Below are 55639 nucleotides of genomic sequence, written 5' to 3'. Positions count from 1 at the left end.
CATGGAGGATCTCCGCACCCGCCTCGCCCGCACGCTCCGCCGCGAGCGCGAGGCCGCGAGCCTGTCCGTCTCGGAGCTCGCCCGCCGCGCCGGCGTCTCCAAGGCGACCGTCTCACAGCTCGAGAGCGGCGCGGGCAACCCCAGCGTCGAGACGCTGTGGGCCCTGGGCGTCGCCCTCGGGGTGCCCTTCGCGGTGCTGGTCGACCAGCAGGCCAACGCGCCCACGCTCATCCGCGCCGACGAGCTCGCGGGCGTGCCCTCGTCCGCCGCCGCCTACAGCGCGACCCTCCTCTCGGCCAGCCCGCCCGGCGCCCGGCGCGACGTGTACCTGATCCAGGCCGAGCCCGGAGACCCCCGCCGTTCCGACCCGCACCACCCGGGCACGATCGAGCACGTGATCCTGATCGCGGGCCAGGCCCGCATCGGCCCGCCCGACGAGCCCGTCGTGCTCGACCCCGGCGACTACCTCACGTACGCCGGAGACGTGTCGCACATCTTCGAGGCCACCAAGCCCGGGACGAGCGCGGTCCTCATCTCCGAGCTGCGCTGAGCGCCGCCTCAGTCCGAGCCGCTCGACGGCGACGGATCGGGGATCTCGTGCGGCCGGTACTGCGGCAGCCGCGACGCCGGAAGGATCGCCAGGGCGCTCACCGCCGCCAGCAGCAGCAGTCCGAGCTTGAGCGTGCTCAGACGCGCCTGCTCGTTCACGGCGACCGCAGCATCCACCTGCTCCTCCGTGGCGTCCGTCGACTCCAGCACCACGCGCAGGTCGTCGTTGCTGATGAAGTTCACGTCATCCATCGGCACCTGCGCCACCAGCGACGGCGGCAGCTCCGGATGCTCGACCACCGCGCGACCGACGTTCAGGGCGAGCAGCGACACCAGCAGCGCGCCGGCGAGAGCCGTCCCCACCGCCGATGCGAGGTTCTGCGTCGTGCCGCGCAGGGAGCCCACGTCGCCCGCCAGCTCCGCGGGGGCCGCCGTGACCAGCACGTTGAACACCAGCGTGACCAGGGCGCCCTGTCCGATACCGAACACGATCAGCCCCGCGATCGTCGGCACGGTCTCCCAGTTGTTCGTCACGACGACCGAGAGCCACACGAGCGCGGCGGTGGTGAGGATGAAGCCGAACACCCCGATGGTGCGCGGGGGGTAGCGCTTGTAGAAGCGCACGACCAGAGTCGCGGTCAGGAAGACCGTGAGGTTGAACGGCATCATCGCCAGCGACGTGTCGAACGGGGTCCTCCCCTGCACGATCTGGATGTACAGCGGGATCGTGAAGTTCACGCACGCCTCGAGCCCCACGACGATGAACATGGCGTAGACGGCGGCACGCTCGCGCGACGACCCCAGCACACTGAGGTCGATGAGCGGTACCTTGCCCTCCGCCATGCGCCGCCGCGTCCACAGGAAGAACGCCTGCCCCAGCACGAGGCCGAGCACGATGAACAGCGGTGCCGGCGACAGCCCCAGCACGCTGAACGGGGCGGCCGGCGATGCGGCCAGCGCACCCCAGCTGTTGAGGTTGTTGAACCCGAGCGTCAGCAGCACGATCGCGCCGCCGATCAGGAGCGACGCCACGAGGTCGATGCGGATGGAGGCGTCGCCGCGGTCGCCGCGCAGCGTGAAGCTCAGGGCGAAGACGGCGACCGCGACGGCCAGCACGATGAAGAACAGCGGGCGCCAGCCGACGAGCGTGCCCAGCGTGCCGCCGATGAGGAAGGCGCTCACACCCGAGATGGCGCGGGCGGAGCCGATGGCCCCGATCGCGGTGGCCTGCTGGGATCCGCGGTAGTTCTCGGCGATCAGCGCCACGATGGACGGCACGATGATGGCCGCGGCCGCCCCGGCCACCGCCTGACCGGCGATCGCCCACCAGATGCCGGGGGCGGTGAGCATCATGATCGCGGAGCCGGCGAACAGGGCGACCACCACCCGGAAGATCAGCACCCAGCCGACGCGCTGCCCGAGCTTCGCGCCCGTCATCACGAGCGCCGCGACCGCCAGGCCGTACATCACGATGGTGGTGCTGGCGAGTGTCGGCGGCACGCCGAACTCACCGACCATGCCGCCCAGGGAGATGGGCAGCGCCGCCACATTGAACGACATCAGCACCTGCGCGAGGAACAGACTCACCATCGGCAGCCACGAGGTCTTCGCTGGCGCCTGCACCGTCTCCGTCATGATCGCTCCTTCTCCGCCGGTCGGGGACCGCTCCCCGAGTCGTCCGCCTGCGCGGGTGCGGAGGCGAACAGATTGAGCCCGAGCGAGCGCGACAGATGGCCGATCGCCATCTGCGACCGCACGGAGTTGCCCGCGTCGTCCAGCCGCGGCGAGAACCCGGCGGCCGCCCCTTTGCCCGGCGAGACCGCGACGATCCCTCCCGCGACACCGGACTTCGCCGGGAGACCGATCTCGAACAACCAGTCGCCGGAGTTCTCGTAGAGTCCGCTCGCTGCGACGACCGCGAGCGTGTCGCGGCACACGTCCGCCGTCACCACGCGCTCCCCCGTGATCGGGTTCACGCCGCCGTCGGCGAGCGTCGCCCCCATGACGGCCAGGTCGTGCGCCGTCACGCTCAGCGCGCACTGCCGCGTGTACACATCGACGATCTCGTCCGGGTCGCCCGCCAGGCGTCCGTAGCTCTTGAGCAGCCAGCCGAGGGCGCGGTTGCGGTCGTTCGACGCCGCCTCCGACGCGTACACCTCGCCGTCGAGGCTCAGCGGCCGTCCGGCGAACGCCGACAGCCCCTCCCGCACCCGTTCCCACTGTTCGACCGCGGTCGCGCCCGGCATCAGCGCCGTGGTCGCGATCGCGCCGGCGTTGACCATCGGGTTGCGCGGATGGCCCTCGTTCAGCTCCAGCGCGACGACCGAGTTGAACGCGAGCCCGGTGTTGTTGACGCCGACGATGTCGCGGACGCGCTCGTGCCCGTGCTCCTGGATCGCCAGGGCGTACACGAACATCTTCGAGATCGACTGGATCGAGAACGGGTGCAGCGCGTCTCCGGCGTCGTGCACCCCGCCGCCGACCTCGATGACGGCGAGACCGAACAGCTCGGGGTCCACCTCGGCCAGCACCGGGATGTAGTCGGCCACGCGCCCTCCGCGCTCACCGGCATAGCGGGCGTGGGCCTCCCGGACGATCTCGTCCACGCGCTCCCAGCCGGGCAGCGTGCCGGTCGAGACCTCCTGCGGGACATCGAGCCAGGCGACGGGATCGAGCACCACTCCTCCTCGGATTCGCGACGCTCCCCAGCCGTCACAGTCACCGTAGCGCTCGACCGCCTCTCAGGATAGGCCCGTCACGGTGCGTGACCTCCGGCCCGCTCGGGCTCAGTACCAGTTCATCGCCTGCGAGTGGCCCCAGGCGCTGCACGGCGTGCCGTAGGCGTCGGCGATGTACTTCAGGCCCCACGCGATCTGAGTGGCCGCGTTGGTCTGCCAGTCGGCGCCGGCCGAGGCCATCTTGCTGCCGGGAAGCGCCTGCGGGATCCCGGTGGCACCGCCATCGGCGTTGTACGCCCGGTAGTTCCAGCCCGACTCCTTGTTCCACAGCGAGTTCAGGCAGGAGAACTGATCGCCGCCCCAGCCGTAGCGGTCGGCCATCATCTGCTGCGCGGTCGCCTTCGCGCCGTCCACCGTGTTGGCCGCGGCGAGCGCGGCGGCGGCCGCAGCGGCCTGCTCGGCGGCGACGCGCGCCGCCTCCTCCGCGGCCTTCTGCTCCTGCGCCGCCGTGTACGCCTGCTGCAGCGCCGCGGTCTCCGCGACGACCTTCTCGGTCTCGGCGGCGGCCTGCTCGGTCGCGACCGTCACGAGGAGCAAGGGCAGGGTCGCACGGTCGTCGAGGGTCTCCAGGTCATCCTCGAGCGGCGTCGTGTCCACCGGGGCCGCAGCGCTCACGTCGAGGCCGGACGCGGAGACCTCGGCGGTCAGGGCGTCCGCCGCCGCGACCGCATCCTTCCCCTTCGACACCGTCATCACGGCCTCGTCGGCGATGCGGGTGAGCGGTTCCGCGCCGAAGGCCTGGCTCGTGATCGCGGCCGACGCGGCCGGCTGCGCGGTGCCGGTGGCGGGGGCGGCCGTCACCCCGACCGTGAGGGTGATCCCCACGAGGGCGGCGGCCGCGGTGCCCAGGACGAGCAGCGGGGTACGGGTGACGGCGGCGCGCGCGGCAGCCACCTCGGAGGCGCGCCGAAGCGCACGGGTCTTCTGAAGCATTGGGTTCGACTTTCGGGTCGTCGTGCGCCCGATGCGGGACACTCATCGGGAGATTGCCCCGGACGCAAGTGAACGAGTCTGCGTCATCGACCTAGCCCCCACCTGGCATTTTCATGAGAAGAGGGCCCCACGCCGGAGCGTGGGGCCCTCTCGGAAGGGTGCGGGGATGCCTCAGGCGTTCGCGTCCTGACGCTTCAGGCGCGAGGCCTCGCGACCGCGGACGGTCTGGTCCAGGATCACCTTGCGGATGCGCACCTTCTCGGGCGTCACCTCGACGCATTCGTCGTCACGCGCGAACTCCAGGCTCTCCTCGAGCGTGAGCAGCCGCGGCGGCGTCATCGACTCGAAGTTGTCGGCCGTGGAGGAGCGCATGTTGGTGAGCTTCTTCTCCTTGGTGATGTTCACGTCCATGTCGTCGGCGCGCGAGTTCTCGCCGATGACCATGCCCTCGTAGACCTCTTCGGTCGGCTGCACGAAGAACGACATGCGCTCCTGCAGGGCGATCATCGCGAAGGGGGTCACCACGCCGGAGCGGTCGGCCACGATCGAGCCGTTCTGGCGCGTCGTGATCTGACCGGCCCACGGCTCGTACCCGTGCGAGATCGCGTTCGCGATGCCGGTGCCGCGGGTGGTCGTGAGGAACTCGCTGCGGAAGCCGATGAGACCGCGCGAGGGCACGACGAACTCCATGCGCACCCAGCCGGTGCCGTGGTTGGTCATGTTCTCCATGCGGCCCTTGCGGTTCGCGAGGAGCTGCGTGATCGCGCCGAGGTGCTCCTCCGGCGTGTCGATGGTCAGGTGCTCGAACGGCTCGTAGACCTTGCCGTCGATCTTCTTGGTGACCACCTGCGGCTTGCCGACCGTGAGCTCGAAGCCCTCGCGACGCATGTTCTCGACGAGGATGGCGAGCGCCAGCTCACCGCGGCCCTGCACCTCCCAGGCGTCGGGACGGCCGATGTCGACGACCTTGAGCGAGACGTTGCCGATGAGCTCGCGGTCCAGACGATCCTTCACCATGCGGGCGGTGAGCTTGTGCCCCTTGACCTTGCCCATGAGCGGCGACGTGTTCGTGCCGATCGTCATGGAGATCGCGGGGTCGTCGACCGTGATGGCCGGCAGCGGACGGATGTCCTCGGGGTCGGCGATGGTCTCGCCGATCGTGATGTCCTCGAAGCCGGCGATCGCGACGATGTCGCCGGGGCCCGCGGAATCGGCCGGGTAGCGCTCCAGGGCGCGGGTCTTCAGCAGCTCGGTGATCCGGGCGTTGCTGGTCGTGCCGTCGGAGCGGACCCAGGCGACCGTCTGGCCCTTCTTGAGCGTGCCGTTGAACACGCGCAGCAGGGCGAGTCGGCCGAGGAACGGGCTGGAGTCGAGGTTCGTGACCCAGGCCTGCAGCGGTGCCTCGTCGTCATAGGACGGCGCGGGCACGTGCTCGAGGATCGCCTCGAACAGCGGCTCCAGGTCGTCGTTGTCGGGCAGCGACCCGTCGGCGGGACGGTTCTGCGAGGCGGCGCCGGCACGGCCGGAGGCGTACACGACCGGAACGTCGAGCAGCGCGTCGACATCGAGGTCGGGCACGTCGTCGACCAGGTCGGACGCGAGACCCAGCAGCAGGTCGTGCGCCTCCTCCTCGACCTCGGCGATGCGGGCGTCGGGGCGGTCGGTCTTGTTGACCAGCAGGATCACAGGCAGCTTGGCCTCGAGGGCCTTGCGCAGCACGAAGCGGGTCTGCGGCAGCGGGCCCTCGCTCGCGTCGACGAGCAGCACGACACCGTCGACCATGGACAGGCCGCGCTCGACCTCGCCGCCGAAGTCGGCGTGGCCGGGCGTGTCGATCACGTTGATCGTGATCTCCTTGCCGTCGGCGTGCTTGCCCTTGTAGGTGATCGCCGTGTTCTTGGCGAGGATCGTGATGCCCTTCTCGCGCTCGAGGTCGTTCGAGTCCATCGCCCGCTCCTCGACGTGCGAGTGTTCGCCGAAGGAGCCCGTCTGGCGGAGCATCGCGTCGACGAGCGTGGTCTTGCCGTGGTCGACGTGGGCGACGATTGCGACGTTGCGGAGGTCAGAGCGGAGGGCGTGCGCCATACAAGGGTCCTCAAAGAGTGTGGGGTTGCGCCGGGAAGCCGACGTTCCAGGATAACGTACGCGCCGGATCGGATCTCCGAGGCACGTCGTAGCATCGACTCCGTGACCCCTGCTCCCCCGATGTCCTCGCGCCGCGAGGGCCGTGCGCGCCTGTGGTGGGAGATCGCGATCGTGCTGGCCCTGGGGCTCGGGCAGTCGGCGGTCTACGCGATCGTGCAGCTGGCCTACCGCCTGACCGACGACGTGCCCCTGGCCGACCAGACCGCGACGCTCAACCCGTCCCGCAGCGACCGCGAGGTGTTCGACCTCGTCTATCAGCTGCTCTCAATAGGCTTCTCGCTCGTGCCCGTGGTGCTGGTGTGCTTCCTGCTGTGGCAGCGCCGACGACCGCACCTCGGGCGGCTCGGGCTCGACGGCACCCGCATCGGCGTCGACGTGGCCCGCGGCGTGCTGCTCGTGGTAGCGATCGGCGTGCCGGGCCTCGCGCTCTACCTCGGCGGCCGGGCGGCCGGCCTGTTCGTGGCCGTGAACCCCGCGGGACTCGACGCCCACTGGTGGACCGTGCCGATCCTGCTGCTCGCGGCGGCCCGCGCCTCCCTGCAGGAGGAGTTCGTGGTGCTCGGCTACCTCTTCGCGCGGCTGCGGCAGCTCGGCTGGTCGCCGTGGACGATCATCGTCGCCACCTCCGTGCTCCGCGCGACCTACCACCTGTACCAGGGGCCGGGGGCGTTCGTCGGCAACCTCGCGATGGGGCTGCTGTTCGGGTGGCTGTACCAGCGGACGGGACGACTGCTGCCGTTCCTGGTGGCGCACTTCCTCATCGACGCGACCGTGTTCGTCGGCTACCCATGGGCGGCCGCCACCTGGCCCGAGCTGTTCGGGCTGCCCGGGTGAGCCCGGTGCGCCGGGTGCTCAGCCGAGGTTGACCACGACGAGCGCGGCGGCGGCCCACAGCACGATCACCGCGAGCGCGATCAGCGCGGGGCCGTCCCACGTGCGACGGATGGGCGCGTCGGCAGCCGCCGCCTCCGACCAGCGGTCGCGGATGTCGGTGAGGGCCCGCAACCCGGAGGGCACCCGCGGCTCCGCGTCCTCGTCACGACGCTGACGGGGCGGGCGGGCGCGGGCCGGGCCACCCCAGGAGGTGAGCGTGTGGCCGTCGTCGAGCGCGAACTCGAGCTGCCAGCGCAGGTCGATGTCGCGCACGTGCCCCCAGCCGAAGCTCGTCCGGCGCAGGAGGTTCTGCACGGTCGCCCCGTGCGCGTCCACCCGCACGTGCGACACGAAGCTGATCTCGTACACGATCCACAGGGCGAGGAGCATCCACGGAGCGATCAGCAGCGCCTGCACGATGCTGCCGTTGACGACCGTGTCCCCCAGCAGGAACAGCACCAGCAGCACGCTGAGCACGAGGATGACGGTGCCCGAGGACGCACGGTAGGTCCGTGCGTCCTCGGGCTGTGCCGGCGATGCCACGCTCAGTGGCCGCCGAGAGGGATCGACGCACCCGGGATCGCCTGCAGCAGGCGCTCCGTGTACTCCTCCTGCGGATTCGCGAAGATCTCGTCGACCGTGCCCTGCTCCACCACGCGGCCCTTCTCCATCACACACACCAGGTCGCTGGAGACCCGCACGACCGCGAGGTCGTGGGTGATGAACAGGTACGTCAGGTCGAGCTCGGACTGCAGGTCGGCGAGCAGCTTCAGGATCTGGTCCTGCACCAGCACGTCGAGCGCCGACACCGCCTCGTCGAGCACGATGATATCGGGCTTGAGCGCGAGCGCACGGGCGATCGCCACGCGCTGCCGCTGACCGCCCGACAGCTCGTTCGGGTATCGCGTGGCCAGGGACTGGGGCAGGGCGACCTGCTCCAGCAGCTCCTCCACGCGCGCCCGCTGCGAGGCGCGGTCGCCGACGCCGTGGATCTGCAGCGGCTCGGCGATCGTGTTGCCGATGTTGCGCAGCGGGTCGAGCGAGCCGTACGGGTCCTGGAACACCGGCTGCATCCGGCGACGGAGCCCGAACGCCTGCGCGTTCGAGAGCCCCGACACGTCCTGACCGTCGATCTCGATCGTGCCGGCGGTCGGATCCTCGAGCTTGAGCACCATCTTCGCGACCGTGGACTTGCCCGATCCGGACTCCCCGACCAGTGCGAGCGTCTTGCCGCGCGGGATCTCGAACGACACGTCGTCCACCGCCCGGAAGGCCTCGCTGCGGAAGTTGCCCTGGCGGATCTTGTAGTCCTTCGTCAGACCGGCCACCCGGACGGTCGGCGGGATGTCCGCGAGGTCCTCGAGCGTCTCGATCCCCCGATCCTCCACGACCGCCTGGATGCGCTGCGACGCCACACTGGGCGCCGCGGCCACCAGCCGCTTGGTGTACGGGTGCTGCGGGTTCTCCAGGATCTGACGGCTCGGCCCCGCCTCGACGATGTTGCCGCCGTTCATCACGATGATCTTCTCCGCGCGCTCGGCCGCGAGACCGAGGTCGTGCGTGATCAGGAGCACCGAGGTGCCCTTGTCCCGCGTGAGGGAGGCCATGTGATCGAGGATGACCCGCTGCACCGTCACGTCGAGGGCCGAGGTCGGCTCGTCGGCGATCAGGAGCTTCGGGTCGGCCGCGAGACCGATGCCGATCAGCGCGCGCTGGCGCATCCCGCCGGAGAACTGGTGCGGATACTGGTGCAGCCGTCGCTCGGCATCGGCCAGACCCGCCTGCTGCAGCACCTCGATCGTGCGTGCCTTGACAGCGGCACGCCCCTGGGCGATGCCGTTGGCGCGCACGGCCTCCTTGACCTGGAAGCCGATGCTCCACACCGGGTTGAGGCTCGACATGGGGTCCTGCGGCACGAAGCCGATGTCGCGACCGCGCACCGCCTCGATGTCGCGTCGGCTCAGGCCCGTGAGCGGACGGCCCTCGAGCGTGATCGATCCTCCGGTGACCTTTCCGGTCCCCGGCAGCAGGTCGACGATGGCCGTGGCCGTGGTGGACTTGCCCGAGCCGGACTCCCCCACGATCGCGACGGTCTCGCCGGGGAACACGTCGAACGTGACACCGTGCAGGACCTCGCGCATCCCCTCCTGCGAACGGAACGCGACCTTGAGGTCGCGGACACTCAGCAGCGGGATCTGGGCGGCGTTGTGGTCGCTCATCGGCGGGCCCTCGCCTTCGGGTCGAGGGCGTCTCGGATGAGCTCGCCGAGGCCGACGAACGCGAGCACCGCGAGGGTGAGCGCGATCGATGGATAGATGAGCGACATCGGGGCGATGCGCAGAGCCGCCTGTGCCTGGCTGATGTCGTTACCCCACGACACCACCGTGCCGCCGAGTCCGACACCGAGGAACGACAGGGTTGCCTCCGCCACGATCGCCGCGGCGAGTCCCAGGGTCGACACGACCAGCAGCGGCGCGATGCCGTTGGGGATCACGTGGGTCAGCAGCGTCTTGAACCGGGACTGGCCCAGCGAGCGCGACGCCATGACGAAGTCCGCCTGCCGCACCCGGAGGATCTCAGCGCGCACGACGCGTGCCGTGGACGCCCAGGAGAAGCCACCGATCGCGAGCGCGAGCGTCCACACCGAGCGATAGTCCGAGAGCACCGTCATCACGACCAGGGCGGCCAGGATGTACGGGATCGCGAAGAAGATGTCGCCGATGCGGGACAGCAGCGCGTCGATCCAGCCGCCGTAGAAACCGGCCAGCGCACCCATGATGAGGCCGAGCACCGCGGAGATCACGGTGGCGATGAGACCGACCGACAGCGACGTCTGGGCGCCCCAGACGACGCGGGCGTAGATGTCGCAGCCCTGGAAGTTGAACCCGAGCGGGTGGCCGGGCGTCGGGCCCTCGTTGCTGTTCATCAGGTCGCACACGCGCGGGTTGACCTGCGTGAACAGGGTCGGCCAGAACGACATGACGATGAACAGCGCGGCGAGCAGCACCGAGAACCAGAACATCGGGCGACGGCGCAGGTCGCGCCACGCGTCGCGCCACAGGTTGCTGGGCTTCTCGGCGACGCGCACCGCATCGATGGCGATCGACTCGGTCTCGACCGGGGCGACGTAGTGCTTCTGCGTGGTGGGGTCAGACATAGCGGATCCTCGGGTCGAGCAGACCGTAGAGCAGGTCGATGACAAGGTTCACCAGCACGTACAGGATCACGAACACCGTGACGAAGGAGACCACGGTGGGCCCCTCACCGCGGATCGCCGCCTGGTAGAGCGTGTTGCCGACACCGGGGATGTTGAAGATCCCCTCGGTCACGGTCGCGCCCACGAGGAGCACGCCGAAGTTCGTGGCGGAGTTGGTGATGACCGGGAGCAGGGAGTTGCGCAGCACGTGCACCGGGATCACGCGCGTGCGCGAGAGTCCCTTGCTGTACGCCGTGCGCACCCAGTCCTGGTTGAGGGTGTCGATCACCGAGCTGCGCATCAGGCGCATGCTGACGGCGAAGAGGCTGAACCCGAGCACGAGGGCGGGGAGCCAGAGGCCACCCCAGTCGTTGTCGGAGCCGACGGTCGGGCTGAACCAGCCCCACTGGATCGCCAGGAAGTACTGGGCCAGGAAGCACAGCACGAAGATCGGGATCGCCAGGGCGACGAGCGCGACCAGCAGGGCGGTCGTGTCGAACAGCTTGCCCTTGCGCAGCGCCGAGATCGTGCCGATCGTGATCGCGAGCGTGAACTCGATCCCGATCGCCATGACGGCGAGCCGGCCGGTGACCGGAAGCGTGTCGACGAGCACCGCGGAGACCGGGCGACCGGAGAAGGTCGTGCCGAGGTCACCCTGGAAGACACCGGTGATGTAGTACCAGTACTGGACCAGGAACGGCTCGTTGAGGTGGTACTCCTCGCGCAGGGCGTTGACGAGAGCCTCATTGGGCGTGCGATCGCCGAACAGAGCCAGGATCGGGTCGCCCGGCATGGCGAACACGAGGAAGTAGATGAGCAGGGTGGCCCCGAAGAACACGGGGATCACCTGGAGAAGACGTCTGATGATATAGCTGGGCATCCGCAGTCCCTTTCGGGAGGGCGCGAACAGACCGAACGGGAGCACCCGACGAGGCGGTGACGGAAACCGTCACCGCCTCGCGGGTGCGAGCTCCGTCAGGCCTATTCGGCAGCCTTCGTGATCTCGTAGTACAGCGGGACCGAGTTCCAGCCGAACGTGACGTTGTCGACCGTGTCGGCGTAACCACCGGTCACGTTGGAGTACCACAGCGGGATCGCGGGGAGATCGTTGAACAGGATCTCCTGCGCCTTGGTGAACTCCTCGACCTGGGCCGCGGTGTCGGTGTTGCTGATGCCCTCGGCGATCAGCGCGTCGAACTCGGGGTTCGAGTAGTCACCGTCGTTGGAGCCGGCGTTGGTCGCGTAGAGCGGGCCGAGGAAGTTGTACAGACCGGGGTAGTCGGCCTGCCAACCCGAACGGGCAGCGGTCTTGATGCTGTTGTTGTTGATCTCCTCGCGGATGACCGAGAAGGTCGGGTACGGGTCGCCCGATGCCTCGATGCCCAGCGTGTTGGAGATCGCGTTGGTCACGGCGTCGACCCACTCCTGGTGGCCACCGTCGGTGTTGTAGGCGATCTTGAACTCGCCCTCCCACGGGGAGATGGCGTCGGCCTCGGCCCACAGCTCCTTGGCCTTCTCGGGGTCGTACTTGAGGACCTCGTTGCCCTTGATCGAGTCGGACCAGCCGTCGATGACCGGCGACGTGAAGTCGGAGGCCGTGGTGCGGGTGCCGAAGAAGATCTTGTCGGTGATCTGGTCGCGGTCGAACGCCATCGAGATGGCCTGACGACGGAGGATGCCCTCTTCGCCGGAGAAGTGCGGCAGGAACTGACCGATCGTGAACGACTGGAAGACGGCCGACGGCTGGTTCACCGCGCGGTCGCCCAGGTCGTCCTGGAAGGTCGGCAGCGACACGGACGGGATGACGTCGATGACGTCGACCTTGTTGCCCTGCAGGTCGGCGTAGGCCGCGTCCTGCGTCGCGTAGAAGATGATCGACAGGCCGCCGTTCTTGGCCTTGCGACCGCCGTCGTAGTCGTCGTTGCGGACCAGGTCGATCTGCACGTCGTGCTGCCAGGCGCCCTCACCGTCGAGCTTGTACGGGCCGTTGCCGATCGGGTTCTCGCCGAACGCGTCGATGTCCTCGAACGCGACGTCGGGCAGCGGGTAGTAGGCCGAGTAGCCGAGGCGCAGCGCGAAATCGGCGGCCGGCTTGTTCAGCGTGATCGTGAACGTGTAGTCGTCGACCTGCTGGAGACCGGACATGTCGCCCTGAGCGCCGTACACGTCGGGGGTGTTCTGGAAGCCCTCGATGTCTTCGAAGAAGTAGCTCGAGAGGTGGGCGTTCTCCGCCTGTGCGCCGTAGTTCCACGCCTTGATGAAGTTGTCGGCGGTGACCTCTTCGCCGTTGGAGAAGGTCTGACCCTCCTTCAGCTTCACGGTGAGGTGCTGCGGGTCCTCGGTGGTGATCTCCTCGGCCATGTCGTTGACCGGCTTGCCCTCGGCGTCGTAGTAGACGAGCCCGGCGAAGATCTCGTCGAGGATCTTGCCGCCACCGACCTCGTTCGTGTTGGTCGGGATCAGCGGGTTCTCCGGCTCCGAGCCGTTCGTCGTGATGATGGCATCCGGGTCGGCCTTGGCCCCACCGTTGCCGCCGTCACCGGTGTTGCCGGATCCGCCCGCGCAGCCCGCGAGCGCCAGAGCGCCACCCGCGAACAGCGCGACGCCCGCCAGGGCGATCTTGTTGCGCTTCACTTTGTGTCCTCCTGTGGACGTGGGAATTCTGCGTGCGCATCGTCGAGCACGCAGGGATACCTGAGCGTAACCCGCGAGTCCGCCCGCCGACGCACTCGGCTAACGAACTGTTACTGAGTGGTGACCAATCGTCACTCGCGCGAAACATGGGGAGACGAGGACGGCGCCGCGCCACCCGGAGGTGACCGCGACGCCGTCCGCGGATCAGCAGGGACTCACGCGAACGCCTCCACCGGCGGGCACGCGCACACCAGGTTGCGGTCGCCGTACGCCTGGTCGATCCGGCGCACCGGCGGCCAGTACTTGGCGGCCACGAGCGAGCGCACCGGGTAGGCCGCCTCCTCGCGCGTGTAGGCGTGCCCCCACTCCCCCGCGATGAGCGACACCGCGGTGTGCGGTGCGTGCACGAGCGGGTTGTCGTCGGCCGGCCAGCGTCCGGCGGCCACCGCGTCGGCCTCGGCCTTGATCATGATCATGGCCTCGATGAACCGCTCGATCTCGTCGAGGTCCTCCGACTCGGTCGGCTCCACCATCAGGGTGCCGGCGACCGGGAACGACATCGTCGGCGCGTGGAACCCGTAGTCGATGAGGCGCTTGGCGACGTCGTCGACCGTGATGCCCGTGGCCTCCTTGAGCGGACGCAGGTCGAGGATGCACTCGTGCGCGACCCGGCCGTTCTCGCCCGTGTAGAGCACGGGGAAGTGCGAGCCGAGCCGCTCCGCGATGTAGTTCGCCGAGAGCACGGCCGCTGCGGTCGCCCGGCGCAGCCCGTCGGCTCCCATCATGCGCACGTAGGCCCAGGAGATCGGCAGGATGCCCGCGGAACCGTAGGGGGCCGCCGAGATGACCGCACCGTCGAACGTGTAGCCGCCGAAATGCTCGGCGCGCTGTGCCAGCGGGTGCGAGGGCAGGTACGGGGCCAGGTGCGCCTTCGCCGCGACCGGGCCGATGCCGGGGCCACCCCCGCCGTGCGGGATCGCGAACGTCTTGTGCAGGTTGAGGTGCGAGACGTCGCCGCCCAGGTCACCGAAGCGCGCGTAGCCGAGCAGCGCGTTGAGGTTCGCGCCGTCGACGTACACCTGACCGCCGGCCTCGTGCACCGCCGTCGTGATCTCGACCACCTGCTCCTCGTACACCCCGTGCGTCGAGGGGTACGTGATCATCAGCGCAGCGAGCTCATCGGCGTGCTGCGCGATCTTGGCGCGGAGGTCGTCGAGGTCGACGTTGCCGAGCGCATCGCTGGCCACGACCACGACCTTCATGCCCGCCAGTACGGCAGACGCAGCGTTCGTGCCGTGCGCCGACGACGGGATGAGGCACACCGTGCGGTGCGCGTCGCCGTTCGCGTGGTGGTAGCCGCGGATCGCGAGCAGGCCGGCGAGCTCGCCCTGCGACCCCGCGTTCGGCTGCAGCGACACCGCGTCGTAGCCGGTGATCTCGGCGAGCCAGCTCTCGAGCTGATCGATCAGTTCGAGATAGCCCTGCACGTCGTCCGCCGGGGCGAACGGGTGGATGCCGGCGAACTCGGGCCACGTGATCGCCGCCATCTCGGTCGCCGCGTTCAGCTTCATGGTGCACGAGCCGAGCGGGATCATGCCGCGATCGAGCGCGTAGTCGCGGTCGGACAGGCTCTTGAGGTAGCGCATCATCGCGGTCTCGCTGCGGTGCGCGTGGAACACCGGGTGCGTGAGGTACTCGTCCGCGCGGCGGAGAGCCTCCGGCAGCGCGACCGAGACACCCGCGACGAACGCGAACGCCCGCTCCGTCGGCCCGCCGAACACCAGCGCCACGCGGTGCAGGTCGGTGAACGTCGTCGTCTCGTCCACCGCGACACCGATCGTGTCGGCGTCGGCGACCCGCAGCAGGATGCCGTGCTCCTCGCGCGCGCGGGCGGCATGCTCCGCCGCGGCGCCAGGCACCCGCACCGTGAGCGTGTCGAAGAAGTGCTCGTGCACGACCTCGGCCCCCGCCTCGACCAGCCAGTCACGCAACAGGGTGGCCTTGCCGGCGACGCCCTGGGCGATCGAGCGCAGCCCGTCGGGGCCGTGGTACACCGCGTACATCGAAGCCATGACCGCGAGCAGCACCTGCGCCGTGCAGATGTTGGACGTGGCCTTCTCCCGGCGGATGTGCTGCTCGCGCGTCTGCAGCGAGAGCCGGTACGCGGGCTTGCCGTCGGCATCGACCGACACCCCGACCAGTCGCCCCGGCAGCTGGCGCTCGAGGCCGGAGCGCACCGCCATATAGCCGGCGTGCGGTCCGCCGAAGCCCATCGGCACGCCGAAGCGCTGCGTGGTGCCGACCGCGACGTCGGCACCCATCGTCCCCGGGGCCGTGAGCAGTGTGAGCGCCAGCAGGTCGGCCGCGGCCACGGCGAGACCACCCGCGAGGTGCGCGGCCTCGAACACCGCCGTCGGATCCCACACGCGACCGGACGCGCCGGGGTACTGCACGAACACGCCGAACAGCTCGTCCGGCAGCTCCTCGCCCGCCGCGAGGTCGACCGTCACGAGCTCGACACCGAGGGCGTCCGCGCGGGACGCGAGCATGGCCCTGGTCTGCGGCAGCGCGTCGGCGTCGACCACGAACACGTTCGACGAGGACTTCGAGGCCCGCCGCGCGAGCAGCATCCCCTCGACCACGGCCGTGGACTCGTCGAGCATCGACGCGTTCGCGGTGCTGAGGCCGGTGAGCTCGGCGACCATGGTCTGGAAGTTGATGAGCGCCTCCAGGCGCCCCTGCGAGATCTCGGGCTGGTACGGCGTGTAAGCCGTGTACCAGGAGGGGTTCTCCAGCACGTTGCGCTGGATCACCTGGGGCGTGATGGTGTCGTAGTACCCGAGGCCGATCATCGCGCGGCGGACCGTGTTGCGCGACGCGAGCGCCCGCAGCTCGGCCAGGGCCTCGGTCTCGCTCGCGGCGGCGGGGATGCGCGACTCCGCGACCGCGGCCTCCGGCCCCGTGTAGATCGAGGCGGGGACGGCCTGGCGCATGAGCGTCTCGACCGGGCTGGTGGGCCCGTCCTCCGCGCCGCCGAGCCCGAGCGCGTCGAGCATCGTGCGCTGTGCGGCCTCGGTGGGTCCGATGTGACGATCGGCGAAAGCAACCACGTGTGTCTCAGCCCTCCGTGAGTGCGACGTAGGCGTCGCGGTCGAGCAGTCCGTCCAGGGCGCCGGCGGCGACCGAGACCTTGAGCAGCCAGCCGCCCTCGAAGGGCTCGGCGTTCACCAGCGACGGGTCGTCGACCACGGCGTCGTTGATCTCGACGACCGTGCCGGCCACCGGGGCGTAGAGCTCGCCGACCGACTTGGTCGACTCGATCTCGCCCACCACGGAGCCGGCGGTGATCTCGGTGCCGACGGCGGGGAGCTCGACGAACACCACGTCGCCCAGCTTCTCGGCGGCGTAGTCGGTGATGCCGATGGTCACGGTGTCGCCGTCACCGGCGATCCACTCGTGCTCGTCGGTGTAGCGGAGTGCGCTGAGGTCGGTCATGAGTTCCTCCGGTAGAAAGGCAGGGCGGTCACGGTCGCGGGGATACGGGTCCCCCGCACATCAAGGAATACTGCGGTTCCCTCTTCCGCGGAAGAAGGGTCGACGTAGGCCATCGCGATCGGATGACCCAGCGTCGGGCTCAGGGCGCCGCTGGTGATCTCCCCCAGCGGGGCACCGTCGGCGTCGACCACCGCGTAGCCGGCGCGGCCCGCGCGGCGACCCTCGGCGGTCAGTCCGACCAGGACGCGCGCGTCGGCCGCCGGGGCGGGGGCGTCCTTGCCGACGAAGCGCTCCTTCGCGGCGACCACCACGCGACCGAGGCCCGCCTGCGCGGGCGACGTGTCCAGGCTCAGCTCATGGCCGTACAGGGGCATCCCGGCCTCGAGCCGGAGCGTGTCGCGCGCCGCGAGGCCCGCCGGTACCAGGCCCAGGGGCGTCCCGGCGGTGAGCACGGCATCCCACAGCGCGGCCGCGTGAGCCGCCGGCACCAGAAGCTCGAAGCCGTCCTCGCCCGTGTAGCCGGTGCGGGCGAGGAGCAGCGGCTGCCCCGCGAACGTCGCGGACGCCCAGGCGTAGTAGCGCTGCTCGGCCCACGGCACGCTCACCTCGCCGATACCGGCCGTCGCGGCGAGGATCTCCTCGGCGCGCGGACCCTGCACCGCGATGAGGGCGTAGTCGTCGGACACGTCGGCGACCTCGACCTGCTCGACCCCGGAGTGCGCGACCCGGTCCGCGAGCGCACCACGGACGGCATCACGGTTGCCGGCGTTGGAGATGATCAGGTAGTCGTCGTCGGCGAGCCGGTACACGATCACGTCGTCGACGATGCCGCCCTCGGGCGTGAGCAGCAGTGAGTACTTCGCCTTGCCGACCGCAAGAGCCGACAGCCGTCCGGCCAGTGCGTAGTCGAGGAAGGCACCCGCGTCGCCTCCGCGCACGGCGAACTCGGCCATGTGCGAGATGTCGAAGATGCCCGCCGCCTGGCGCACGGCGTGATGCTCGGCGAGGTCGGATGTGTAGCGCACCGGCATCTGCCAGCCGCCGAAGTCGGTGAAGGATGCGCCGAGGGCCTCGTGGCGCTCGCGCAGCGGGGTGAAGCGGGGGTCGGACATGGAGTTCTCCCGGGCTGGGTCGGGCGGAACGGCGGCATCGCCGTTCCAGGGAACTCCCCCTCTGTCATGGGCCTGAGAGCTTCGCCCGCACGAGCACGCGGGCTTTCACCGTCGGCGGATCCCCGACAGCTCGGGATCGCTTTTCAGAGCGGCCGGACCCCCGCGGTACGCGTACCTGAGAGATTGGCGGGGAGGCTTGCTCCTTCGGTGCCCGGCTGCGTGCGCCGGGGCTCTCCCGCGTGGGTCGTTCGGCCTGTCTTCGATTGTGGCTTCAGTCTAGCCCGACGCACGGGCCCCACCCATACGGCTCGGACCCGGATCACCGTCCCGCGAGCTCCGCACGCACCTCATCGCGAAGACGGCCGAGGTTCTCGGGCTCGGGGGCGGCACCGAGGAGGGTCTTGGTGTACTCGTGCTGCGGGTGGAGGATGACCTGGTCGGCGGGTCCGCGTTCGACGACGTCGCCCTTGTAGAGCACCATGATCTCATCGGAGAAGTGGCGGGCTGTGGCGAGGTCGTGGGTGATGTACAGCACGCCCAGGTTCTCTTCCCGCTGCAGCTCGGCCAGCAGGTTCAGGACCCCGAGCCGGATCGACACGTCCAACATGCTCACCGGCTCGTCGGCGACGATGAACCGTGCCCCTGGGGCCAGCGCCCGGGCGATCGCGACGCGCTGCCGCTGCCCGCCGGACAGCTCGTGCGGGCGGCGCTCGGCGAAGCTCTCCCCCGGGGTCAGCCGGACCCGTTCGAGCAGCTCGATCGCCCGCGCCCGTACCGCCGTCCCGGACAGCTTCGGGTGGTGCAGGCGGATCGGACGCTCCAGGTGATGCACGATCGTGTGGAACGGGTTCAACGACGCGAACGGGTCCTGGAACACCATCTGCACATCCGACCGGTACGCCTCCAACCCCCGACCCCGGGTGCCGGACTCGACACCGTCGAGGAGGATGGACCCGGAGGTGGGCGTCTCCAGCTTCATCAGCATCCGCGCGATGGTCGACTTCCCCGACCCCGACTCCCCCACCAGCGCGACCGTCTTCCCGGCCTCGATCGTGAACGACACGTCCTTCACCGCATGCAACACACTCGTGCGGAATCCGGAGCGCAGGGTGAAGTCCTTCACCAGATTCCGCGCCTCCAGCGTCCCGGCCCGGCCCGCATCGTTCGCGCTCATCGCCCCACCTCCTGGCTCATACCCGTGCGGACGAAATCGCCCCGCTCCCCGGTCAACGACGGGAAACTCGACAGCAGCCGTTTCGTGTACTCGTGCTGCGGGGTCCGGTAGATCTCCTCCGCCGTGCCCTGCTCCACGATCCGCCCCTGCAGCATCACCGCGATCCGGTCGCTGATCTCGATCAGCATCGGCAGGTCATGCGTGATGAAGATCACCGCGAACCCCAACCTCTCCCGCAACCGCATGATCTCCCGGATGATGCCCCGCTGCACCACCACATCCAACGCCGTGGTCGGCTCATCCATGATCATCACCTGCGGATCGAGCGCCAACGCCATCGCGATCATCATCCGCTGCCGCATCCCGCCCGACAGCTCATGCGGGAAACTCGTCAACCGGTTCGGATCCACCCCCACCAGCGTCAGCAACTCCTCCGCCCGCTCCTGCTTGGCCCTCTTGCTCATCCCCGGACGGTGCGTGTCGAAGATGTCGAAGATCTGCGCCCGCACACTGATCACCGGATTCAACGAGTTCATCGCCCCCTGGAACACCATCGAGATCTTGTCCCACCGGAACGCCCGCAACCCCTCCCCATCCAGGCCCACCACATCGATGTCATGACCATCCCGGTCATGGAACACGATCTCGCCCTGGGTCATCAACGCCGGAGCCTTCAACAACCGATTCATCCCATACGCGAGCGTCGTCTTCCCACACCCCGACTCCCCCGCCAACCCCAGGATCTCGCCACGATGCAGCGTCAGCGACACATCCCGCACCGCCCTGACCGGCGGATCCACCTCGTACTCGATCGACACGTTCCTCGCGGTCAGGACGGCGTCGCTCATGCGGAGACCCCCTTCGTCTTGGCGGCCTTGCGCACCCGACGGGCCGCATCGGGCGCGTTGCGCAGCTTCGGGTTGATGACCTCGTCGATCGCGAAGTTGATCAGCGCGAGGCCCGCGCCCAGGATCGCGATCATGATGCCCGGGGGCACGAACCACCACCACGCACCGCGGCCGAGCGCCTGCCCGGACTGGGCGTCGTTGAGGATGGACCCCCAGGTGATCGACGAGTTCGGGCCGAGACCGAGGTACGACAGCCCGGCCTCGCCGAGGATCGCGAAGATGATCGCGAACAGGAACTGCGCGGTCAGCAGCGGGAGCAGGTTCGGCATGATCTCGACGAGGATCACGCGGAACGATCGCTCCCCCGCCACCTTCGAGGCGTACACGTAGTCGCGGGTGCGCAGCGAGCGCGTCTGCAGCCGCAGGACATAGGCCGCCCCGGCCCACGAGGTGATGCCGAGCACGAAGGCGACGAGCTGCCAGCTGCGCTGCGGCACGAACGACGCGATCACCATCACGAGCGGGAGCCCGGGGATCACGATCATCACGTTCGTGAGCAGCGCCAGGGCGTCCTCGCGCCAGCCGCCGAGGTACCCCGCCAGCACACCGAAGAAGAGGGACAGGACGATCGCGATCCCGCCGGCGGTGACGCCGATGAGCAACGATCCCTGCGCCCCGATGGCGAGCTGGGCGAGGACGTCGTTGCCGAGTTTGGTCGTTCCCAGCCAGTGCTCGGCCGAGGGCGCGGCGAGTGCGGGGTTGTCGGTGCTGCGCGGGTTCTGTGTGAAGAAGGGCGCGATGATCGCGAAGAGCACGATGGCGAGCACGAGCACAGAGCCGACGATGAACTTCGGCGACGTGCTCGGCAGGATCCGGCGGCGCTTGCGTTCCTGGCGCTGCGTGGCCAGGGCGACCGTGCCCTCGGGGGCGACGGTGGGCGGCTCCTCCACGAGGAGCGGGTTCTTCGTGTCAGACATTCTGGCGAGCCCTCGGGTCGATGAAGCCATAGACGAGGTCCATGAAGAAGTTGGCGACGAGCACCGTGAGGGTGATCACGAGGAACAGCCCCTGCATCAGCGCGTAGTCGTTGTTGGTGACGGCCTGGAACATGAGCTTCCCGACACCCGGATACGTGAACACCTGTTCCATCACGATGGCGCCGGCCACCACGAAGCCGAGGGTGATCGAGAAGCCCGCGATCGACGGGATCGCGGCGTTTCGCGCGGCGTAGGTGGTCATGATGCGCCGCGGGCGCAGGCCCTTCGCCTCGGCGGTCAGCACGTAGTCCTCGGCGAGCGTCGACACCATCATGTTGCGCATGCCGAACATCCACCCGCCGACCGAGCTGATCACGATCGTGATCGCGGGAAGGAGCGAGTGAGCGACCGCGTCGGTGAAGAAGGCCCAGGTCGGCTCCGGGCCGTCCGGGAAGTCGAAGACGTCGTAGCCGCCGAACATGGGGAACCATCCGAGCCCGACCGCGAAGACGGCGACCAGCACGAGCGCGAGCCAGAAGTACGGGATGGACTGCAGGACGGTGGTCGCCGGGATGAGGTGGTCGACCCACGTGCCCCGCTTCCACCCCGCCCACGCGCCGAGCACGACGCCGAGGAGGAAGGACAGGACGGTCGCCGTGCCCACCAGCACCAGGGTCCACGGGAGGGCGCCCGCGATGAGGTCGGCGACCGGCGTCGGGAACTTCGTGACGGAGATGCCGAGGTCTCCGCGGAGCATCCGCCCCCAGTAGGCGATGTACTGCTCCCACAGCGAGGAGTCGTCGCCCCCGAGCAGCAGCTTGATGTTGCGGATGGTGGTCTCGGAGACCTCGCCGCCCGCCCGCTGCATCTTGGCGATCATGATGTCGGCGGGGTCCCCCGGCATGAGCCGGGGAAGCAGGAAGTTGATGGAGATCGCGGCCCACAGCGTGAACGCGTAGAACCCGATCCGTCGTGCATAGAACTTCATGTCACTGTGTCCTGACTTCCTGCTTCCCCGACTCCTTCGCTCAGCCGGCCGGCTTGATCTGCGTCAGCACGTAGCCGGCGGCGATGGCACCCCAGGACGGCGGGAACGCGTAGAGGTTCTCCTCCGTCGGCCAGCCGGTGTAGTCCTTCGTGTTGTAGAAGGTCTGCGTGGCGTTGATCACCAGCGGGATGTAGGGCACGTCGTTGACGATCGCGTCCTGGATCGTGGCGTAGAGCTGCTTGCGCTCCCCCTCGTCCTCGGTGCTGATGGCCTGCTGGATGGCCGCGTCGACGGCGGGGTTGCTGTAGCGGCTGAAGTTCCAGCGCCCCGGGGGGATCTCCGTCCCGACCGGGCTGGTGGACTGCACCGCGGTGCCGCCGAACCAGTCACGGTAGATCTGGAACGGGTCGGCGATGGTGGTGCCGATGACCCCGCCGACGATCAGCTGGAACTGGCCGGACTGACGGGCGTCGACGAACTCCTGCCACTGCACGGTGGACGTGGTGACCTTGATGCCGGCCTTCTCCGCCTGCTCGGCGATCAGCTTCGCGGCGTCGTTGTAGTCCGTCCACCCGTCGACCGAGATCAGGCTCAACTCGACCGGCACGCCGGCCTTCTCGTAGATGCCCGACGAGCCCTTGGTGTAGCCGGCCGCCTCGAGGATCGACGCGGCTTCCTCGACGTTCGCCTCCTGCGGACTGACCTCGTACGCGTCGTCCGTGAGCCACTTCTCATCCCGCGGGAGCAGCGTGTAGGCGGGCGAGATGTCGGCGGTGAGGCCGACGAACGCCTTCTCCTTGATGGTGGCGCGGTCGATCGCGACGTTCAGCGCCTGACGCACGGCGACGTCGGTCTGCGGACCCGTGCAGCCGAGCTCGGCGTTCGAGCACGTGTACAGCACGGTCGGGTCCTGCGGCGTGTTGATCCACTCGATCTTGCCGTTGCCGGTCACGTCGTCCGGGTTGGGGATGAACATGCCGGTCCAGTCCAGCTCGCCCGCGGCGACGAGATCCTGCGCCGTCTGGTTGTTGTCGACGGCGATGTACTGGACCTTCTTGATGGCCAGCTCGTCGGCGTCGCGGTAGTTCTCATTCGCGACTAGGGTGTAGGACTCGCTCGTGGTCTTGTCGACGACGTACGGGCCCGACCCGACCGGCTCCTCGTTGGTGAAGTTCGCGAAGTCGTCCACGTCCTTCCAGATGTGCTCGGGGAGGATGTAGCTCGAGCCCATCCGCTGGAATTCCGTGGTGTACTGCGCGATGCCGTACGTGAGCACGACGGTGGTGTCGTCCGTCGCCTCGGCGGAGACCAGATTGTTGCCCTCGGGGTTGTTGGCCTCGTACTTGAAGGTGAAGGCGACGTCGGAGGCCGTGAGGGGCTCGCCGTCGCTCCACTTCAGATCGGGCTTGATCTTCACCGTGATCTGCGTGCCGTCCTCGTTGTACTCGAAGGACTCGCCGATGAGGCCGATCGGCTCCTCATCCTTGGTCTTGTTGTAGAAGAACAGGGGCTCGTAGATCGGACCGAGTGCGCCGTGGAGCACGTTCGGGGCGAAGGGGTTGTAGTTCGTGGTGATCGGCGTCGTGCTGCCGGCCCAGACGCGGAGGGCGCGGTCGCCGTCGGCGTTGCCGCCTTCGCCTCCCCCGCCACCGCAGGCGGTGAGTCCCAGCGCGAGGACCGAGGCCCCCGCGACCGCCGTGAGCGCGATACCGCGCTTTCCCTTACGGATCATTCTTCATTTCCTCTCGGTGCTGCACTGCAGGAGGGATTCTCCGGATGGAGCCGAACCCCGGTCGGGGTTCACGGGAAACCCGGGAGGAGGAGACGGACGTCACCTCGAAGGGGTTTGTTAGGACAGTAACCTAACAAACCCCTTCGAGCCGGACAAGCCCTATTCCCTCCCGCAGATAACGTTTCGGACTCGCTGGACCCACGGCGTCATGGAGTCGCCCTAAGGGTCGCTATGACACTAAGATCGTTCACGGAGGTTAAGGTGCCTATGACTCGAAGCCAGCCCATCCGCGTCGCCGTCTCGACCGTGATCCTGACGCTGCGGCGCACCGACGACGGCCGCGCCGTGCTCGCCCTCCCCCTCGTGCTCCGCACGCGCGAGCCGTTCGCGCAGCAGTGGGCGCTCCCCGGCGGCTGGCTCACCGCCGAGGAATCCCCGGTCGACGCCGCCGCCCGCACGCTCGCGGAGACCACGGGCCTCGCGCCCAGCTACCTCGAGCAGCTCTACGCGTTCGGCGCCGTCGACCGCTCCCCCACGCGCGTCGTCTCGATCGTGTACTGGGCCCTGCTGCGACAGGACGACGTCGAAGCCCAGATCGCCGCCCACCGCGCCAGCGGACGCGCGCCGGAGAACGTGCAGTGGTTCGAGGTCGACGAGCTCCCCGCACTGGCGTTCGACCACGCCAAGATCATCGAGTACGCCCTGTGGCGCCTGCGCAACAAGGTCGGCTACAGCCGCGTCGCACAGGGCTTCCTGCCCGCGGAGTTCACGCTCGCCGAGCTCCGCGAGGCGTACGAGTCGATCCTCGGCCGCCAGCTCGACCCCGCGAACTTCCGCCGTCAGGTGGAGGCCGCCGGCAACCTCCTGCCCACCGACCGGTTCCGCACCGGAAGCCACCGTCCCGCCCGTCTGTACCGCGACAACACCGATGTCGAGCTGGCCGACCGCGGCCCCCTCGGCCCCGAAGAAACGAGCACCCGATGAGCATCACCGCCGTCCCGACTCCCGCCGTCCTGCCCGTGGACGCCTCGGTCGACCACGCGATCCAGGCGATCGTCACCGGCGCGTCGACCGAGGCCACCTGCACCACCGACCTCGCGGCCGGCCCCTGGGACTTCGACATCCGCCCGGGCTACGGCCCGGGGTCGTCCATGGGCGATGTGATCCCCACCGGCGCTCCCCGCCAGGGCGAACTGCCCGCCGAATACCGCGAGGCACCGGAGGCCGAGCTCCACGACCGCATCCGTGCCGCCAAGGCGACCCTGGGCGACCGCGTGGTGATCCTCGGGCACTTCTACCAGCGCGAAGAGGTCGTCACGCACGCCGACTACGTGGGCGACTCCTTCCAGCTCGCCACGGCCGCCAAGGGCCGGACCGACGCGGAGGCGATCGTGTTCTGCGGTGTGCACTTCATGGCCGAGACCGCCGACCTCCTGTCGCGCCCCGAGCAGTCCGTCATCCTGCCGAACCTCGCCGCCGGATGCTCGATGGCGGACATGGCCGACATCGACCAGGTCGAGGAGTGCTGGGAGCAGCTCGCCGACGTGCTGGGCGACCTCGACACGCCGGACGCGGACGGCCGCGTGCCCGTGATCCCTGTCACCTACATGAACTCGTCCGCCGCGATCAAGGGCTTCGTCGGGCGACACGGCGGCATCGTCTGCACCTCCTCCAACGCGCACACCGTGCTCGAATGGGCGTTCGCGCGCGGACAGCGCGTGCTGTTCTTCCCCGACCAGCACCTCGGCCGCAACACCGCCAAGGCCATGGGCGTGCCGCTGGAGCGCATGCCGCTGTGGAACCCGCGGCGAGCGCTCGGCGGCTCCACGCCCGACGAGCTCAGCGACGCGCGCGTCATCCTGTGGCACGGCTTCTGCTCCGTGCACCGCCGCTTCACGGTCGCGCAGATCGACCAGGCCCGCGCCGAGCACCCCGGCGTGCGCGTGATCGTCCACCCGGAGTGTCCGATGGAGGTGGTGGACGCCGCCGACGAGGCCGGATCGACCGAGTACATCCGCCGCGCGATCGACGAGGCCACCACGCCGACGACGTTCGCGATCGGCACCGAGATCAACCTCGTGCGCCGCCTCGCCGCGCAGTACCCGCAGCACCGGATCTTCTGCCTCGACCCCGTGGTGTGCCCCTGCTCGACCATGTACCGCATCCACCCCGGCTACCTCGCCTGGACGCTGGAGGAGCTGGTCGCGGGACGCACGCCCAACCGGATCACGGTGGCCCAGGACGTCGCGGAACCGGCCAGGGTCGCCCTCGAGCGCATGCTCGCCGCCAAGCCCCCGGCAGCCGGCGCGCGATGAACGTCGTCGTCGTCGGAGCGGGCATCGCGGGCATGACCGCGGCCCTGCACGCGCACGAGGCGGGCCACACCGTGACGCTCGTGACGAAGGGCGAGGTCGGCGAGGGCTGCACACCGCTCGCGCAGGGCGGGATCGCGGGCGGCTACGGGCCGGACGACTCCCCGGCCGCGCACGCGGACGACACCCTCACCGCCGGAGCCGGACTCGGCGACCGCCCCGCCGTCGAGACGCTCGTGGCCGCGAGCTCCGCCCGCATCGCGGAGCTCATCGCCCGGGGCGTCGCGTTCGACCGCGCCGCCGACGGCAGCCTCCAGCGCGGGAGGGAGGCGGCGCACAGCCACGCGCGCATCCTCCACGCGGGCGGAGACGCCACGGGTGCCGCCATCGCGACCGCCCTCACCGCGGCCGTGCGCCGGGCGGGGATCGCCCCGGTCGAACGGGCGATGCTCACCGGGCTCACCGTGGCGGACGGCACCGTGCGCGGCGTGGAGCTGCTCCACGACGACCACCCCACCGTGCGGACCGCCGACGCCGTGATCCTCGCGACCGGGGGCGACGGACAGCTGTACGCCCACACCACCAACCCCGCCGGGGTCACGGGCGACGGGATCGCCGTGGCCCTGGCCGCGGGGGCCGCGGTCGCCGACCTGGAGTTCGTGCAGTTCCACCCCACCGTGCTCGCGAGCGGCCCGGCGTTCCTCATCTCGGAGGCCGTGCGCGGCGAAGGGGCGGTGCTGCTCGACGCCGACGGACGGCGGTTCGTCTTCGACAGCCACCCCGACGGCGAGCTGGCGCCGCGGGACGTGGTCGCGCGGGCGATCGCCGCACAGGCCGCGCGACAGGACGTGCCGGTGCGCCTCGACGCCACGATGCTGGGAGCTGCGACCCTCGCGCGCCGCTTCCCCACGATCGACCGTGTCACCCGCGAGCGGGGCTTCGACTGGTCTCGCGAGCCGCTCCCGGTGACCCCGGCTGCGCACTACCTGATGGGCGGCGTCGTGACCGACCTCGACGGACGCACCACGATCCGCGGGCTCTACGCGGTGGGCGAGGTGGCCCGTACCGGGGTGCACGGCGCGAACCGCCTCGCGTCGAACTCCCTCCTGGAGGGTGCGGTGTTCGGCGCACGGACGGCTGCGGCCCTCGCCGGTCCCTGGCCCGCCGGTGTCCACCCCGGCCCCACGACGCCGCGGGCGACCGCGACACCCGCCACGGAGCCGACGGCGACCACCGGCACCCCGCCGTTCGCGCGCCGCGCCCTGCAGCAGCTGATGTGGGACGAGGTCGGACTCCACCGCACAGCGCGGGGACTCGAGCGCGCCCTCGGCACCATCCGCGGCTGGATCATCGCGCAGCAGCCGCCGCAGAGCGCGCGCGACCACGAGGACGCCCACCTGCTGCACGTCGCGGAGGCCACGGCCGCCGCTGCCCTGGCGCGCCGCATCTCGGTCGGCGCCCACCACCGCGCGGACGCGGAGCCCGCCGCCCCCGCCACCGCCCGTCCCCCGATCCTGGAGACCGTCTGATGCTCACCCGTGCCACCCTCACCCGCGTGGTCGGCGCCGCCCTCGAGGAGGACGCCCCGTGGGGCGACCTGACCAGTGCGACGCTGCTGCCCGCCGACGCCACCGCGACCGCCGACCTCGTCGCCCGCGAGCCCGGGGTGTTCAGCGGCGGAGAGGTGTTCGCCGCCGCCTTCACCCTCACCGACCCGGAGGTCACCGTGGACCTGCACGTGGGCGAGGGCGACGCGTTCGCTGCGGGTGACGTGCTCGCGACCGTGACCGGAGCCGCCCGCAGCCTGCTGACCGCCGAGCGGGTGGCGCTGAACTTCACGCAGCGCATGTCGGGCATCGCGACCCTCACCGCCGCGTACGTCGCGGCGATCGAGGGCACGCGCGCCCGCATCGGCGACACCAGGAAGACCACCCCGGGGCTCCGGGCGTTCGAGCGCCACGCCGTCGCCTGCGGGGGTGGCCGCAACCACCGCTTCTCCCTGTCAGACGCGGTCATGGCGAAGGACAACCACCTCGCGGTGCTGCAGCGCACCGGTCTCGACCTGGCGTCGGCGCTGCGCGAGGCCGTGGCGCGACTGCCGCACACCGCGCACGTCGTGGTCGAGGTCGACCGGCTCGACCAGATCCCCGCGGTGCTCGACGGCGGCGCGCACACGGTGCTGCTGGACAACTTCACCCCGGACGAGCTGCGCGCCGGTGTCGCGCTGATCGACGGTCGCGCGACCGCGGAGGCTTCGGGCGGCGTCGACCTCGACACCGTGGCCGCGATCGCCCGCACGGGAGTGGACATCATCTCCGTCGGGGCGCTCACCCACTCGGCCCGCGCGCTCGATCTCGGCCTGGATCTGCGGATCGACTGACGCCGTGCTGTACCTCGACCACGCCGCCACCTCCCCCGTCCGCCCGGAGGTGCTGGCCGCGATGCAGCCGTACCTCACGACGGTGTACGGCAACCCCGCCAGCCACCACACCGCGGGAGAGGCGGCGGCGGAGGCCCTCGAGGACGCCAGGGCCAGGGTCGCGCACGTGCTCGGGATGCGCCGCGGCGACGTCGTGTTCACCAGCGGCGGCACCGAGGCGAACAACCTCGCGGTGAAGGGACTGGTGCTCGGCGCGCTGAGCTCGGGGCGCCGGCACGTCGTGGTGTCGCCGATCGAGCACGAGTCGATCCTGGAGTCGGCCGCGTTCCTCGCGCGGTTCCACGACGTGGAGGTGACGGCGCTCGACGTGGGGCCGGACGGCCGCGTCACCACCGAGGCCCTCGCCGCCGCGCTCCGCGATGACACGGCACTGGTCGCGCTGGGGCACGCGAACAACGAGATCGGCACGGTGCAGGACGTCGAGGCCCTTGCCGCGGTCGCCCGTGCGCGGGGAGTGCCGCTGCACCTCGACGCCGTGCAGTCGGCGGGCTGGCTGCCGCTGCGCGACCTCGGCGCCGACGCGGTGTCGATCGCCGGGCACAAGCTGGGCGCCCCCAAGGGCACGGGCGCGCTCGCGGTGCGTGGCCGCCTGCCCCTGGAGCCGCTGCTGCACGGCGGCGGACAGGAGCGCGGGCGCCGCTCGGGCACCGCCGACGTCGCGGGCGCCGTGGGCCTGGCGACCGCGCTCGACCTCGCCGAACGGGAACGCGAGGTCGCGGGGGCGCGGATCGGCGCCGCGACCGGACGCTTCATCGCCGAGCTGCTGAGGCGGGTGCCGGAGGCGGCGCTCACGGGTGACCCCGTGCGCCGTCTGCCCGCCACGGCCAGCTTCACGATCGCGGGGGTGAGCGGCGAGGCGGTGCTGCTGGAGCTGGAGCGGCGCGGCGTCATCTCGTCCAGCGGCTCCGCGTGCGCGGCGGGCAGCGACGAGCCGTCGCACGTGCTGCTCGCGTGCGGCCTCGACCCCGCGGTCGCCCAGACCTCGGTGCGCTTCACGTTCGGGCGCGCCCCCCTCCCGGACGACGCGCCGGAGCGCCTCGCCGCCCTCGTCGCCGCCTCCGTGGACGCCGTCCGGGGGTGAGCTGCGGCTCTAGACTCGGCTGGTGACCGACGCCCCGCTCGTGACCCTGGTCGTGCCAGGACGCGACATCGCCGCCTTCGCCCGCGCCGCGCTCGACTCGCTGCGCGCGCAGACCGAGCGACGCTGGCGTGCCATCCTCATCGACGACGGCTCGACCGACGACACGGGCGCGATCTTCGACGCCGCCGCGGCCGCGGATCCGCGGTTCACGTCGATGCGTCACGCCGCCTCCCGCGGCCTCGGTGCCGCGCGCAACGTGGGCCTCTCGCTCGTGGACACCCCGTACACCGGGTTCCTCGACGCCGACGACGAACTGCGCCCCACGGCGCTCGCCCGGCTGCTCGGCACGCTCGAGGAGACCGGGAGCGACCTCGCCGCCGGCGCGTACGTGCGGTCGCGGTGGCAGGGCGACCGCTACGTCGCGGGGCGCGTGCAGCCGTGGGTCGCCGCCGCCACCGCCCCCGAGCGACGCGGCACCACGCTTGCCGAGCACCCCGCGGCCGCGTCGAACATCGTCGCGTGGTCGAAGGTGAGCAGGACCCCGCTGTGGACCGACCTCCGCTTCCCCGAGGGCGTCGCCTACGAGGACCAGGTCGTCGCGCAGACCCTGTACACCCGCGCCGGGGCGTTCGACGTCATCCCCGACGTCGTCGTCGAGTGGCGGGTCAGGGCCGACGGCACGTCGATCACGCAGAGCAAGGCCCAGCTCCCCGTGCTCCGCGACTACCTCACGGCCCTCCGCGGCGGGATCGCGGTGCTGCACGCCGCCGGGGAGCACGCCGCCGTCACCGCCCGCCTCGACCTCATCCTGGCGATGGACGTCCCTCCCCTGCTCGACATCGCCCGTACGCACCCCGACCCGGCGTACGACGCCGAGGTGCAGGCGTTCCTGGCCGAGCTGCGGGCGCTGCCGGAGTTCGCCGACGCCGCTCCCGATCCCGCGCTCGCCGACGCCCTGAACTGGTGAGCCCGACCCCCGAAAGGCCGCCCGCATGAACGCCTACCTCGACTCGCTGTTCTCGCTCGACGGTCGCACGGCCGTGGTGACCGGCGGCAGCTCCGGCATCGGCCGCGGCATCGCCACCGCACTCGCCCGCGCGGGCGCCGCGACCGTGATCGTCGCCCGTGGCGAGGAGCGCATCCGCGAGACCGTCGAGGAGCTGCGCGGTCACGGCGCCCGCGCGGCCGGGGTCGTCGGCGACCTGGGCACGCGCGACGGCATCCACGCCGCGGCCGCCGCGGCCGCGGAGCCGTTCGGCGAGCCGGACATCCTGGTGAACTCGGCGGGCATCAACCTCCGGCCGCCCTACGCCGAGATCACGCAGGACGACTGGGACGCGACCATGACGGTCAACGCGCTGGCGCCGTTCCTGCTCGGCCAGCGGTACGCGAGGGGCATGGCGTCCCGCGGCTACGGACGGCTCATCCACATCAGCTCGCAGCAGGCGCACCGGGCTTTCGTGGGCAGCGGCGTGTACGGCGCGTCGAAGGGCGCGGTCGAGTCGCTCATGCGCTCCGAAGCCGAGGCCTGGGGTGGCACCGGAGTCACGAGCAACACCCTGGTGCCCGGGTTCGTGCTCACCCCGCTGAACGCCCGGCTGCAGCAGGACCCCGACACCATCGCGGCCCTCGCCGCGCGCACCATGATCGGACGCAACGGACTGCCGAGCGACTTCGCGGGCGCCGCGGTGTTCCTCGCCGGTGCGGGCTCGGCCTACGTCACCGGGCACTCGCTGTTCGTCGACGGCGGCCTGTCCGTGCACTGACGCCGCCGCCCCGGCGCTCAGGCCTCGGGGAGGGCGGACTCGTCGGGGTCGGGCGTCGTGACCCCGGTGGCCGCCGCCGGTGCGGACGGCGTGATCAGCGGAGCCGCGGTCGCGAGTGCGGTGACGGCGTCCGCCGCAGCCGCGTCGTCCGGTGCGCGGTCGGCACGGCGGGCGTCGAGCGCCGCCCGCACGCCCCCGGTCGCGGGCTCCCCCGCGTCGTCTTCCTCGATCTCCGCCTCGACGGTGAGCACGCGCGAGGCCGCCACCTGCTGCGCCGCGAGCTCGGCGTAGAGCCCGCCCTGCGCCAGCAGCTCGGCGTGCGTGCCGGACTCGACGATGCGGCCGGCATCGATCACGTGGATCACGTCGGCGCCCATGACGGTGGACAGCCGGTGCGCGATCGAGAGGGTCGTGCGTCCCTTCGCCGCCTCGTCCAGCGCCTCCTGCACGACGCGTTCCGACACGGTGTCGAGCGCCGAGGTCGCCTCGTCGAGCAGCAGCACCGGCGGGTCCTTGAGCAGGACGCGCGCGATCGCGATCCGCTGCTTCTCCCCGCCGGACAACCGGTAGCCGCGTTCGCCGACCACGGTGTCGTAGCCCTTCTCGAACCCGCTGATGATGTGGTGGATGTTGGCCGCGGTGCAGGCGGCGATCAGCTCCTGCTCGGTCGCGTCCGGCTTGGCGTACAGGAGGTTCTCGCGGATGGTCGCATGGAAGAGGTAGGTCTCCTGCGACACGATGCCCACGTCGTCGATGATCGACTCCTGCCGCAGCGTGCGCACGTCGGCGCCGGCGAACAGGACGGTGCCCTCCGTGGCTTCGTACAGGCGCGGTGCGAGGTAGATGATCGTGGTCTTGCCCGCCCCGGACGGCCCGACGAACGCCACGTGCTGCCCCGGCTCCGCCACGAACGACACGCCGTGCAGCGTGGGTCGGGCGTCGGGCGCGGCATCCGGGTAGCGGAACACCACGTCGGCGAACTCCACGCGACCGCGCGGCCCCGGCGCCCGGTCGACCGTGATCGCGTCGGGCGCGTCGGTGATCTCGGGCACCAGGTCGAGGTACTCGAAGATGCGCGCGAACAGCGCGGAGGACGTCTGCAGGTCGAGCGAGACGCGCATGAGCCCCATCAGCGGCATGAGCAGCCGGGCCTGCACGGTCGTGAACGCCACGATGGTGCCGGCGGTGATGGCACCGGTGCCGCCCGCGATGAAGAACCCGGACACGAGATAGATGACGGCGGGGACGCTGGCCATGATCACCTGCACGACCGCGAAGAAGCCCTGACCGCTCATCGCGCGGCGCACCTGGAGGACCACCTGGTTGCGGTTCTCCGCCTGGTAGCGCTCCGACTCGGTGCGCTGCCGGTTGAACGCCTTGGAGAGCAGCATGCCCGACACGCTCAGCGTCTCCTGCGTGATCGACGTGAGCTCCGACAGCGACTCCTGCGTCTCCCCCGCGATGCGCGCCCGCACCTGGCCGACGCGGCGCTGGACGAGCACGAGGAACGGCATCAGCACGACCGCGATCAGGGTGAGACGCCAGTCGATCAGGATCATCGCGACGAGCGAGGCGATCACGGTGACGGCATTGCCGAGGATGCTCGTGACGGTGTTGGTGAGCACGCCGGACACCCCGCCGACGTCGTTCTGCAGGCGCGACTGGATGACCCCGGTCTTGGTACGGGTGAAGAACCCGAGCTCCATCGCCTGCAGGTGCTCGAAAAGGCGCACCCGCAGGTCGCCCGTGACGCTGTTGCCGACGGTCGCGGTGAGCCACGTCTGCACGACGCCGAGTCCGGCCGAGAGCAGGAACAGGGCGACCATCGCGCCCACGAGCCAGGCCAGCAGCTGCAGGTGAGGGCCGCCGCCGTCGACCGGGAAGAGTGCGTCGTCGAAGATGCGCTGCACCAGCAACGGCGGGATGACCGCGATGCCCGCTCCCACGACCACCAGCACGCCCGTCACGAGGATGCGCCACCGGCAGGCGCTGAACAGCGCGACCACGCGGCTGCCCAGGCCCTCGATGCGCGGAGCCTCGGCGTTCTGGCGGCGCTGGGCCTCCTCGTCGACCCCACGGAACCCGGCCCGTGGCCCGCCGCCCATACCGCCCATGCTCATGGCGCAAGCGTACCCACGGGCGCCGACGTCGCCGCCCGCGGATCTCCGCCTGAGCGGATATCACAGGGATCGGAATGAAATGTCCGCGGCACCCGTTACGCTGAGTGACTCCTGCGAACTCTCGCGCCTTCCTTCCCCCTCGATGCCCTGGAGGCCGCCCATGTCTGCCGTCGATACCGGCTCCATCTCGACGCCTCCCGCACAGAGCGGTGAGATCCCCCGCCGCGACATGCGCGTGATCTGGCTCCTGCTCGTCGCGGCCTTCGTCGCCATCCTCAACGAGACCACGATGGGGATCGCGATCCCGCACCTCAACACCGACCTGGGCATCCCGCCCGAGCTCGGGCAGTGGCTCACGAGCGCCTTCATGCTCACCATGGCGGTCGTCATCCCGACGACCGGCTTCATCCTGCAGCGCTTCACGACCCGTCAGGTCTTCATCGCCGCGATGACGGCCTTCTCGCTGGGCACCCTGGTCGCGCTGGTCGCGCCCGGCTTCTCGGTGCTGCTGGTCGGCCGGGTGATCCAGGCCGCGGGCACCGGCATCATGATGCCGCTGCTGATGACGACGATCATGAACGTCGTGCCGCCGCAGTCGCGCGGCCGCATGATGGGCCGGGTCGGCCTCGTGATCTCGCTCGCCCCCGCCATCGGCCCGACGCTCGCCGGCGCCGTGCTCGATGCGTTCAACTGGCGGGCGCTGTTCGCGATCGTGCTGCCCATCGCCCTCGTGTCGCTCGGCATGGGCGTGAAGTGGATGACGAACCTGGGCGAGACCCGCAAGGCTCCGCTCGACGTGCTGTCGATCCCGCTCGCGGCGCTCGGCTTCGGCGGCATCGTGTTCGGACTCAGCCAGTTCGGCGGCGAGGGCGGCTCGGGCGGCACGGCGGGCGTGATCGCGCTGTCGGTCGGCGCCGTGTCGCTCGCGCTGTTCGTGTGGCGTCAGCTGGTGCTGCAGCGCGTGGACGACGCCCTGCTCGACCTCCGGGTGTTCCGCGTCGGCAACTTCTCGCTCGCGGTGATCATCATGACCATCCTGGCGCTGTCGATGTTCGGCACGCTCACGCTGCTCCCGCAGTACCTGCAGAACGTGGCGGGTCTCACGGCTCTGGAGTCGGGGCTGATCCTGCTCCCGGGTTCCGTCCTGATGGGCCTGCTCGGTCCGGTGATGGGCCGCGTGTACGACGCGAAGGGCACGCGCCCGCTGCTCATCCCCGGCACGATCCTGGTCTCGGCGGCGCTGTTCTTCTACTCCACCGTGGGCGAGCACACCGTGTGGTGGCTGCTCATCATCGTGCAGGCGGCCATGTCGGTCGGACTCGCGATGTCGTTCACCCCGCTGTTCTCCTCGTCGCTGGGCTCGCTGCACCGGTCGCTGTACTCGCACGGCTCGGCCGTCCTCAACACGCTGCAGCAGGTGGGCGGTGCGGCCGGAGTCGCGCTGCTCACGGTCACGTACTCGGCGATCCTGCACGCGGGAGAAGACGAGGGTCTGTCGCGGGCGGTCGCGGGGGCACCCGGTGCACGCATGGCGTTCCTCATCGCGGCGATCATCTCGCTCGCGGCGGTGGCGCTCAGCCCGTTCGTGCGCAAGCCCGCCGACGATGCCGGTGAGGGCGGCCACGGGGGCCACTGACACCGCCCGGGTGTGACGGCGTCTGTCGCCTACCGCGTCGACGGCGCGGGGAGGTGGCAGACGCCGTTGCTGCAGAAGCCGACGGCATCCCCGTCGAGCACCTCGAGCGCGGCGGGGAGCGGCTGCAGCACGGGCGCGGTCTCCTGCTCGGCGTTGCGCGGCGTCTTCTCGGTCATCCTTCGATGGTACGCCCGCCGGAGAGGGACGGCTCCGCGGCCCTACCCGCGGTGCGCAGTCGGGCGTATCCTTCCGGGTGATGCGGGTCAACGCCCCTCCGGCGGGCCCGGACGAGGGAGTCGACATGATCATCCGCACCCCGATGGCGGCCACCGCCGAAGGTCCCGTCGCCGCCATGTACGACAGCGACATCGCCGAGGACGGCTTCGTCTTCGCCCACACCCAGGCGATGGCCGTGAACCCGGAGGCCTACGCGGCCTTCGAGGCCCTCGTCCACGCGGTGGTGCCGTCGATCGGCGTCCGCGTGTACGAGGCGGCCACGCTCGGCGCCGCCCGCGCGATCGGGTCGCCGCACTGCCTCCTGGCGCACGGACGCCGCGCGGTGCGCATCGGCCAGGTCGACGAGACCGGGCTCGCCGCGTTCGGCGAGGGCGACGACAGCGCCTTCGACCCGGCGGAGCAGGCGGTGATCCGGTACGCCGAGCGGCTCTCCCGCGAGCCGGAGGCCATGACCGACGCCGACTCGCAGCGCCTGCGCGACGCGGGGTTCTCCGACCGGCAGATCGTCGACATCACCCTCGCCGCGGCGGCGCGCAACTACTTCAGCCGGGCGCTGCAGGCCCTCGCTGTGCCGGTGGATCCGATGCCGGGGTTGAGCGTCGCGGTCACCGAAGCCCTGACCGGTGGCACCGCGGCGAGGCGGACCGATGGCTCTGCACCGCCAGCCGATCGATAGGCCGCTCCCCTAGCGTGGACGGATGCTCAGACGACTCCTCGCCCGCGTGTTCTGGGCGTTCAGCCGCTGGACGCTCGCCGGCGGCCGCGCGCCGGACCGCCCCACCGTGCTGATCGGCGCCCCGCACACCTCCAACTGGGACTTCGTCCTGATGCTCGCCATCGCCTGGCGGCTCGGCATCGACGTGCACTGGCTGGGCAAGAAGAGCCTGTTCCACGGCTGGCGCGGCCCGATCATGCGACGCCTCGGCGGCATCCCCGTGGATCGCGCCGACCCAGCGAGGGTCGTGGGCGAGGTGGTCGCGCAGGTGCACGCCGGGACCGTGTTCGGCCTGGTGGTGACGCCCGACGGCACCCGCGGCGGGAACGCGTACTGGAAGTCGGGCTTCTACCGCATCGCACGGGAGACCGGCATGCCCGTGACCCTGGGTTTCGTGGACCGCGCGACCATGACGACCGGGCTCGGCCCCACGATGGAGCTGACCGGCGACGTCTCCGCCGACATGGACCGCATCCGCGCGTTCTACGCCGACAAGCACGGCGTCCGTCCCGAGCGGCGGACCGAGCCGCGGCTGCGCGAGGAGACCGAGAGCGCCTGACCGCCCCGGGTCTCCCGCGCGCTCACTCGTCGTCCGGCGCGTGCCTCCGCGCGTACGCGAGGTCGTCCTCGGACAGCGTCTCGATCATGCCGACCACGGCGCCCGTGATCTCCCGGATCTCCTCGCGCACATCCTCGTCCAGGTGCCGGGAGCCGCTGCCGATGACCGCACGGCGCGCGTCGTCGGACAGCTCCGGCCACCACTCGTCGATCGGGGGAAGCGTCATTTCGAGTCCTTTCGAGAGGGGGCGGCGAGCCGGGGCGCAACCTTCTGGACACGACCGGAGCCGCGCCACGAGACTGAGGCTATGACAGCAGATGCACGCCGTGGCCCGGACGATCGGGATGACCGCGACGACGGCCGTGACGAGACCCCGAACGAGCGCGCCGACCGCAACTGGGATGAGCTGCTGCAGGAGCTGCGGGTGATGCAGACCGGCACGCAGATCCTCACCGGGTTCCTGCTCGCCGTGGCGTTCCAGCCGCGCTTCACCGACATGGACGAGCTGCAGCGCGATCTGTACGTGGTGCTGGTGGCCCTGGCCGCGATCGCGACCATCCTCGCCCTCGCTCCGGTCGGCATGCACCGGGCGCTGTTCGGCACCCGGCAGAAGCCGGAGCTCGTCCGTATCGCGGCGCGCATCGTGAAGGTGGACCTGGTGGTGATCGGTGCGCTCACGATCGGTGTCACGACGCTCATCGTCGACTTCACCGTGAACCGCACCGCCGGACTCGTCGCGCTGATCGCGGCGCTCGTGCTGGTCACGGGACTGTGGATGGCGCTGCCGGGATTCCTGCGTCGCGCGCGTGCGAGGGCTCGCGCCGACACCTGATCGCCGCCGCCGCGCGCGGGTGCGCGACGGCGACGGCGATGGCTCTCCACTCCGGTCCTCAGCGGCCGGCGGGGCTGCGGTTCTCGGCGCTCACCATCCAGGCGAACTGCTCCAGGCGCTCGATCACGGCGTGCAGCAGATCGGCCGAGGTGGGGTCCTCCTCGTCCACGTCATCGTGCACCCCGCGCAGCGTGGCCACCGTCGCCTCGAGCCGCTCGGTCACGAGGTCGATCGTCTCGGTGGTCGAGACCTCGCCGGTGGGGAACTCGGGCAGCGTGGTGGTCTTCGCGATGGTGGCGCTGCGACCGTCCGGCACCGCGTGCAGCGCGCGCATCCGCTCCGCGATGGTGTCGCTGAACGTGCGCGCGTCCTCGATGATCTCGTCGAGCTGGCGGTGCGTGTCGCGGAAGTTCCTGCCCACGACGTTCCAGTGCGCCTGCTTGCCCTGCAGCGAGAGCTCGATCAGGTCGACGAGCACCGCCTGCAGGTTCGCGGCGAGCGTGGGCGAAGCGGTGAACCCCTTCTCCGCGTTCTGCTGCCGGGTGGTCTTGGCCCGCGTGCTCGCGCCGCTCTTCGCGCCGCCGGTCTTCTTCGTCTTGGTGTCTGCCATGGTGTGACCTCCTGCCGCGACCGTAGCCGCCCGCGCCTGGCCGGATCGAGGGGGTTGACACTCGCCGGGCTCACGGTCGAACGTGGCGGAGTCCCCCGGACGCAGAGAGAGGCGGAACCGTGACCAGCACCGAACAGAACGAGGGCCCCGAGATCGTGATCTCGCCTATCAGCGACGCCGACGCGGGCGAGGTGCTGACCGTCCAGCGCGCGGCCTTCGTGTCGGAAGCGGCGATCTACGGCAGCGTGGACATGCCGCCGCTGACCCAGACGCTCGCGGAGCTGGAGGCCGAGCTGCGGTCCGAGTCCGGTTTCACGGCTCGCATCGACGGACGGCTGGTCGGCGCGATCCGGTACGTCGAGAAGGACGACCTGCTGCTCATCGGGCGCATCGCCATCGCGCCCGACATGCAGGGCGAGGGCATCGGCCGCCGGTTGCTGGAAGCCGCGGAGCAGGCGTCGCGGGCACCGGTCGCCGAGCTGTTCACGGGGAGCCTCAGCGAGGCGAACATCCGGCTGTACGAGTCGTGCGGCTACGTCGAGCACGAGCGCGTGCCCGACGGGGACGGCACCGCGCAGGTGTTCCTGCGCAAGCGGCTGCGAGAGTAAACGCGAGGCTCGGATGACGCAAGGGGGTGGAGGCTCGCGGCGGTGACGGGGATCGTGGAAGCACGTGTCGCGACCGCGGCACGACCCGACCGGAAAGGAGAGCTTCGTGCTCACCCTCACCGACAACGCCACCGCCATCGTCTCGACCCTCGTGAGTCGACAGAACGACGCGCCGGACGCGGGTCTGCGGATCCACTCCGCCCCGGCTCAGGATGACGCAGGGGCGGCGCACCTCGCCGTCGCCGTGACGGCCGACCCGGAACCGGCGGATCAGGTGGTGGAGATCCAGGGAACGCGCCTGTTCCTCGACGATGCGGCCGCGGCCGCTCTCGACGACAAGATCCTCGACGCGGGAGTCGACGACGAGGGCTCCGTCTCCTTCGCGGTGCTCCCGCAGGTCGCCTGACCCACGGACTCCGGATGCCGCGGCCGACTCGGTCGCGGCATCCGTGCGTTCAGTCCCAGTCGAGGTACTCCTCCAGCACCACGGCGGTCTCGATCGGGTGCGTCATGGGGAAGAGGTGGCCTCCGCCGTCGATCCGCTTGATGCTCGCACGCTCGGGAGCGGCGGCCTGCAGGCGCTCGGCGTTCGCCTCCGGGGTGTCCGTGTCGTCGGTCCCCTGGATCAGCAGCACCGGGATCACCGGAGCCAGCGGAACCTCCACGTCCTCCACCCCCAGCAGCGCCAGCCCGTTCACCCGGTCGGGGTGCGCGACGGCGAAGGAGCGGGCGACCGTGCCTCCGAAGCCGTGTCCGCCGATCCAGGTGTCTTCGAGGCCCACGTGGTCGATCACGGCGAGCGCGTCCGCCACGCGGTCGTCGAGCGAGGCGTCGACGCCGTCCGCGCGGTGGCCGATGCGCAGCACGTGGAATCCGGCCTCCTCGGCGAGGTAGTGCCCCACGACGCCGAGCACGTCGGCGGCCAGGTCGCGCTCCTGGATGAGCACCAGCTTGACGGGTCCGTCGCCCTCGTCCACGAAGGGGATGGCGCGGCCGTCTGGCTCGAAGATCTGGGTGTCGGTCATCGGCGTCGGTCTCCTCGTGCCGTCGGTGTCAGGAACGCAGGCGGTCGTCCACGCCGGGCTCCTGCGACCCGCGCCGCGGCCGAGACCGCCTGCGTCCAGCGTAGCCCGCCGGGGGCCGCGCCTCCTCCTCGCGACCCCCGGCGGAGTCATCGTGGGCGCCCCAGTTCACGCCACAGGTGAGCGAGCGTCGCGGCACCGGCCACGAACATCCGCAGGTCGAGGCTCTCGTCGCTCGCGTGCCAGTGGTCCTCGGGAAGACCCGTGCCGAGGAAGTGCACGGGAGCGTCGAGGTGTCGCGACAGCCAGTCGGCCGGGCCTCCCCCGGCGTTGCCCATGCGACCCTGCACCGGGATGCCGAATCCGCGGCCGAGGGCCCGTTCGAGCGCGTCAGTCACCTCGCCAGGGGGCGAGACGTACGGCTCCTGGGCGATGTCCTCGTCGACCTCGAGCGTGTAGGTCGCCCCGTCGGGCATCACGGCGGCCACGTGGGAGCGGAGCAGGTCCGCGATGTCCGGGATGCGCTGGTCGGGCACGGTCCGCACGCTGAGCGATGCCGTGGCCTCGCGCGGGATGACCGATCGCTCGATGCCGTCCGGATCGCCGGCGAGCAGCGAGATGACCTCGATCGCCGGACGCGTCCACAGACGCTCCAGCGGCGTGAACCCGTCCTCGCCGACGATCGCCCGGGTCTCGGTGCGCGTGATCCAGTCCTGCTCGTCGAACGGCAGGGCGGCGAACTCCGCCCTGCGCTCGGCGGAGGTCTCGGCGACGCGGTCATGGAAGCCGGGGATCGCGATGCGCCCGTCCGGGTGATGCAGTCCGCCGAGCACGCGGGACAGCACGAGCGCCGGGTTGAGCGTGACCCCGGACGCGACACCGCTGTGCACGTCGCGCTCCGGTCCCCTGATCGTGAGCGTCGCCGTCAGGGTGCCGCGCATCGAGGTCACCGGGGCGGGGGCATCCACCCGCCACTGGATCGTGTCGGAGAAGACGACGAGATCGCAGGCGAAGCGCTCCGGCTCCTCGTCGAGCAGACGGCGGAGGTTCGGCGATCCGATCTCCTCCTCCCCGTCGATCAGCAGCTTGAGGTTCACGCGCGGGAGCGCGCCGTCGACAGCGGCAGCGGCGCGCAGCGCCCAGACGTGCGCGAGCACCTGTCCCTTCGCGTCCGACGCCCCGCGGCCGTACAGTCGTCCGTCGCGGCGCACGGGGGTGAACGGCGCGGTCTCGCTCCACTCCTCCGGTTTGGCGTGGCGTACGTCGTGGTGGCTGTAGACCAGCACGGTGGGAGCCCCAGGGACGGGCGCGCTCTCGCCGTACACCGTCACGGACTCGCCGACCGGAAGGAGGGTCGTGCGCAGTCCCGCGTCGCGCAGCTCCCCCGCGATCCATCGGGCGGAGCGCTCCATGTCCTGCCGCCTGTCAGGGTCCGCCGACACCGAGGGAATCGCGACCCAGGCGGAGAGCCGGTCGACGATCTCATCGAGGTTCGCGCGCAGGAAGCCAGCGATCGGGTCCGTGTTCTCCTGAGAATCCTCCGCCATGCGACCACCCTGGTCTGCACCACGGGGCGGGGACCAGGGGTTGACGGCGGGGGCGAGCACCGGCTATCCGCTCGCCGTCGCCCGAGGCGCGAGCGCGGGGGGCCGTCGTCTACCCGACGCGCCGGGCTCGGCGCAACTCCCTCGTCCCCGTGAGGACCCCGCGCTAGCGTCGCAGCTCCCGGTCCTCGGCAGAAGGAAACGCCATGCTCCACGTCGGCCCCGCCCCGCACCTCCCCGAACGGCCCCGCCGTCCGCGAGACGTCCGGACCGCACGGGCATGACGGCGGCGTTCCGCGTCGAACCGTGGTCGGTGAGCGTCACGGGAGTGGATGTCGAGCATCTGGCGCAGGAGGAGTCGGTGTTCGGACTCTCCAACGGGCACGTCGGCTGGCGCGGCAACCTCGACGAGGGCGACCCGCGCGGGGTCGCCGGCAGCTACCTCAACGGGGTCTTCGAGGACCATCCGATGCCGTACGCCGAGGACGGCTATGGTTATCCGGAGACCGGGCAGAGCGTGATCAACGTGCCCAACGGGCAGCTCATCCGTCTGCTCGTGGACGATGAGCCGTTCGATGTGGAGCACGGCACGGTGCACCGGCATGAGCGGCGCCTCGATCTGCGGGACGGGACGCTGCACCGCGAGCTGGAGTGGGAGTCGGCGGAGGGTCGGCGCGTGCAGGTCGCGTCCACCCGGCTCGTCTCGCTGCGACACCGCTCGCTCGCCGCTGTCCGGTATCGCGTGACGGCCCTGGAGCCCGTGGCCGTCACAGTCCTGTCGGAGGTGCTGGCGAACGAGCCGCTGCCGTCGCCGCACGCCGATCCCCGTGTGCAGGAGCTGCTCTCCCGCCCGCTCCAGGCCGTGGACTCCGCGGTGCTGGGGTCGCGCGCCACGCTGCTGCACCGCACCAGGCGCAGCGGCATCCACGTGGCGGTGAGCACCGATCACACGGTTTCCTCGACCGCCACCACCGCGCCCACGGTCACCGTGGAGGCCGACCGCGACCTGGCGCGCACCCGCGTCCACGTGGCGCTGGCGGCGGGCGAGGAGCTCGAGGTCGTGAAGTTCGTGGGCCACGAGTGGTCGGACTCGCTCTCGCCGCAGACGCTCCGCGACCGCGCGGACGAGGCCGTCGAGGAGGCCGTGCGCCTCGGATGGGAGGCGGTGGCGACGGGACAGCGCGAGGCGCTCGACGCGTACTGGGAGTGCGGCGACGTGCGGGTCGATGGCGACCCCCGCCTGCAGCAGGGCGTGCGGTACGCGCTCTTCCAGGTGTTCCAGGCGGCGGCGCGTGCCGAGGTGCGCTCCGTGCCGGGCAAGGGGCTCACGGGCTCCGGGTACGAGGGGCACACGTTCTGGGACTTCGAGGCGTTCGTGCTCCCCGTGCTCACCTCGACCGCGCCCGACGCGGCCCTGCAGGCGCTGCGCTGGCGGTACGCGACGCTCGATCACGCCCGCGAACGCGCGCGCACTCTGCACCTGGACGGGGCGACCTTCGCCTGGCGCACGATCGACGGACGCGAGAGCTCCGGCTACTGGCCGGCCAGCACGGCGGCGTTCCACATCAACGCGGCGGTGGCCGGCGCCGTGATGCAGTACGTCAGGGCGACGGGAGACCGCGACTTCGAGCGCGACGCCGGCGCGGAGATCCTGATCGAGACCGCGCGGCTGTGGCTGTCGCTCGGCCGCTGGGACGACGACGGCGGCTTCCATCTCGACGGGGTCACCGGCCCTGACGAGTACTCCGCGATCGTCGACGACAACACCTACACGAACCTGGCGGCGCGACGGAACCTGCGCGGTGCGGTGGCCGCGGCCCGACGCCACATCGAGGTCGCGGAGCGGCTCGGGGTCGACGACGCCGAGGTCTCGCGCTGGAACGACGCCGCTGACGCGATGACGGTGCCGTTCGACGAGCGGCGCCGCGTGCACGAGCAGTTCGCGGGGTCGACGCGGCATGCCGTGTGGGACTTCGACGCCACGCGACCCGAGCAGTACCCGCTGCACAGTCACTTCCCGTACTTCGACCTGTACCGCAAGCAGGTCGCGAAGCAGGCCGACCTGGTGCTCGCGCTGTACACGGAGCACGAGGAGTTCACGCGGGAGGAGAAGGCCAGGGCGTTCGCGTACTACGAGGCCCTCACGGTGCGCGACTCCTCACTCTCGGCCATGGCGCAGGCGGTGATCGCGGCGGAGCTCTGGCACCTCGACCTCGCCGCGGCGTACCTCGCGGAGCTCGCCGCGCTCGACCTCGACGACCTCCACGGCAACACCGCCGAGGGGTTGCACATCGCGGCGCTCGCGGGCATCTGGACCGGTATCACCGCGGGCTACGGGGGCATGCGCGACAGCGACGCCGGCCTCTCGTTCCACCCCCGGCTCCCCCGCAACATCACGCGGCTCGGGTTCGGGGTGCGCCTGCACGGGTGCATCCTGCATGTCGACATCACGCCCGACGACACGACCTACCGCCTGAGCGCGGGCGACCCCGTCACGGTGCGGCACGCGGGCCGAGCGGTGCAGCTCATCGCGGGCGAGCCCGTGACCCTGCCCACGCCGCCACCGGAGTCCCCGCTCACCCCCGAGCCGTCGCAGCCGCGCTGGCGAGAGCCCGGCGAAGCGCGCGAGGAGGGGTGAGCCCGCGCGCGCGACCTCGTGTCAGGCCGAGCTTTCGTCGCTGAGCTCGTCGAGCACGAGCTCGCCCCGGGCGTTCAGGCGCTCCATCATGCGCTCGAGCCGCGCCGGGTCGATCTTCGGCGGCGGCTCCTCGTCGAACTCCAGGACCAGCGGGATGCTCGGGTGCATCCACGCCGAGAGGCGCCCGGGATGCTTCTTCCCCGAGGGCCACGTCATCATGAAGCTCTCCTGACGGCGGAGCTTCGTCGAGATCACGATCTTCAGATGCACCAGGACGTCGTCGTCGACCTCGATCGGCGGCCGCGAGCTGTTGTACTCCAGCTTTCCCATGATCGAACTCTAAGCGTTCCCAGGAACACCGACGACCACTTCTCGCATCAGTTGTTGAAGCGGAATTCCACGACGTCGCCGTCCTGCGCAGGTCGTTCCGCTTCCAGACTGCGCTCATACGCCATATCTTTGACTGATGGCTCCCTCAACCCGCAAGATATTCTCCGTCGGACGCCGGATGCTGGTCTTTGTCGCGGTTGGGTACGCGTGCGGTGCGCTAGTGGGCGTCCTGGTCGTGCTTGCCTGGTTGCCAGGAGCGATGGTGACCTATTCGGAGAATCCCCAGTTCGTTGATCCTCGAACGTCGGGCGTTGCATGGAGCGCCGCGTTTGCGGTTGTCGGCGGAGCACTTGGATCGCTCGTCGGACTGGGCGCGGGGGTCATTCGTACCGCCATGGATTCGGAGGATGTAAACACCCCGTTGGCGCACTCTTGAACCGACGACCGCATCGTCGCCTGCCCTTGAATGACGTCGTCTAGCGGCTTACTTCGACCCGCCAGATGTGTTTCCGATACGGAACTCCACGACGTCGCCGTCCTGCATGACGTAGTCCTTGCCCTCCAGCCGGGCCTTGCCCTTCGCGCGGGCCTCCTGCACGGAGCCGGTGGCGACGAGGTCGTCGAACGACACGATCTCGGCCTTGATGAAGCCCTTCTCGAAGTCGGTGTGGATCACGCCGGCGGCCTGCGGGGCCTTCCATCCCTTGCCGATCGTCCACGCCCGCGCTTCCTTCGGTCCGGCGGTGAGGTACGTCTGCAGCCCGAGGGTGTCGAAGCCGATGCGTGCGAGCTGGTCGAGGCCGGACTCCTCCTGGCCCGTCGAGGCGAGCAGCTCGGCCGCGTCCTCCGGGTCCAGGTCCTTCAGTTCCGACTCGATCTTGGCGTCGAGGAAGATCGCCTGCGCGGGCGCGACCAGGGCCGCGAGCTCCGCCTTGCGCACGTCGTCGGTGAGCACCGCTTCGTCGACGTTGAACACGAAGATGACCGGCTTGACGGTCAGCAGGCCGAGCTCGCGGATCGGCGCGAGGTCGAGGCCGCTCGTGGACAGCAGCACGCCGCGCTCCAGCGCGTCCTTCGCCGCCTGCGCCGCTTCGAGGACGGACGGGTCGATCTTCTTCCCGCGCACCTCCTTCTCGTACCGGGTGATCGCCTTCTCGACGGTCTGCAGGTCGGCGAGCATGAGCTCGGCGTTGATGGTCTCCATGTCGGACGCCGGGTTCACCGCACCGTCGACGTGAACCACGTCGTCGTCGGAGAAGCCGCGCACGACCTGGGCGATCGCGTCCGCCTCGCGGATGTTCGCCAGGAACTGGTTGCCCAGCCCCTCTCCCTCGCTGGCCCCGCGCACGATGCCCGCGATGTCGACGAACGACACGGCCGCGGGGAGGATGCGCTCGCTGCCGAAGATCTCGGCGAGCTTCTCGAGCCGCGGGTCGGGCAGGTTCACCACGCCGACGTTGGGCTCGATCGTCGCGAACGGGTAGTTCGCCGCGAGCACGTCGTTCTTGGTGAGGGCGTTGAAGAGGGTGGACTTGCCGACGTTGGGCAGGCCGACGATACCGATAGTGAGAGCCACGGGGTACGAGTCTACCTGCGGGCCGTGATGCTGCCGCGCGGGGTCAGTCGCGCACGGCGCGGAACGCCTTCGTCACGTACGGCAGCTCGATCGTGGCGTCGTCGTGCAATCCCAGCTCGTCGAACAGGGCGTCCATGTCGCGGCGGATGCGCGCCTTCTCCGCGTGGTCGGCCGTGATGACGTAACTGCGCGACGACGCCATGCGGTGCATCACCTCGCGCGTCACCGGACGCACCCACTCCCAGCGCTCCTGCTCCACACCGCCGAACGGCGCGGCCACCACGGGGTCGCCCGCGGCGAGCATGATCTCGGCGTTGCTGCCGTGCATGATGTCGGTCAGGCGACGCACCCAGTCCACGCGCTCGTCGCGGAGGTTCCAGACCAGCCCGAGCACCCCTCCGGGGCGGACGACGCGGCCGATCTCCGCGGAGGCCGCGACCGGATCGACCCAGTGCCACGCCTGTCCCAGCACGACCGCGTCGAGACTCGCGTCCGGCAGCGGGAGGCGCTCGGCCGTGCCGACGAAGGTGGGCACCCCGGGCACCGCGTCGGGCAGGGCGGCGAGCATCGCGGGATCCGGATCCACCGCGACGACCTCCGTGCCCTCCCCCGCGACGAGGGCACGGGTGAGCTTGCCGGTGCCCGCGCCGACGTCGGCGATACGGCGGGCTCCTGCCGCCGCGCGGTCGAGCATCCACGCGACCGCCTCGAACGGGTATTCGGGGCGACCGACCTCGTAGCTGCCCGCCTGGCCGCCGAAGGAGGTCGCCTGCTCGTCGCTCATGTGGCCAGCCTACGGCGAGTCTGCGACCCGACGTCGGAGGCCCGGGAGAGAGTGAAGACGTGCCACTGGACTTCACTGCGATCGACTTCGAGACCGCGAACTCCAGCCCGGCCTCCGCCTGCGCCGTCGGACTCGTCCGCGTGCGCGGCGGCGAGGTCGTCGCCACCGCGGGCTGGCTCATCCAGCCGCCGCCCGGTCACGACGAGTTCATGGAGTGGAACGTCCGCATCCACGGCATCCGGCCGGAGCACGTCGCGACGGCCTCCTCCTGGGCGGATCAGTTCGACCGTCTGTGCGCCTTCGCCGGTGCCGACGTGCTCGTGGCGCACAACGCCGGATTCGACCTCAACGTGCTGCGCCGTGCGGCGGAGGCCACGGGTCAGATCTGCCCGCCCTACCGCTCGCTGTGCAGCCTCCAGGTGGCCCGCAAGACCTACCAGCTCGACTCGTACCGGCTCCCGCTCGCCGCGGCCGCCGCCGGGTACGACGAGTTCTCCCATCACGATGCCCTCGCCGACGCGCGGGCGTGCGCGCACATCGTGGTCGACGCCGCTCGGCGCGCCGCGGCCGCCGACGTCTTCGCCCTCGCCGACGCCCTGAGCCTGCGTGTGACCGAGCCCGCCCTCCCCGTCCTGGAGCGCGCGGTCGCCTGAGACCGCTCAGCGGTGCCTCCCGACGAATGTCCGACCCCGGGGGCACGATGGGCCCATGGATGCGCTGACGATCGTTCTGCTCCTCGTGGCCGTGGCCTCGGGCGTCGCCCTGGGCTGGTTCCTGCGCGCGAGTCGGGGCGCCGCCGACCTCGCCCGTGCCCAGGCCGAGCTCGCGGCCGCCCGTGACGACCGCGACCGGCAGTACGACCTGTATCGCGACGCGGTCGAGCACGGCCGCGCGGAGCAGCGCGCCGAGGCGCTGCGTGTGCAGCAGCAGAACGCCGTGCTGCAGGCGCTCGCCCCGGTGCGCGAGAGTCTGCAGCAGATGCAGTCCAAGGTCGCGGCCATCGAGCACGAGCGGCACGAGCAGTTCGGCACCCTCGCGGAGCAGCTGCGGCGTGCGCAGGAGTCCGACGAGGCCCTGCGCGCGACCACGGAGTCGCTCGCCGGAGCGCTGAAGTCGACCGCGACGCGCGGGGTGTGGGGCGAAGCACAGCTGCGCCGGGTGGTGGAGGCCGCCGGGCTCACGCGCCACGTCGACTTCGATCTGCAGACCACGATCTCCTCGGACCGCGGGCAGGGGCGCCCCGACATGGTCGTGCGGCTCGCCGGCGGCACGTCGATCGCGGTCGACGCGAAGGTTCCGCTCGACGCCTACCTCGAGGCCTCGGCGCTGCCCGTTGGCGACGCGCACGAGGCGCAGCGTCGCGCACACCTCCAGAAGCACGTGAAGGCCGTGCGCGCACACGTCGACGCCCTGGCGAAGAAGGCGTACTGGTCGGGCCTCGACGCGAGTCCCGAGTTCGTGATCTGCTTCCTGCCGAGCGAGTCGCTGCTCGCGACGGCCATCGACGAAGACCCGACGCTGCTCGACTACGCCTTCAGCCGCCGTGTGGCCCTCGCCTCCCCCGTCAACCTGTGGGCCGTGCTGAAGACCGTCGCCTACACGTGGACGCAGCAGGAGGTGTCGACCGAAGCACGTCGTCTGCTGACCCTGGGCACGCAGCTGTACGAGCGCCTCGGCACGCTCGCCGGTCATGCCGACGATCTGCGCCGGGCGCTCGAGCGCACGGTCGACAGCTACAACCGGTTCGCGGGGTCCCTCGAGTCGCGTGTGCTCGTGACGGCGCGGCAGTTCCCCGGAGTGGACGCGTCCGCGCTCAGCGCTCCGCCCGTCGTCACAGCGGACGGTCGTCGCTTCACCGCGGCGGAGCTGATCGGCACCGGTGGGGCCGGGCCGACCGTCGATGCCGCGCCGACCTCCGAAGCCGCGGCGGCGGTCGAACCCGCATCCACGGCCGTGCCGGTGGACAGCGGCGTGTCACGCACGGCCTCCGGAGCAGCGGAGCCCGCGGCACCGCCGGGCGAGACCCCGGACCTCCTGGACGGCCTCAGGGCCGACGTCGGCGAGGTGCGACGACGCCTGGATGAGGCGCAGACGTCCCGCCACGAATGAGCCGGAACGGCCAGGACGAGGACGCGTCAGGCGACGCCGGGCACGCCGCTGAGCAGCAGGATGACGAGGCCGCTTGTGGCGAGGAAGGCGCCGATCATCCACCAGGCGCTGATCTCGTGGCCCTCGTCACGTCGAACGCGGAACAGCACGTCGGCCCGACGAGCCGGGTCAACCTGCGGTTTCGCGGGGGCGGCCGGTGTGGTCACGGCGGCCTCGGCATCGGCGCTCACCCGGAGGATGCGTCCCGTGTTGGTGGTGATGATCTTGGTCGGTGCGGCGCTGGTCGAGCCACTCGTGTGCTGCGTTGTCATGCGTTCGCCCTCCTGTGCCTGCGGTGCCTGGCGGCTCCGTCGACGGCGACAAACCCAGTGACAATTGTGACACGACGCCTCGCGCGACCGGTGCCACGGTTCGCGCGCGCCGGTACCGGCTCGATAACGATGGCGTCGCCCGACACGGGCAGCCTTCGAGCTCAGAGCAGTCGATCAGCCGCGGAAGGAAATGTCACAGCCACTTCGACACGAGGTGCTCCGAGGCGATGCGGCGCAGTGTTCCCGAGGCCCCGCGCAGCACGACGCTCTCCGTGTAGACGTAGCCGCGCTCCCGGCGCACCCCCGCCACGAGCTGTCCGTCGGTGACGCCCGTCGCCACGAAGATCGTGTTGTTGCCGCGCACGAGGTCGTCCGCCTCGTACACCCTGTCCATGTCGAGTCCCGCGTCGATCCCGCGCTGGCGCTCGTCGTCGTCCCGCGGCCACAGCCGCCCCTGGATGTGACCGCCGAGGGCCTTGATCGCGCACGCGGTGACGATGCCCTCGGGGCTCCCGCCCACGCCCACGCACATGTCGGTGCGCGCATCGTGGCGGGCCGCGTTGATCCCGCCGGCCACATCGCCGTCGCTCATCAGCCGGGTGCCTGCGCCCGCGTCGCGGATGTCCTGGATCAGCTGCTCGTGCCGTGGACGGTTCAGCACCGACACCACGATCTCGTCGACCGGCTTGTCGAGCGCGCCCGCGAGCCGGCGGATGTTCTCGCCGATCGGGAGCCGGATGTCGACCACGCCCACGCCCGCCGGTCCCGTCACGAGCTTGTCCATGTAGAAGACGCTGGACGCGTCGAGCATCGTGTCGCGGTCGGACACCGCGATCACGGAGAGGGCGTTCTGTCGTCCGGCGGCGGTGAGGGACGTTCCGTCGATGGGGTCGACCGCGATGTCGCACAGCGGGCCCTGCCCGGTGCCCACGACCTCGCCGTTGAACAGCATCGGGGCGTTGTCCTTCTCCCCCTCGCCGATCACCACGCGGCCCTGGAAGTCGACCGTGCCGAGGAACGCGCGCATCGCGTCGACCGCGGCACCGTCGGCCGCCTCTTTCGCGCCGCGACCGATGAAGGGCACGGCGCGGATCGCTGCCGCCTCCGTCGCGCGGACGAGCTCCATCGCCAGGTTGCGGTCGGGACGGAGCGGGCTCAGGTCGGCAGTCAGACTCACCATGCGGCCAGCCTAGCTACGTGGGCGCGCGAACAGCCCTCCTTTCCGCCGGTATCTCGCGAAGGAATCGCACTTCTTAACAGCACGGCAGATCGTGCGCCGCCGAACGCTCCGCTCGCCTGCACGAGCCGGACAGGCGCCCCGATAGAGTGGCACCTGTCCCGGCTTCACCTACCGCAGGAGTTCTCATGCCCGTCGCCACCCCGGATCAGTACGCCGAAATGCTCGACCGCGCGAAGGCCGGCGGCTTCGCATACCCCGCGTTCAACGTGTCCAGCTCGCAGACCATCAACGCCGTCCTGCAGGGACTCACCGAGGCCGGCTCCGACGGCATCATCCAGGTCACCACGGGCGGTGCCGACTACTTCGCCGGTCACACGGTGAAGGCCCGCGCGACCGGCGCCCTCGCCTTCGCGCGCTACGCCACCGAGGTCGCCAAGAACTACCCGGTCACCGTCGCGCTGCACACCGACCACTGCCCGAAGGACGCCCTCGCCGGCTTCGTCGAGCCGCTGATCGCCGCCTCCGAGGAAGAGGTCAAGGCCGGCCGCAACCCGATCTTCCAGTCGCACATGTGGGACGGCTCGGCCGTGCCGCTGGCGGAGAACATCGAGATCGCCAAGGAGCTCCTCCCCCGCATGAAGGCGATCAACGCGATCCTCGAGGTCGAGATCGGCGTCGTCGGCGGCGAGGAGGACGGCGTCGCGCACGAGGGCTCGAACGAGGCGCTCTACACAACGTTCGGCGATGTCGACCAGGCCGTGCAGGCGCTGGGCCTCGGCGAGCAGGGCCGCTACATCGCCGCGCTCACGTTCGGCAACGTGCACGGCGTGTACAAGCCCGGCGGCGTGAAGCTGCGCCCCGAGCTGCTGGGCGAGATCCAGGCCGAGGTCGCCGCGAAGTACAACACCGGACCCAAGCCGCTCGACCTCGTCTTCCACGGCGGATCCGGCTCGACCGACGAGGAGATCGCGCTCGCGGTCGCCAACGGCGTCGTCAAGATGAACATCGACACCGACACCCAGTACGCCTACACCCGCGCGATCGCGGACTACATGTTCAAGAACTACGACGGCGTGCTGAAGGTCGACGGCGAGGTCGGCAATAAGAAGCAGTACGACCCCCGCGCCTGGGGCAAGATCGCCGAGTCGGCGATGGCCGCTCGCGTGGTCGAGTCGACGCGTCAGCTCGGTTCGCACGGTCAGTCGAAGAGCTGATCGCAGGATCACGAACGAAGGGGCCCGGCACTGTGCCGGGCCCCTTCTCGTTCACGGGAGATCAGCGGACGGTGCCGGCCGTCTGCTCCAGGTAGGCGAGGAAGGCCGGGTCGTTCATCATCGGCACGGCGAGGCACAGCGACACCACGATCACCGTCACGATCGCGCCGACGACCGGCAGCCACCACGTCAGGCGACCACGGCGGAGGCGCCGGATCGACAGCGCCGCCGTGATGCACCAGCCCAGGACCAGCACGATCGCCGCGATCGTCCCCCAGGGACGACCCATGGCGTAGTTGGTGAACTCCCCCTCGATCCCGAGGATCGACATGGTCTCGTTCATGACGCGGCCGATATCGAGGTAGGACAGTCCGGTCACCACGACGTTCACGAGGCCGTAGGCGAGCAGCGCGATGGTCACGATCCGGTCGACGGGCCGGCGGCGCGGGGCGTCCACCGCCGGGGCCGGCGCGTGTGCCGGGGCGGGGAACGCCGGAGCCGTGGGCGCCGGCACGGCCTCGTCGATGAGCGGCAGACCGCGGGCCAGGCGCTGCTCCTCCGGCGTCGCGATCTCACCGTAGCGCGGGCGCTGATCTGTCATGCCGCCATGCTAACGCGCGTGTCTCCGACCGGCTCCCAGCCGAAGACCTCCGGAGACGGTGGCGGCCCCGGAGAAGTGGGGACTCCTCGGGGGCCGCGGGAGAGGAGCACTGGGGACGCTCCTCATCCAGGTCGGTCGCCGGCGCTGGGGACGCCTCTGGCGATCGGCAGCGCTCTGTATCGCGCTGCTTCTTCCATGGTAGGAACCCGCGGCCGGAAGAACCAGGGGTCGGAATTCAGATAGTGAACTCGTCGCCCTGCCCGCTGCCGAGCGCGTCGGCCCCGAGCTGCAGCGACAGGTTGCGGGCGGAGCGCTGCAGGCGGGAGACGAGCCGGCGATCCACCACCGCCTGGTCCGCCGGCAGCGAGATCGCGAGCGAGGCCGTCACCCCGGGGGCGATCACCGGCACCGCCACGCACGTCGCGCCGATCGCGTACTCCTCCTGGTCGACAGCCCAGCCCGGCGACTGCTCCAGCTGGGTGAGCAGCGTCCGCCGGTCGCTGATGGTCCGCGGGGTGAGCTCCTCCAGGCGGTGACGCGACAGGTAGTCGCGACGCTCCTCGTCGGGCAGCTCGGCCAGGATCTGCTTGCCGAGGGCCGTGGCATGCGCGCTGGAGTGCAGCCCGACCCACAGCTCGACCCGGGGGTTGCGTTCCGCGTCGACGATGTCCACGAGATGCAGCTCGCCGTCCGCGAAGCGCGAGAGATAGGCCGTCGCGCCGAGGTCCTCGGTGACCGCCCGGAGCGCTGCGCGCACACGGGCCAGGAACACGCCGCGCGAGTCGCCCTGCTGCTGGAACGCCGGAAACCGGGTGCCGAGCACGAGGCCGTCGGGCTCCGCGCTCAGGTAGCCCTCGTGCACGAGCGTACGCACCAGGTTGTACGTGGTGCCGGGGGTGAGACCCGTGATCGCGGCTAGCATCTTGGGCGGCAGCGGTCGCGGGGAGTTCGCGACGATGTCGACGAGGCGGAGCGCGCGCTGCACCGACCCGATGAGGGTCGGCTCCGCCTCCGCCGCGCTCAACGCTACGCGCCTCCTCCGGCGGAGGCACGGCCTCCGAGGGCGCGGGCGTCGCGCTGGCCGGACGGGTCCTGGCGCAGCTCCTTCGGCAGGGAGAACATGAGGTCCTCCTCCGCGGTGCGCACCTCCTCGACGTCGCGGTACCCCGCGTGGCCGATCGCGTCGAGCACCTCGCGCACCAGCACCTCCGGCACCGAGGCGCCGCTGGTGACGCCGACGGTCTCGACGCCGTCGAGCCACTCCTGCTGGATCTCCTCGGCGTAGTCCACCCGGTACGCCGCCTTCGCCCCATACTCGAGCGCGACCTCGACCAGGCGCACACTGTTGGAGGAGTTGGCCGATCCGACCACGATCACCAGATCCGCGCCCGCCGCGACCTTCTTGATCGCGACCTGGCGGTTCTGAGTGGCGTAGCAGATGTCGTCGGACGGCGGGTTGTGCAGCTCGGGGAAGCGGGTGCGCAGACGATTGACGGTCTCCATCGTCTCGTCGACCGAGAGCGTCGTCTGCGACAGCCACACCACCTTCGACGGGTCCTTCACCTGGACGGTGTCGGCCTCCTCAGGAGAGTTGACGACCGTGACGTGGTCGGGGGCCTCGCCCGCGGTGCCCTCCACCTCCTCGTGCCCGTCGTGCCCGATCAGGAGGATCTCGAAGTCGTCGCGCGCGAACCGCACCGCCTCGCGGTGCACCTTCGTCACGAGCGGGCAGGTCGCGTCGATCGCGTGCAGTCCCCGGTCGGACGCGGCATTCACCACGGCGGGAGAGACCCCGTGCGCGCTGAAGACGACGTGGGCTCCCTCGGGCACCTCGTCGACCTCCTCGACGAAGATCGCCCCCTTCGCCTCGAGCTCGGTGACCACGTGGATGTTGTGCACGATCTGCTTGCGCACATAGACCGGGGCGCCGTAGCGCTCGAGGGCCTTCTCCACCGCCACCACCGCGCGGTCCACGCCGGCACAGTATCCGCGCGGCGCGGCGAGCAGCACGCGCTTGCGTCCTGGCACCGGGTTATCCTGAAGCCGCCCTGCCGCCGCACGCACGCGAGGAAGGCGGGGGACGGGAAGATGCACGGCTGTCGAGGTCACACCGGAATTCTATCGCCGTACAGCTGTGCGAGGCCGGGGAGAGCCCGGGCGGGAACGGGAGCAGATGACAGTCTTCGAAGCGACGACCGGACCGGGTGAGACCCCGCCCGCCGACGCCGTCGCCCCGCGTGACTCCACCGCACAGGCGCCCACCTCCGTCGCCCGGCTCAACGCCACCATCCGCGACTTCGTCGCCCGCTGGAACACGGTGTGGGTCGAGGGCGAGATCACGTCGTGGAACCAGCGCGCCGGGAACGTGTTCGCCCGGCTGAAGGACACGCGCTCCGACGCGCAGATCTCGATCCGGATCTGGTCGAGCGTGCGCGGGCGCATCCCTGCCGATCTCGGCGTCGGCGACCACGTGGTCGCGGCGGTCAAGGCGGACTACTTCGTGAAGTCGGGCGACTTCAGCTTCGCGGTCTCGACCATGAAGCACGTCGGCCTCGGCGATCAGCTCGAGCGCCTGGAGAAGCTGCGCGTGCAGCTGCGGCAGGAGGGGCTCTTCGACGCCGGCCGAAAGCTGCGCCTCCCCTTCCTCCCGCACGTGATCGGACTCATCACGGGCGAGCGCTCCGACGCCGAGAAGGACGTGCACCGCAACGCCGAGCTGCGGTGGCCGCAGGTGCGCTTCCGCACCGAGTACGCGGCCGTCCAGGGCGACCGCTGCGTGCCCGACACCCTGGCCGCACTCGCCCGGCTCGACGCCGACCCCGACGTGGACGTGATCATCATCGCCCGCGGCGGCGGCGACCCCCAGACGCTCCTGGGCTTCAGCGACGAGCGGCTGGTGCGCGCGGTCGCGGCCGCGCGCACCCCGGTCGTCAGCGCCATCGGGCACGAGAACGACCACCCGCTGCTCGACGACGTGGCCGACCTCCGCGCCTCCACCCCGACGGACGCCGCCAAGCGCGTGGTGCCCGACGTCGGCGAGCAGCGCGCGCTGATCGCCCAGCTCCGGTCGCGCGCGACCACGCGGGTCACGCAGCGCCTCACCCACGACATCGCTCAGCTCGAGCAGCTGCGGTCGCGACCGGTCCTGCGCTCGCCCGATCCGATCATCGACACCCGCGCACAGGAGTCCTGGCTGCTGGTGTCGCGCGGACGCGATGCCGTGCAGCGTCAGCTCGACGACGCCAGCCGTCGCACCAGCGAGCTGCGGGCGTCGCTGCGTGCCCTCTCCCCCGCCGCGACCCTCGCCCGCGGCTATGCGATCGCACACCTCGACGGGGGCGTGATCCTGCGGGATGCGGCGGACGCCCCGGCCGGCAGCGCCCTGACGATCACGGTCGACCGCGGGTCGGTCGCCGCGCGCTCGGAGGGCGAGATCGCGGAAGGCGCCTGAACCGGGCGCGTCCGTGCCACGACGTAGGATGGAGGAGTGAGCGCGCTGAACGACACCCCTGTGGACACGCTGTCGTTCGAGGCCGCCCGGGACGAGCTCGTCCGCGTCGTCGCCGAGCTGGAGCAGGGCGCTCCGACCCTCGAGCAGTCGCTGGCGCTGTGGGAGCGCGGAGAAGCGCTCGCCGCCCGCTGCGAGGAATGGCTGCTGGGCGCCAAGCGCCGCCTGGAAGCGGCACGCGCCGCCGCCGGTGACGCCGAGACGGACGGGGCGTCATGAGCAAGGGCCCCGCCATCAACGCCGACCTCGGCCGTCCGGAGACGGCGGAGGAGACCGCGGCCCGCAAGGCCGCATCCAGCAAGGCGTATCGATCCAGCCAGACCGTCCGCAACCTGGTCGCCGCGCTCCTCGTGACCCTCGCGGTCGTGCTCGTCATCGTGCTCGTGGTCCCGCGCGGCGAGCCGGTGGCGCAGAAGCCCATCGACGTCGCGGGCATCGCCGCCGATGTCGAGTCGTCCATGGGCGGACCCGTGATCGTGCCGGAGACCGGGAAGTTCTGGCGCGTCAACGCC

At 70.7% G+C, this 55639-nt stretch carries 53 protein-coding genes and 2 riboswitches (1 of these 55 only partly in view); of the genes, 22 read left to right on the top strand and 31 right to left on the bottom strand.

Annotation, left to right across the window (positions count from 1 at the left end):
- The first annotated feature begins 1 nt into the window (after window position 1).
- Window positions 2–550 (top strand): helix-turn-helix domain-containing protein, encoded by a 549-nt coding sequence (locus KZC56_RS11130; protein WP_136036699.1) that lies wholly within the window; start codon window positions 2–4, stop codon window positions 548–550.
- A gap of 8 nt (window positions 551–558) precedes the next feature.
- Here KZC56_RS11130 and KZC56_RS11125 read toward each other — a convergent pair whose 3' ends face one another.
- The 4 genes from KZC56_RS11125 to typA all read right to left on the bottom strand — a co-directional run bounded on the left by KZC56_RS11125 (window position 559) and on the right by typA (window position 6305).
- Complete coding sequence (locus KZC56_RS11125; RefSeq protein ID WP_136036700.1) at window positions 559–2184, bottom strand: MFS transporter; 1626 nt, start codon at window positions 2182–2184, stop codon at window positions 559–561.
- A complete protein-coding gene (gene glsA / locus KZC56_RS11120) occupies window positions 2181–3227 on the bottom strand; it encodes a glutaminase A (RefSeq protein WP_136036701.1) in 1047 nt (348 codons plus the stop codon). Before glsA ends, KZC56_RS11125 begins: the two co-directional genes overlap by 4 nt.
- Before the next feature lie 108 nt (window positions 3228–3335).
- Complete coding sequence (locus tag KZC56_RS11115) at window positions 3336–4220, bottom strand: aggregation-promoting factor C-terminal-like domain-containing protein (protein WP_136028640.1); 885 nt, start codon at window positions 4218–4220, stop codon at window positions 3336–3338.
- Between the two features lie 171 nt (window positions 4221–4391).
- Complete coding sequence (typA, locus tag KZC56_RS11110) at window positions 4392–6305, bottom strand: translational GTPase TypA (protein WP_136028639.1); 1914 nt, start codon at window positions 6303–6305, stop codon at window positions 4392–4394.
- Between the two features lie 120 nt (window positions 6306–6425).
- On the opposite strand from typA, the gene KZC56_RS11105 reads away from it, so the two are divergent.
- Entirely contained in the window at window positions 6426–7199 is a 774-nt protein-coding gene (locus KZC56_RS11105) for a CPBP family intramembrane glutamic endopeptidase (RefSeq protein ID WP_136028648.1), read from the top strand.
- Window positions 7200–7217: 18 nt separating this feature from the next.
- On the opposite strand, the gene KZC56_RS11100 is transcribed toward KZC56_RS11105, so the two are convergent.
- The 13 genes from KZC56_RS11100 to KZC56_RS11040 all read right to left on the bottom strand — a co-directional run bounded on the left by KZC56_RS11100 (window position 7218) and on the right by KZC56_RS11040 (window position 23394).
- Complete coding sequence (locus tag KZC56_RS11100) at window positions 7218–7781, bottom strand: PH domain-containing protein (protein WP_247638571.1); 564 nt, start codon at window positions 7779–7781, stop codon at window positions 7218–7220.
- A 2-nt stretch (window positions 7782–7783) separates the two neighbouring features.
- Entirely contained in the window at window positions 7784–9457 is a 1674-nt protein-coding gene (locus KZC56_RS11095) for a dipeptide ABC transporter ATP-binding protein (protein ID WP_136028637.1), read from the bottom strand.
- On the bottom strand, window positions 9454–10395 hold the full coding sequence (locus KZC56_RS11090) for an ABC transporter permease (RefSeq protein WP_136028636.1): 942 nt from the start codon (window positions 10393–10395) through the stop codon (window positions 9454–9456). The genes KZC56_RS11095 and KZC56_RS11090 overlap by 4 nt, the downstream gene beginning before the upstream one ends.
- Window positions 10388–11314 carry an ABC transporter permease gene (locus tag KZC56_RS11085; RefSeq protein ID WP_136028635.1) on the bottom strand — a complete coding sequence of 309 codons (927 nt, stop codon included), beginning with the start codon at window positions 11312–11314 and terminating at the stop codon, window positions 10388–10390. The genes KZC56_RS11090 and KZC56_RS11085 overlap by 8 nt, the downstream gene beginning before the upstream one ends.
- 101 nt (window positions 11315–11415) lie before the next feature.
- Window positions 11416–13068: a peptide ABC transporter substrate-binding protein gene (locus KZC56_RS11080; RefSeq protein ID WP_136028634.1), complete on the bottom strand. Its 1653-nt coding sequence runs from the start codon at window positions 13066–13068 to the stop codon at window positions 11416–11418.
- 215 nt (window positions 13069–13283) lie between these two features.
- Window positions 13284–16124 (bottom strand): aminomethyl-transferring glycine dehydrogenase, encoded by a 2841-nt coding sequence (gcvP, locus tag KZC56_RS11075; protein ID WP_247638883.1) that lies wholly within the window; start codon window positions 16122–16124, stop codon window positions 13284–13286.
- A 61-nt stretch (window positions 16125–16185) separates the two neighbouring features.
- A complete protein-coding gene (gcvH, locus tag KZC56_RS11070; RefSeq protein WP_136028632.1) occupies window positions 16186–16563 on the bottom strand; it encodes a glycine cleavage system protein GcvH in 378 nt (125 codons plus the stop codon).
- Window positions 16560–17675 (bottom strand): glycine cleavage system aminomethyltransferase GcvT, encoded by a 1116-nt coding sequence (gene gcvT, locus KZC56_RS11065; protein WP_247638570.1) that lies wholly within the window; start codon window positions 17673–17675, stop codon window positions 16560–16562. Before gcvT ends, gcvH begins: the two co-directional genes overlap by 4 nt.
- Before the next feature lie 54 nt (window positions 17676–17729).
- Window positions 17730–17827, bottom strand: a riboswitch (glycine riboswitch).
- A gap of 1 nt (window position 17828) precedes the next feature.
- Window positions 17829–17923: riboswitch (glycine riboswitch) on the bottom strand.
- Between the two features lie 71 nt (window positions 17924–17994).
- The gene (locus KZC56_RS11060) at window positions 17995–18849 is read right to left on the bottom strand and encodes an ABC transporter ATP-binding protein (RefSeq protein ID WP_247638569.1); all 855 of its coding nucleotides are present in this window, start codon (window positions 18847–18849) and stop codon (window positions 17995–17997) included.
- Window positions 18846–19697 carry an ABC transporter ATP-binding protein gene (locus KZC56_RS11055; RefSeq protein ID WP_247638568.1) on the bottom strand — a complete coding sequence of 284 codons (852 nt, stop codon included), beginning with the start codon at window positions 19695–19697 and terminating at the stop codon, window positions 18846–18848. The genes KZC56_RS11060 and KZC56_RS11055 overlap by 4 nt, the downstream gene beginning before the upstream one ends.
- A complete protein-coding gene (locus KZC56_RS11050) occupies window positions 19694–20674 on the bottom strand; it encodes an ABC transporter permease (RefSeq protein WP_136035503.1) in 981 nt (326 codons plus the stop codon). The genes KZC56_RS11055 and KZC56_RS11050 overlap by 4 nt, the downstream gene beginning before the upstream one ends.
- Window positions 20667–21662 (bottom strand): ABC transporter permease, encoded by a 996-nt coding sequence (locus KZC56_RS11045; protein WP_136035502.1) that lies wholly within the window; start codon window positions 21660–21662, stop codon window positions 20667–20669. The genes KZC56_RS11050 and KZC56_RS11045 overlap by 8 nt, the downstream gene beginning before the upstream one ends.
- A 40-nt stretch (window positions 21663–21702) precedes the next feature.
- Complete coding sequence (locus tag KZC56_RS11040) at window positions 21703–23394, bottom strand: ABC transporter substrate-binding protein (protein ID WP_136035501.1); 1692 nt, start codon at window positions 23392–23394, stop codon at window positions 21703–21705.
- A 267-nt stretch (window positions 23395–23661) separates the two neighbouring features.
- Here KZC56_RS11040 and KZC56_RS11035 point away from each other — a divergent pair, with 267 nt between their 5' ends.
- Genes KZC56_RS11035 through KZC56_RS11005 form a run of 7 tightly spaced genes read left to right on the top strand, consistent with a single transcriptional unit; the run spans window position 23662 to window position 30993 of the window.
- Complete coding sequence (locus KZC56_RS11035) at window positions 23662–24378, top strand: NUDIX hydrolase (RefSeq protein ID WP_247638567.1); 717 nt, start codon at window positions 23662–23664, stop codon at window positions 24376–24378.
- Window positions 24375–25709, top strand: coding sequence for a quinolinate synthase NadA (gene nadA, locus KZC56_RS11030; RefSeq protein WP_247638566.1), 1335 nt, complete (start codon window positions 24375–24377; stop codon window positions 25707–25709). The genes KZC56_RS11035 and nadA overlap by 4 nt, the downstream gene beginning before the upstream one ends.
- Window positions 25706–27235, top strand: a complete 1530-nt coding sequence (gene nadB, locus KZC56_RS11025) for an L-aspartate oxidase (RefSeq protein WP_247638565.1) — start codon at window positions 25706–25708, stop codon at window positions 27233–27235. Before nadA ends, nadB begins: the two co-directional genes overlap by 4 nt.
- Window positions 27235–28086 carry a carboxylating nicotinate-nucleotide diphosphorylase gene (gene nadC / locus KZC56_RS11020; RefSeq protein ID WP_247638564.1) on the top strand — a complete coding sequence of 284 codons (852 nt, stop codon included), beginning with the start codon at window positions 27235–27237 and terminating at the stop codon, window positions 28084–28086. The genes nadB and nadC overlap by 1 nt, the downstream gene beginning before the upstream one ends.
- A gap of 4 nt (window positions 28087–28090) precedes the next feature.
- Entirely contained in the window at window positions 28091–29227 is a 1137-nt protein-coding gene (locus tag KZC56_RS11015) for a cysteine desulfurase family protein (RefSeq protein WP_247638563.1), read from the top strand.
- 22 nt (window positions 29228–29249) lie between these two features.
- Window positions 29250–30194, top strand: a complete 945-nt coding sequence (locus tag KZC56_RS11010; protein WP_308194353.1) for a glycosyltransferase family 2 protein — start codon at window positions 29250–29252, stop codon at window positions 30192–30194.
- Window positions 30195–30219: 25 nt separating this feature from the next.
- Window positions 30220–30993, top strand: coding sequence for an SDR family NAD(P)-dependent oxidoreductase (locus KZC56_RS11005; RefSeq protein ID WP_247638562.1), 774 nt, complete (start codon window positions 30220–30222; stop codon window positions 30991–30993).
- A 17-nt stretch (window positions 30994–31010) separates the two neighbouring features.
- On the opposite strand, the gene KZC56_RS11000 is transcribed toward KZC56_RS11005, so the two are convergent.
- Window positions 31011–33107, bottom strand: coding sequence for an ABC transporter ATP-binding protein (locus KZC56_RS11000; RefSeq protein WP_247638881.1), 2097 nt, complete (start codon window positions 33105–33107; stop codon window positions 31011–31013).
- A gap of 166 nt (window positions 33108–33273) precedes the next feature.
- Between KZC56_RS11000 and KZC56_RS10995 the strand changes: the two genes are divergently transcribed.
- Window positions 33274–34749, top strand: coding sequence for an MDR family MFS transporter (locus tag KZC56_RS10995; RefSeq protein ID WP_136036937.1), 1476 nt, complete (start codon window positions 33274–33276; stop codon window positions 34747–34749).
- A 29-nt stretch (window positions 34750–34778) separates the two neighbouring features.
- Here the strand turns inward: KZC56_RS10995 and KZC56_RS10990 are convergent, their stop codons facing one another.
- A complete protein-coding gene (locus tag KZC56_RS10990) occupies window positions 34779–34925 on the bottom strand; it encodes a hypothetical protein (protein WP_168387113.1) in 147 nt (48 codons plus the stop codon).
- Window positions 34926–35050: 125 nt separating this feature from the next.
- Between KZC56_RS10990 and KZC56_RS10985 the strand changes: the two genes are divergently transcribed.
- Both KZC56_RS10985 and KZC56_RS10980 read left to right on the top strand, forming a co-directional pair.
- Entirely contained in the window at window positions 35051–35662 is a 612-nt protein-coding gene (locus KZC56_RS10985) for a carboxymuconolactone decarboxylase family protein (protein WP_247638561.1), read from the top strand.
- Between the two features lie 22 nt (window positions 35663–35684).
- The gene (locus KZC56_RS10980; protein WP_136036939.1) at window positions 35685–36260 is read left to right on the top strand and encodes a 1-acyl-sn-glycerol-3-phosphate acyltransferase; all 576 of its coding nucleotides are present in this window, start codon (window positions 35685–35687) and stop codon (window positions 36258–36260) included.
- A 22-nt stretch (window positions 36261–36282) separates the two neighbouring features.
- On the opposite strand, the gene KZC56_RS10975 is transcribed toward KZC56_RS10980, so the two are convergent.
- A complete protein-coding gene (locus KZC56_RS10975; protein WP_247638560.1) occupies window positions 36283–36486 on the bottom strand; it encodes a hypothetical protein in 204 nt (67 codons plus the stop codon).
- Between the two features lie 81 nt (window positions 36487–36567).
- Here KZC56_RS10975 and KZC56_RS10970 point away from each other — a divergent pair, with 81 nt between their 5' ends.
- Entirely contained in the window at window positions 36568–37092 is a 525-nt protein-coding gene (locus tag KZC56_RS10970; protein ID WP_136033509.1) for a DUF6328 family protein, read from the top strand.
- A gap of 58 nt (window positions 37093–37150) precedes the next feature.
- Here the strand turns inward: KZC56_RS10970 and KZC56_RS10965 are convergent, their stop codons facing one another.
- Window positions 37151–37702 carry a Dps family protein gene (locus KZC56_RS10965; protein WP_136033507.1) on the bottom strand — a complete coding sequence of 184 codons (552 nt, stop codon included), beginning with the start codon at window positions 37700–37702 and terminating at the stop codon, window positions 37151–37153.
- 119 nt (window positions 37703–37821) lie between these two features.
- On the opposite strand from KZC56_RS10965, the gene KZC56_RS10960 reads away from it, so the two are divergent.
- Together KZC56_RS10960 and KZC56_RS10955 are read left to right on the top strand one after the other, a co-directional pair.
- Window positions 37822–38310 (top strand): GNAT family N-acetyltransferase, encoded by a 489-nt coding sequence (locus KZC56_RS10960; protein ID WP_205814405.1) that lies wholly within the window; start codon window positions 37822–37824, stop codon window positions 38308–38310.
- A gap of 106 nt (window positions 38311–38416) precedes the next feature.
- Window positions 38417–38716 (top strand): Fe-S cluster assembly protein HesB, encoded by a 300-nt coding sequence (locus tag KZC56_RS10955; RefSeq protein WP_136033504.1) that lies wholly within the window; start codon window positions 38417–38419, stop codon window positions 38714–38716.
- Window positions 38717–38765: 49 nt separating this feature from the next.
- On the opposite strand, the gene KZC56_RS10950 is transcribed toward KZC56_RS10955, so the two are convergent.
- Together KZC56_RS10950 and KZC56_RS10945 are read right to left on the bottom strand one after the other, a co-directional pair.
- On the bottom strand, window positions 38766–39335 hold the full coding sequence (locus KZC56_RS10950; protein ID WP_136036941.1) for an alpha/beta fold hydrolase: 570 nt from the start codon (window positions 39333–39335) through the stop codon (window positions 38766–38768).
- 146 nt (window positions 39336–39481) lie between these two features.
- Window positions 39482–40879, bottom strand: a complete 1398-nt coding sequence (locus KZC56_RS10945) for a M20/M25/M40 family metallo-hydrolase (protein WP_247638559.1) — start codon at window positions 40877–40879, stop codon at window positions 39482–39484.
- Between the two features lie 277 nt (window positions 40880–41156).
- Here KZC56_RS10945 and KZC56_RS10940 point away from each other — a divergent pair, with 277 nt between their 5' ends.
- Window positions 41157–43514 (top strand): glycoside hydrolase family 65 protein, encoded by a 2358-nt coding sequence (locus tag KZC56_RS10940; protein WP_247638558.1) that lies wholly within the window; start codon window positions 41157–41159, stop codon window positions 43512–43514.
- Between the two features lie 21 nt (window positions 43515–43535).
- Here the strand turns inward: KZC56_RS10940 and KZC56_RS10935 are convergent, their stop codons facing one another.
- From KZC56_RS10935 to KZC56_RS10925, 3 genes are all read right to left on the bottom strand, one after another.
- Complete coding sequence (locus KZC56_RS10935) at window positions 43536–43844, bottom strand: DUF7882 family protein (protein ID WP_136033498.1); 309 nt, start codon at window positions 43842–43844, stop codon at window positions 43536–43538.
- Window positions 43845–44328: 484 nt separating this feature from the next.
- Window positions 44329–45420 (bottom strand): redox-regulated ATPase YchF, encoded by a 1092-nt coding sequence (ychF, locus tag KZC56_RS10930; protein ID WP_247638557.1) that lies wholly within the window; start codon window positions 45418–45420, stop codon window positions 44329–44331.
- Between the two features lie 43 nt (window positions 45421–45463).
- Window positions 45464–46204 carry a class I SAM-dependent methyltransferase gene (locus tag KZC56_RS10925; RefSeq protein ID WP_247638556.1) on the bottom strand — a complete coding sequence of 247 codons (741 nt, stop codon included), beginning with the start codon at window positions 46202–46204 and terminating at the stop codon, window positions 45464–45466.
- Between the two features lie 59 nt (window positions 46205–46263).
- On the opposite strand from KZC56_RS10925, the gene KZC56_RS10920 reads away from it, so the two are divergent.
- Together KZC56_RS10920 and KZC56_RS10915 are read left to right on the top strand one after the other, a co-directional pair.
- Window positions 46264–46857: a 3'-5' exonuclease gene (locus KZC56_RS10920; RefSeq protein WP_247638555.1), complete on the top strand. Its 594-nt coding sequence runs from the start codon at window positions 46264–46266 to the stop codon at window positions 46855–46857.
- Between the two features lie 55 nt (window positions 46858–46912).
- Complete coding sequence (locus tag KZC56_RS10915) at window positions 46913–48313, top strand: DNA recombination protein RmuC (protein ID WP_247638554.1); 1401 nt, start codon at window positions 46913–46915, stop codon at window positions 48311–48313.
- Window positions 48314–48339: 26 nt separating this feature from the next.
- On the opposite strand, the gene KZC56_RS10910 is transcribed toward KZC56_RS10915, so the two are convergent.
- Window positions 48340–48624 (bottom strand): hypothetical protein, encoded by a 285-nt coding sequence (locus KZC56_RS10910; protein WP_136033488.1) that lies wholly within the window; start codon window positions 48622–48624, stop codon window positions 48340–48342.
- A 193-nt stretch (window positions 48625–48817) separates the two neighbouring features.
- Window positions 48818–49804 (bottom strand): class II fructose-bisphosphatase, encoded by a 987-nt coding sequence (gene glpX / locus KZC56_RS10905; protein WP_136033486.1) that lies wholly within the window; start codon window positions 49802–49804, stop codon window positions 48818–48820.
- Between the two features lie 185 nt (window positions 49805–49989).
- Here glpX and fbaA point away from each other — a divergent pair, with 185 nt between their 5' ends.
- Window positions 49990–51018, top strand: coding sequence for a class II fructose-bisphosphate aldolase (fbaA, locus tag KZC56_RS10900; protein ID WP_136033484.1), 1029 nt, complete (start codon window positions 49990–49992; stop codon window positions 51016–51018).
- Window positions 51019–51079: 61 nt separating this feature from the next.
- Here fbaA and KZC56_RS10895 read toward each other — a convergent pair whose 3' ends face one another.
- The 3 genes from KZC56_RS10895 to KZC56_RS10885 form a co-directional block, all read right to left on the bottom strand.
- Window positions 51080–51619, bottom strand: a complete 540-nt coding sequence (locus KZC56_RS10895) for a DUF6264 family protein (protein WP_136044592.1) — start codon at window positions 51617–51619, stop codon at window positions 51080–51082.
- A gap of 235 nt (window positions 51620–51854) precedes the next feature.
- Complete coding sequence (locus KZC56_RS10890; RefSeq protein WP_136033480.1) at window positions 51855–52643, bottom strand: IclR family transcriptional regulator; 789 nt, start codon at window positions 52641–52643, stop codon at window positions 51855–51857.
- A 2-nt stretch (window positions 52644–52645) separates the two neighbouring features.
- Window positions 52646–53728: a 4-hydroxy-3-methylbut-2-enyl diphosphate reductase gene (locus KZC56_RS10885; protein ID WP_205814401.1), complete on the bottom strand. Its 1083-nt coding sequence runs from the start codon at window positions 53726–53728 to the stop codon at window positions 52646–52648.
- A gap of 64 nt (window positions 53729–53792) precedes the next feature.
- On the opposite strand from KZC56_RS10885, the gene xseA reads away from it, so the two are divergent.
- The 3 genes in view from xseA to KZC56_RS10870 are tightly spaced (at most 36 nt apart) and all read left to right on the top strand, a layout consistent with a single transcriptional unit that may run on beyond the window.
- A complete protein-coding gene (gene xseA, locus KZC56_RS10880; RefSeq protein WP_247638553.1) occupies window positions 53793–55070 on the top strand; it encodes an exodeoxyribonuclease VII large subunit in 1278 nt (425 codons plus the stop codon).
- 36 nt (window positions 55071–55106) lie between these two features.
- Entirely contained in the window at window positions 55107–55346 is a 240-nt protein-coding gene (locus KZC56_RS10875; protein WP_136033474.1) for an exodeoxyribonuclease VII small subunit, read from the top strand.
- Window positions 55343–55639, top strand: the beginning of a protein-coding gene (locus tag KZC56_RS10870) for a DUF4245 family protein (RefSeq protein ID WP_247638552.1). 348 nt of this gene lie beyond the right edge of the window; only the first 297 of its 645 coding nucleotides appear in the window; the start codon lies at window positions 55343–55345; its stop codon lies off the right edge, out of view. Before KZC56_RS10875 ends, KZC56_RS10870 begins: the two co-directional genes overlap by 4 nt.

This window comes from Microbacterium sufflavum (assembly GCF_023091155.1).
Classification (GTDB): domain Bacteria; phylum Actinomycetota; class Actinomycetes; order Actinomycetales; family Microbacteriaceae; genus Microbacterium; species Microbacterium sufflavum.
Note: the sequence above shows the minus strand (reverse complement) of the source record. Positions and strands in the feature narration are given on the sequence as shown.

What these genes read in the sequence shown, in the direction of transcription:
- KZC56_RS11130 (WP_136036699.1), top strand. Translation starts at nt 2, where the DNA reads ATGGAGGATCTCCGCACCCGCCTCGCCCGCACGCTCCGCCGCGAGCGC.
- KZC56_RS11125 (WP_136036700.1), bottom strand. Translation starts at nt 2,184, where the DNA reads ATGACGGAGACGGTGCAGGCGCCAGCGAAGACCTCGTGGCTGCCGATG.
- KZC56_RS11115 (WP_136028640.1), bottom strand. Translation starts at nt 4,220, where the DNA reads ATGCTTCAGAAGACCCGTGCGCTTCGGCGCGCCTCCGAGGTGGCTGCC.
- typA (WP_136028639.1), bottom strand. Translation starts at nt 6,305, where the DNA reads ATGGCGCACGCCCTCCGCTCTGACCTCCGCAACGTCGCAATCGTCGCC.
- KZC56_RS11105 (WP_136028648.1), top strand. Translation starts at nt 6,426, where the DNA reads ATGTCCTCGCGCCGCGAGGGCCGTGCGCGCCTGTGGTGGGAGATCGCG.
- KZC56_RS11095 (WP_136028637.1), bottom strand. Translation starts at nt 9,457, where the DNA reads ATGAGCGACCACAACGCCGCCCAGATCCCGCTGCTGAGTGTCCGCGAC.
- KZC56_RS11090 (WP_136028636.1), bottom strand. Translation starts at nt 10,395, where the DNA reads ATGTCTGACCCCACCACGCAGAAGCACTACGTCGCCCCGGTCGAGACC.
- KZC56_RS11085 (WP_136028635.1), bottom strand. Translation starts at nt 11,314, where the DNA reads ATGCCCAGCTATATCATCAGACGTCTTCTCCAGGTGATCCCCGTGTTC.
- gcvP (WP_247638883.1), bottom strand. Translation starts at nt 16,124, where the DNA reads ATGCTCGACGCGCTCGGGCTCGGCGGCGCGGAGGACGGGCCCACCAGC.
- gcvH (WP_136028632.1), bottom strand. Translation starts at nt 16,563, where the DNA reads ATGACCGACCTCAGCGCACTCCGCTACACCGACGAGCACGAGTGGATC.
- gcvT (WP_247638570.1), bottom strand. Translation starts at nt 17,675, where the DNA reads ATGTCCGACCCCCGCTTCACCCCGCTGCGCGAGCGCCACGAGGCCCTC.
- KZC56_RS11060 (WP_247638569.1), bottom strand. Translation starts at nt 18,849, where the DNA reads ATGAGCGCGAACGATGCGGGCCGGGCCGGGACGCTGGAGGCGCGGAAT.
- KZC56_RS11055 (WP_247638568.1), bottom strand. Translation starts at nt 19,697, where the DNA reads ATGAGCGACGCCGTCCTGACCGCGAGGAACGTGTCGATCGAGTACGAG.
- KZC56_RS11050 (WP_136035503.1), bottom strand. Translation starts at nt 20,674, where the DNA reads ATGTCTGACACGAAGAACCCGCTCCTCGTGGAGGAGCCGCCCACCGTC.
- KZC56_RS11045 (WP_136035502.1), bottom strand. Translation starts at nt 21,662, where the DNA reads ATGAAGTTCTATGCACGACGGATCGGGTTCTACGCGTTCACGCTGTGG.
- KZC56_RS11040 (WP_136035501.1), bottom strand. Translation starts at nt 23,394, where the DNA reads ATGATCCGTAAGGGAAAGCGCGGTATCGCGCTCACGGCGGTCGCGGGG.
- KZC56_RS11035 (WP_247638567.1), top strand. Translation starts at nt 23,662, where the DNA reads ATGACTCGAAGCCAGCCCATCCGCGTCGCCGTCTCGACCGTGATCCTG.
- nadA (WP_247638566.1), top strand. Translation starts at nt 24,375, where the DNA reads ATGAGCATCACCGCCGTCCCGACTCCCGCCGTCCTGCCCGTGGACGCC.
- nadB (WP_247638565.1), top strand. Translation starts at nt 25,706, where the DNA reads ATGAACGTCGTCGTCGTCGGAGCGGGCATCGCGGGCATGACCGCGGCC.
- nadC (WP_247638564.1), top strand. Translation starts at nt 27,235, where the DNA reads ATGCTCACCCGTGCCACCCTCACCCGCGTGGTCGGCGCCGCCCTCGAG.
- KZC56_RS11005 (WP_247638562.1), top strand. Translation starts at nt 30,220, where the DNA reads ATGAACGCCTACCTCGACTCGCTGTTCTCGCTCGACGGTCGCACGGCC.
- KZC56_RS11000 (WP_247638881.1), bottom strand. Translation starts at nt 33,107, where the DNA reads ATGGGCGGTATGGGCGGCGGGCCACGGGCCGGGTTCCGTGGGGTCGAC.
- KZC56_RS10995 (WP_136036937.1), top strand. Translation starts at nt 33,274, where the DNA reads ATGTCTGCCGTCGATACCGGCTCCATCTCGACGCCTCCCGCACAGAGC.
- KZC56_RS10990 (WP_168387113.1), bottom strand. Translation starts at nt 34,925, where the DNA reads ATGACCGAGAAGACGCCGCGCAACGCCGAGCAGGAGACCGCGCCCGTG.
- KZC56_RS10985 (WP_247638561.1), top strand. Translation starts at nt 35,051, where the DNA reads ATGATCATCCGCACCCCGATGGCGGCCACCGCCGAAGGTCCCGTCGCC.
- KZC56_RS10980 (WP_136036939.1), top strand. Translation starts at nt 35,685, where the DNA reads ATGCTCAGACGACTCCTCGCCCGCGTGTTCTGGGCGTTCAGCCGCTGG.
- KZC56_RS10975 (WP_247638560.1), bottom strand. Translation starts at nt 36,486, where the DNA reads ATGACGCTTCCCCCGATCGACGAGTGGTGGCCGGAGCTGTCCGACGAC.
- KZC56_RS10970 (WP_136033509.1), top strand. Translation starts at nt 36,568, where the DNA reads ATGACAGCAGATGCACGCCGTGGCCCGGACGATCGGGATGACCGCGAC.
- KZC56_RS10965 (WP_136033507.1), bottom strand. Translation starts at nt 37,702, where the DNA reads ATGGCAGACACCAAGACGAAGAAGACCGGCGGCGCGAAGAGCGGCGCG.
- KZC56_RS10950 (WP_136036941.1), bottom strand. Translation starts at nt 39,335, where the DNA reads ATGACCGACACCCAGATCTTCGAGCCAGACGGCCGCGCCATCCCCTTC.
- KZC56_RS10945 (WP_247638559.1), bottom strand. Translation starts at nt 40,879, where the DNA reads ATGGCGGAGGATTCTCAGGAGAACACGGACCCGATCGCTGGCTTCCTG.
- KZC56_RS10940 (WP_247638558.1), top strand. Translation starts at nt 41,157, where the DNA reads ATGACGGCGGCGTTCCGCGTCGAACCGTGGTCGGTGAGCGTCACGGGA.
- KZC56_RS10935 (WP_136033498.1), bottom strand. Translation starts at nt 43,844, where the DNA reads ATGGGAAAGCTGGAGTACAACAGCTCGCGGCCGCCGATCGAGGTCGAC.
- KZC56_RS10925 (WP_247638556.1), bottom strand. Translation starts at nt 46,204, where the DNA reads ATGAGCGACGAGCAGGCGACCTCCTTCGGCGGCCAGGCGGGCAGCTAC.
- KZC56_RS10915 (WP_247638554.1), top strand. Translation starts at nt 46,913, where the DNA reads ATGGATGCGCTGACGATCGTTCTGCTCCTCGTGGCCGTGGCCTCGGGC.
- KZC56_RS10910 (WP_136033488.1), bottom strand. Translation starts at nt 48,624, where the DNA reads ATGACAACGCAGCACACGAGTGGCTCGACCAGCGCCGCACCGACCAAG.
- glpX (WP_136033486.1), bottom strand. Translation starts at nt 49,804, where the DNA reads ATGGTGAGTCTGACTGCCGACCTGAGCCCGCTCCGTCCCGACCGCAAC.
- fbaA (WP_136033484.1), top strand. Translation starts at nt 49,990, where the DNA reads ATGCCCGTCGCCACCCCGGATCAGTACGCCGAAATGCTCGACCGCGCG.
- KZC56_RS10895 (WP_136044592.1), bottom strand. Translation starts at nt 51,619, where the DNA reads ATGACAGATCAGCGCCCGCGCTACGGTGAGATCGCGACGCCGGAGGAG.
- xseA (WP_247638553.1), top strand. Translation starts at nt 53,793, where the DNA reads ATGACAGTCTTCGAAGCGACGACCGGACCGGGTGAGACCCCGCCCGCC.